Source organism: Caballeronia sp. LZ043 (assembly GCF_031451075.1).
Classification (GTDB): Bacteria; Pseudomonadota; Gammaproteobacteria; order Burkholderiales; family Burkholderiaceae; genus Caballeronia.
The window spans coordinates 947,986-1,002,321 of the sequence record NZ_JARUXT010000004.1; the positions used below are offsets into that span (position 1 = coordinate 947,986).

General features: G+C 64.5%; 57 protein-coding genes. 26 read left to right on the forward strand and 31 right to left on the reverse strand.

Features of this window, described 5'->3' with window-relative positions; genetic code table 11:
- Positions 1-284 precede the first annotated feature (284 nt).
- Both QCE64_RS31875 and QCE64_RS31880 read left to right on the forward strand, forming a co-directional pair.
- Positions 285-635, forward strand: a complete 351-nt coding sequence (locus tag QCE64_RS31875) for a DUF4148 domain-containing protein (protein WP_310008158.1) — start codon at positions 285-287, stop codon at positions 633-635.
- Between the two features lie 31 nt (positions 636-666).
- Positions 667-816, forward strand: a complete 150-nt coding sequence (locus QCE64_RS31880) for a hypothetical protein (RefSeq protein WP_309926581.1) — start codon at positions 667-669, stop codon at positions 814-816.
- Between the two features lie 52 nt (positions 817-868).
- Here QCE64_RS31880 and QCE64_RS31885 read toward each other — a convergent pair whose 3' ends face one another.
- A complete protein-coding gene (locus QCE64_RS31885; RefSeq protein ID WP_310008161.1) occupies positions 869-3,391 on the reverse strand; it encodes an adenosylcobalamin-dependent ribonucleoside-diphosphate reductase in 2,523 nt (840 codons plus the stop codon).
- Positions 3,392-3,553: 162 nt separating this feature from the next.
- On the opposite strand from QCE64_RS31885, the gene mobB reads away from it, so the two are divergent.
- A complete protein-coding gene (gene mobB / locus QCE64_RS31890; RefSeq protein ID WP_310008623.1) occupies positions 3,554-4,078 on the forward strand; it encodes a molybdopterin-guanine dinucleotide biosynthesis protein B in 525 nt (174 codons plus the stop codon).
- On the opposite strand, the gene QCE64_RS31895 is transcribed toward mobB, so the two are convergent.
- On the reverse strand, positions 4,075-4,275 hold the full coding sequence (locus tag QCE64_RS31895; RefSeq protein ID WP_309926585.1) for a DUF2783 domain-containing protein: 201 nt from the start codon (positions 4,273-4,275) through the stop codon (positions 4,075-4,077). The genes mobB and QCE64_RS31895 overlap by 4 nt on opposite strands.
- 8 nt (positions 4,276-4,283) lie before the next feature.
- Positions 4,284-5,963: an FAD-dependent oxidoreductase gene (locus tag QCE64_RS31900; protein ID WP_310008163.1), complete on the reverse strand. Its 1,680-nt coding sequence runs from the start codon at positions 5,961-5,963 to the stop codon at positions 4,284-4,286.
- A gap of 285 nt (positions 5,964-6,248) precedes the next feature.
- Between QCE64_RS31900 and QCE64_RS31905 the strand changes: the two genes are divergently transcribed.
- Positions 6,249-6,464, forward strand: a complete 216-nt coding sequence (locus QCE64_RS31905) for a YXWGXW repeat-containing protein (protein WP_310008165.1) — start codon at positions 6,249-6,251, stop codon at positions 6,462-6,464.
- 31 nt (positions 6,465-6,495) lie between these two features.
- Here QCE64_RS31905 and QCE64_RS31910 read toward each other — a convergent pair whose 3' ends face one another.
- Both QCE64_RS31910 and QCE64_RS31915 read right to left on the reverse strand, forming a co-directional pair.
- Positions 6,496-7,278, reverse strand: coding sequence for an IclR family transcriptional regulator (locus tag QCE64_RS31910; RefSeq protein WP_309926591.1), 783 nt, complete (start codon positions 7,276-7,278; stop codon positions 6,496-6,498).
- Between the two features lie 68 nt (positions 7,279-7,346).
- Positions 7,347-7,856, reverse strand: coding sequence for a cupin domain-containing protein (locus QCE64_RS31915; RefSeq protein ID WP_309934947.1), 510 nt, complete (start codon positions 7,854-7,856; stop codon positions 7,347-7,349).
- A 206-nt stretch (positions 7,857-8,062) separates the two neighbouring features.
- Here QCE64_RS31915 and QCE64_RS31920 point away from each other — a divergent pair, with 206 nt between their 5' ends.
- The gene (locus tag QCE64_RS31920; protein WP_309934949.1) at positions 8,063-8,794 is read left to right on the forward strand and encodes an ABC transporter substrate-binding protein; all 732 of its coding nucleotides are present in this window, start codon (positions 8,063-8,065) and stop codon (positions 8,792-8,794) included.
- A gap of 23 nt (positions 8,795-8,817) precedes the next feature.
- Positions 8,818-9,270 (forward strand): GNAT family N-acetyltransferase, encoded by a 453-nt coding sequence (locus QCE64_RS31925; protein WP_309934952.1) that lies wholly within the window; start codon positions 8,818-8,820, stop codon positions 9,268-9,270.
- A 262-nt stretch (positions 9,271-9,532) separates the two neighbouring features.
- On the opposite strand, the gene QCE64_RS31930 is transcribed toward QCE64_RS31925, so the two are convergent.
- Positions 9,533-10,222 (reverse strand): DJ-1/PfpI family protein, encoded by a 690-nt coding sequence (locus QCE64_RS31930; RefSeq protein WP_309934953.1) that lies wholly within the window; start codon positions 10,220-10,222, stop codon positions 9,533-9,535.
- Between the two features lie 133 nt (positions 10,223-10,355).
- Between QCE64_RS31930 and QCE64_RS31935 the strand changes: the two genes are divergently transcribed.
- Together QCE64_RS31935 and QCE64_RS31940 are read left to right on the forward strand one after the other, a co-directional pair.
- A complete protein-coding gene (locus QCE64_RS31935) occupies positions 10,356-11,354 on the forward strand; it encodes a helix-turn-helix domain-containing protein (protein ID WP_309934956.1) in 999 nt (332 codons plus the stop codon).
- A 171-nt stretch (positions 11,355-11,525) separates the two neighbouring features.
- Positions 11,526-14,447: an EAL domain-containing protein gene (locus tag QCE64_RS31940; protein WP_310008167.1), complete on the forward strand. Its 2,922-nt coding sequence runs from the start codon at positions 11,526-11,528 to the stop codon at positions 14,445-14,447.
- Here QCE64_RS31940 and QCE64_RS31945 read toward each other — a convergent pair.
- Entirely contained in the window at positions 14,444-14,680 is a 237-nt protein-coding gene (locus QCE64_RS31945; protein ID WP_310008169.1) for a hypothetical protein, read from the reverse strand. The two genes, QCE64_RS31940 and QCE64_RS31945, sit on opposite strands and share 4 nt — an antisense overlap.
- 120 nt (positions 14,681-14,800) lie before the next feature.
- Here QCE64_RS31945 and QCE64_RS31950 point away from each other — a divergent pair, with 120 nt between their 5' ends.
- Both QCE64_RS31950 and pqqA read left to right on the forward strand, forming a co-directional pair.
- A complete protein-coding gene (locus QCE64_RS31950) occupies positions 14,801-15,034 on the forward strand; it encodes a DUF2795 domain-containing protein (RefSeq protein WP_309926606.1) in 234 nt (77 codons plus the stop codon).
- A 376-nt stretch (positions 15,035-15,410) separates the two neighbouring features.
- A complete protein-coding gene (gene pqqA, locus QCE64_RS31955; protein WP_008353049.1) occupies positions 15,411-15,485 on the forward strand; it encodes a pyrroloquinoline quinone precursor peptide PqqA in 75 nt (24 codons plus the stop codon).
- A gap of 69 nt (positions 15,486-15,554) precedes the next feature.
- Here the strand turns inward: pqqA and QCE64_RS31960 are convergent, their stop codons facing one another.
- The 9 genes from QCE64_RS31960 to QCE64_RS32000 all read right to left on the reverse strand — a co-directional run bounded on the left by QCE64_RS31960 (position 15,555) and on the right by QCE64_RS32000 (position 25,164).
- The gene (locus tag QCE64_RS31960) at positions 15,555-15,788 is read right to left on the reverse strand and encodes a hypothetical protein (protein WP_310008171.1); all 234 of its coding nucleotides are present in this window, start codon (positions 15,786-15,788) and stop codon (positions 15,555-15,557) included.
- A gap of 83 nt (positions 15,789-15,871) precedes the next feature.
- Positions 15,872-17,290 (reverse strand): aspartate aminotransferase family protein, encoded by a 1,419-nt coding sequence (locus tag QCE64_RS31965; RefSeq protein ID WP_310008173.1) that lies wholly within the window; start codon positions 17,288-17,290, stop codon positions 15,872-15,874.
- A gap of 37 nt (positions 17,291-17,327) precedes the next feature.
- Positions 17,328-18,806 (reverse strand): NAD-dependent succinate-semialdehyde dehydrogenase, encoded by a 1,479-nt coding sequence (locus QCE64_RS31970; protein ID WP_310008175.1) that lies wholly within the window; start codon positions 18,804-18,806, stop codon positions 17,328-17,330.
- A 164-nt stretch (positions 18,807-18,970) separates the two neighbouring features.
- Positions 18,971-19,450, reverse strand: coding sequence for an Lrp/AsnC family transcriptional regulator (locus QCE64_RS31975; RefSeq protein ID WP_310008625.1), 480 nt, complete (start codon positions 19,448-19,450; stop codon positions 18,971-18,973).
- A gap of 4 nt (positions 19,451-19,454) precedes the next feature.
- Positions 19,455-20,480 carry a N(2)-acetyl-L-2,4-diaminobutanoate deacetylase DoeB gene (doeB, locus tag QCE64_RS31980; protein ID WP_310008177.1) on the reverse strand — a complete coding sequence of 342 codons (1,026 nt, stop codon included), beginning with the start codon at positions 20,478-20,480 and terminating at the stop codon, positions 19,455-19,457.
- Between the two features lie 3 nt (positions 20,481-20,483).
- Positions 20,484-21,701: an ectoine hydrolase DoeA gene (gene doeA / locus QCE64_RS31985; RefSeq protein ID WP_310008179.1), complete on the reverse strand. Its 1,218-nt coding sequence runs from the start codon at positions 21,699-21,701 to the stop codon at positions 20,484-20,486.
- 11 nt (positions 21,702-21,712) lie between these two features.
- Complete coding sequence (locus QCE64_RS31990; RefSeq protein WP_404987807.1) at positions 21,713-22,708, reverse strand: cyclodeaminase; 996 nt, start codon at positions 22,706-22,708, stop codon at positions 21,713-21,715.
- Between the two features lie 12 nt (positions 22,709-22,720).
- The gene (gene eutB, locus QCE64_RS31995; RefSeq protein WP_309926619.1) at positions 22,721-23,686 is read right to left on the reverse strand and encodes a hydroxyectoine utilization dehydratase EutB; all 966 of its coding nucleotides are present in this window, start codon (positions 23,684-23,686) and stop codon (positions 22,721-22,723) included.
- Positions 23,687-23,766: 80 nt separating this feature from the next.
- A complete protein-coding gene (locus QCE64_RS32000) occupies positions 23,767-25,164 on the reverse strand; it encodes a PLP-dependent aminotransferase family protein (RefSeq protein WP_309926620.1) in 1,398 nt (465 codons plus the stop codon).
- A 232-nt stretch (positions 25,165-25,396) separates the two neighbouring features.
- Here QCE64_RS32000 and ehuB point away from each other — a divergent pair, with 232 nt between their 5' ends.
- The 6 genes from ehuB to QCE64_RS32030 all read left to right on the forward strand — a co-directional run bounded on the left by ehuB (position 25,397) and on the right by QCE64_RS32030 (position 30,581).
- On the forward strand, positions 25,397-26,251 hold the full coding sequence (gene ehuB / locus QCE64_RS32005) for an ectoine/hydroxyectoine ABC transporter substrate-binding protein EhuB (RefSeq protein WP_309926621.1): 855 nt from the start codon (positions 25,397-25,399) through the stop codon (positions 26,249-26,251).
- Between the two features lie 61 nt (positions 26,252-26,312).
- The gene (ehuC, locus tag QCE64_RS32010; protein ID WP_309934970.1) at positions 26,313-27,005 is read left to right on the forward strand and encodes an ectoine/hydroxyectoine ABC transporter permease subunit EhuC; all 693 of its coding nucleotides are present in this window, start codon (positions 26,313-26,315) and stop codon (positions 27,003-27,005) included.
- The gene (gene ehuD / locus QCE64_RS32015) at positions 27,002-27,670 is read left to right on the forward strand and encodes an ectoine/hydroxyectoine ABC transporter permease subunit EhuD (RefSeq protein ID WP_310008182.1); all 669 of its coding nucleotides are present in this window, start codon (positions 27,002-27,004) and stop codon (positions 27,668-27,670) included. Before ehuC ends, ehuD begins: the two co-directional genes overlap by 4 nt.
- Positions 27,667-28,521 carry an ectoine/hydroxyectoine ABC transporter ATP-binding protein EhuA gene (gene ehuA, locus QCE64_RS32020; RefSeq protein ID WP_404987686.1) on the forward strand — a complete coding sequence of 285 codons (855 nt, stop codon included), beginning with the start codon at positions 27,667-27,669 and terminating at the stop codon, positions 28,519-28,521. Before ehuD ends, ehuA begins: the two co-directional genes overlap by 4 nt.
- Positions 28,522-28,602: 81 nt before the next feature.
- Entirely contained in the window at positions 28,603-30,165 is a 1,563-nt protein-coding gene (locus tag QCE64_RS32025) for an FAD-dependent oxidoreductase (RefSeq protein ID WP_310008184.1), read from the forward strand.
- A 23-nt stretch (positions 30,166-30,188) separates the two neighbouring features.
- Positions 30,189-30,581, forward strand: coding sequence for a DUF3175 domain-containing protein (locus QCE64_RS32030; protein ID WP_310008185.1), 393 nt, complete (start codon positions 30,189-30,191; stop codon positions 30,579-30,581).
- Between the two features lie 42 nt (positions 30,582-30,623).
- Here the strand turns inward: QCE64_RS32030 and QCE64_RS32035 are convergent, their stop codons facing one another.
- Positions 30,624-30,791, reverse strand: a complete 168-nt coding sequence (locus tag QCE64_RS32035) for a hypothetical protein (protein ID WP_309926628.1) — start codon at positions 30,789-30,791, stop codon at positions 30,624-30,626.
- 161 nt (positions 30,792-30,952) lie between these two features.
- Between QCE64_RS32035 and QCE64_RS32040 the strand changes: the two genes are divergently transcribed.
- The 3 genes from QCE64_RS32040 (at position 30,953) to QCE64_RS32050 (ending at position 32,961) form a co-directional block, all read left to right on the forward strand.
- On the forward strand, positions 30,953-31,120 hold the full coding sequence (locus QCE64_RS32040) for a hypothetical protein (RefSeq protein ID WP_309820549.1): 168 nt from the start codon (positions 30,953-30,955) through the stop codon (positions 31,118-31,120).
- Between the two features lie 92 nt (positions 31,121-31,212).
- A complete protein-coding gene (locus QCE64_RS32045; RefSeq protein ID WP_309821201.1) occupies positions 31,213-32,490 on the forward strand; it encodes a sorbosone dehydrogenase family protein in 1,278 nt (425 codons plus the stop codon).
- A complete protein-coding gene (locus QCE64_RS32050) occupies positions 32,491-32,961 on the forward strand; it encodes a hypothetical protein (RefSeq protein WP_310008186.1) in 471 nt (156 codons plus the stop codon).
- 6 nt (positions 32,962-32,967) lie between these two features.
- On the opposite strand, the gene QCE64_RS32055 is transcribed toward QCE64_RS32050, so the two are convergent.
- Both QCE64_RS32055 and QCE64_RS32060 read right to left on the reverse strand, forming a co-directional pair.
- Positions 32,968-35,181, reverse strand: coding sequence for an ATP-binding protein (locus QCE64_RS32055; RefSeq protein ID WP_310008187.1), 2,214 nt, complete (start codon positions 35,179-35,181; stop codon positions 32,968-32,970).
- A gap of 178 nt (positions 35,182-35,359) precedes the next feature.
- Positions 35,360-36,562 (reverse strand): ammonium transporter, encoded by a 1,203-nt coding sequence (locus QCE64_RS32060; RefSeq protein ID WP_309926634.1) that lies wholly within the window; start codon positions 36,560-36,562, stop codon positions 35,360-35,362.
- A gap of 314 nt (positions 36,563-36,876) precedes the next feature.
- Here QCE64_RS32060 and QCE64_RS32065 point away from each other — a divergent pair, with 314 nt between their 5' ends.
- On the forward strand, positions 36,877-37,527 hold the full coding sequence (locus QCE64_RS32065) for a phosphoribosyltransferase (RefSeq protein WP_309934979.1): 651 nt from the start codon (positions 36,877-36,879) through the stop codon (positions 37,525-37,527).
- Here QCE64_RS32065 and mdeB read toward each other — a convergent pair.
- Positions 37,524-40,238: an alpha-ketoglutarate dehydrogenase gene (gene mdeB / locus QCE64_RS32070; protein WP_310008188.1), complete on the reverse strand. Its 2,715-nt coding sequence runs from the start codon at positions 40,236-40,238 to the stop codon at positions 37,524-37,526. The two genes, QCE64_RS32065 and mdeB, sit on opposite strands and share 4 nt — an antisense overlap.
- 158 nt (positions 40,239-40,396) lie before the next feature.
- Here mdeB and QCE64_RS32075 point away from each other — a divergent pair, with 158 nt between their 5' ends.
- Positions 40,397-40,927 carry an Lrp/AsnC family transcriptional regulator gene (locus QCE64_RS32075; protein WP_310008190.1) on the forward strand — a complete coding sequence of 177 codons (531 nt, stop codon included), beginning with the start codon at positions 40,397-40,399 and terminating at the stop codon, positions 40,925-40,927.
- A 153-nt stretch (positions 40,928-41,080) separates the two neighbouring features.
- Positions 41,081-41,893 carry a mechanosensitive ion channel family protein gene (locus tag QCE64_RS32080; protein ID WP_309926641.1) on the forward strand — a complete coding sequence of 271 codons (813 nt, stop codon included), beginning with the start codon at positions 41,081-41,083 and terminating at the stop codon, positions 41,891-41,893.
- Positions 41,894-41,911: 18 nt separating this feature from the next.
- Here QCE64_RS32080 and QCE64_RS32085 read toward each other — a convergent pair whose 3' ends face one another.
- Entirely contained in the window at positions 41,912-42,814 is a 903-nt protein-coding gene (locus QCE64_RS32085; RefSeq protein WP_310008629.1) for a LysR family transcriptional regulator, read from the reverse strand.
- A 178-nt stretch (positions 42,815-42,992) separates the two neighbouring features.
- Positions 42,993-43,757, reverse strand: coding sequence for a ParA family protein (locus QCE64_RS32090; protein ID WP_309934985.1), 765 nt, complete (start codon positions 43,755-43,757; stop codon positions 42,993-42,995).
- Between the two features lie 157 nt (positions 43,758-43,914).
- Here QCE64_RS32090 and QCE64_RS32095 point away from each other — a divergent pair, with 157 nt between their 5' ends.
- Complete coding sequence (locus QCE64_RS32095; RefSeq protein WP_310008192.1) at positions 43,915-44,799, forward strand: phosphorylase; 885 nt, start codon at positions 43,915-43,917, stop codon at positions 44,797-44,799.
- Positions 44,800-44,853: 54 nt separating this feature from the next.
- Positions 44,854-45,900, forward strand: a complete 1,047-nt coding sequence (locus tag QCE64_RS32100) for a trypsin-like peptidase domain-containing protein (protein WP_310008194.1) — start codon at positions 44,854-44,856, stop codon at positions 45,898-45,900.
- 57 nt (positions 45,901-45,957) lie between these two features.
- Here QCE64_RS32100 and QCE64_RS32105 read toward each other — a convergent pair whose 3' ends face one another.
- Positions 45,958-46,248 carry a hypothetical protein gene (locus tag QCE64_RS32105; RefSeq protein WP_310008196.1) on the reverse strand — a complete coding sequence of 97 codons (291 nt, stop codon included), beginning with the start codon at positions 46,246-46,248 and terminating at the stop codon, positions 45,958-45,960.
- 206 nt (positions 46,249-46,454) lie between these two features.
- Here QCE64_RS32105 and QCE64_RS32110 point away from each other — a divergent pair, with 206 nt between their 5' ends.
- Positions 46,455-46,676 carry a hypothetical protein gene (locus QCE64_RS32110; protein ID WP_309926653.1) on the forward strand — a complete coding sequence of 74 codons (222 nt, stop codon included), beginning with the start codon at positions 46,455-46,457 and terminating at the stop codon, positions 46,674-46,676.
- 40 nt (positions 46,677-46,716) lie between these two features.
- Here QCE64_RS32110 and QCE64_RS32115 read toward each other — a convergent pair whose 3' ends face one another.
- Positions 46,717-47,094 carry a hypothetical protein gene (locus QCE64_RS32115; protein ID WP_309926656.1) on the reverse strand — a complete coding sequence of 126 codons (378 nt, stop codon included), beginning with the start codon at positions 47,092-47,094 and terminating at the stop codon, positions 46,717-46,719.
- A 274-nt stretch (positions 47,095-47,368) separates the two neighbouring features.
- Between QCE64_RS32115 and QCE64_RS32120 the strand changes: the two genes are divergently transcribed.
- Positions 47,369-47,803 (forward strand): hypothetical protein, encoded by a 435-nt coding sequence (locus QCE64_RS32120; RefSeq protein WP_310008198.1) that lies wholly within the window; start codon positions 47,369-47,371, stop codon positions 47,801-47,803.
- Between the two features lie 5 nt (positions 47,804-47,808).
- Here QCE64_RS32120 and QCE64_RS32125 read toward each other — a convergent pair whose 3' ends face one another.
- The 7 genes from QCE64_RS32125 to QCE64_RS32155 all read right to left on the reverse strand — a co-directional run bounded on the left by QCE64_RS32125 (position 47,809) and on the right by QCE64_RS32155 (position 54,261).
- Entirely contained in the window at positions 47,809-48,009 is a 201-nt protein-coding gene (locus QCE64_RS32125) for a hypothetical protein (RefSeq protein WP_309926660.1), read from the reverse strand.
- 109 nt (positions 48,010-48,118) lie between these two features.
- The gene (locus QCE64_RS32130; RefSeq protein ID WP_310008200.1) at positions 48,119-48,463 is read right to left on the reverse strand and encodes a fimbrial protein; all 345 of its coding nucleotides are present in this window, start codon (positions 48,461-48,463) and stop codon (positions 48,119-48,121) included.
- Entirely contained in the window at positions 48,453-49,049 is a 597-nt protein-coding gene (locus QCE64_RS32135; RefSeq protein ID WP_309926664.1) for a hypothetical protein, read from the reverse strand. The genes QCE64_RS32130 and QCE64_RS32135 overlap by 11 nt, the downstream gene beginning before the upstream one ends.
- Positions 49,050-49,123: 74 nt before the next feature.
- A complete protein-coding gene (locus QCE64_RS32140; protein ID WP_309926666.1) occupies positions 49,124-50,104 on the reverse strand; it encodes a fimbrial protein in 981 nt (326 codons plus the stop codon).
- Complete coding sequence (locus QCE64_RS32145; RefSeq protein WP_310008201.1) at positions 50,101-52,653, reverse strand: fimbria/pilus outer membrane usher protein; 2,553 nt, start codon at positions 52,651-52,653, stop codon at positions 50,101-50,103. Before QCE64_RS32145 ends, QCE64_RS32140 begins: the two co-directional genes overlap by 4 nt.
- A gap of 199 nt (positions 52,654-52,852) precedes the next feature.
- Positions 52,853-53,602, reverse strand: a complete 750-nt coding sequence (locus QCE64_RS32150; protein WP_310008203.1) for a fimbria/pilus periplasmic chaperone — start codon at positions 53,600-53,602, stop codon at positions 52,853-52,855.
- Positions 53,603-53,691: 89 nt separating this feature from the next.
- Entirely contained in the window at positions 53,692-54,261 is a 570-nt protein-coding gene (locus tag QCE64_RS32155) for a fimbrial protein (protein ID WP_309926675.1), read from the reverse strand.
- Positions 54,262-54,336 lie beyond the last annotated feature (75 nt).

The following is a 54,336-nucleotide window of genomic DNA, read 5'->3' on the forward strand; positions in this document are numbered from 1 at the left end:
CCCGGCGGGGCGGGGGTTGTGGGTGGGGTGTGTCCCCCCCCCCCCCCCCGCGCCGCCCCCCCGCCCCCCCCCGCCCCCCCCCCCCCCCCCCGCGACAACTCCGCTCAAGCCCGCCTCGCAAGCCTCTGCGCGATTGTTCACCGGATTCGATAAATCTTTTCGCCGATCCGGCATTTATCCCCGCCCCGCTGTCCGACTAAATTGTCCTGAACGCAACGTGCCTCAGGCGCAGATTGCAATCCGCAATTGCCCGCACGCTGCATCGGAACGAAGGAGTCGCAAGCATGAAACAGCTCATCACGGGGTTCTCCCTGGCCGCCATCTCCGCAGTCGTCACGACGACCGCATTCGCGGAAGGCGGCCAGGGCATCGGGCGCGCAGGCACCTACCAGATGTCCACGCAAGTTCAGGAAAGCACGAGCGAAACGCCCAAGACCCGCGCACAAGTGCGAGCCGAACTCGTCGCCGCTTATTCGAACGGCTCCCTCCCCGCCTTGAATCGCAATAGCTATCCGGACCGCAGCATGCTGGGCGATGCCATCGCCGCGCAGAACGCTCAAGCCGAAGCGCATAACCGCGAAATCGTCGAGTACGCCAACGGGTCGTCGGCGCGTGGCGCTGTAACGGCGCGCTGAGCGCACCGGCATAAGGAATCACGAGGTCATCATGTTCGAAAACACTTCGCTCGATCAATTCTCGGCTCTCGAAGAGCTCTCGGCCGTGACGCCGGTGTGGCGTCCTTTCGTGCAGCAGACAGCACGCGTGCCCGTTGTCTCGCAGGAAAGCCGGCAAGAATCCGCCGAGTGCGCGCATTGAGCTTCCGTCAGGCGTGGCGCGAAGATCGCACCACGCTTCTTTCAACCGCTCCTTAACCGCACGCGCCGATTTCACCGCACGACGTGCAGAAGTCGCAACCGTCCTTGCGAATCACCGCATTGGCACCGCACGTCGGGCATTTGCGGCCGTGCATCTGGGGAAGACCATGAGGATCGATCTCGCCTGGCGCGACAGCCTCGGTTACTTCTTCGCGCTCATCGGGAATGGCTACCGCATGCGGCGCGTCATCGGGACGTTTGCGCGCAAGCACGCGCGACGGTACCTGCTCGCCTTCTGCGTCGAGAAATCCGCGACGATGAAGGATCTGCTGGATCGCATACGCTAGCGCCGCCACTTCCGAGTCATGCCAGCGCGGACTGCGATGACCGTCGAGCCGTTCGACGTCGCCCAGACGCACCTGGCCGCGATCCCACGACACCTTGCGCATGTCCTGCAAGGTGCGCGCCGCGAAGCCGCCGCGCGCGGCCAGTGACAGCGAACGCATGGTCGCAGTGATCCACTGCTGCGACTCGTCGCGCTGCCCGGTTGGAATGAAGAATTCGATAGGACGCTCGATGGTCACGTCCTCGCCGCCGACGCGCCCCGTCACCTCGATGAACGACACCGCGAGATAGAGCGACTTCTTGCCGGCCTGCGTCAGGTACTCGACCTTCTCGATGATCGCGGGCAACGCGCCCTTGGGCCGATGATCGATTGCGATACGCAACGGGTCGAGATCGAGTTCGGGGTCGGGTGAATCGCTGGGGGTCTCCGCCGGCGTCACCGAGAGCACGGCGCCGAGCGTCTCGTTCGGCCGATATGTCGCCAGCCCTTTCAGGCCGCGCCGCCATGCCTCAAAGTAGAGGTCCTGGAACTTGTCGAAGGGATAGTCGGCGGGCACGTTGACGGTCTTCGAAATCGACGTGTCCACGAACGGCTGCACCGCCGCCATCATTTCCATGTGCTCCTGCGCCGACATTTCAAGCGCGCTCACGAAGTAGTCCGGCAAGGCGTTCACGTCGCCGCCCATCTCGCGATACAGCCGATAGGCATGATCCTCGACGGCAAAGCTCTGCCGTGAGCCATCGGCCATGCGCTTGGTGCGCTGATAGGTCCACGAGAATGCGGGCTCGATGCCGTTCGACGCATTATCAGCAAAAGCGAGGCTAACGGTGCCGGTCGGCGCGATCGACAGCAGATGACTGTTGCGAATGCCGTGCTCGCGAATCGCGCGCTTGATGTCGTCAGGCAGGCGCGAAGCAAACGTCCCCTCTTCCAGATAGCGCTTTGCGTCGAAGAGCGGGAACGCGCCCCGCTCGCGCGCAAGCTCCACGGAAGCGCGATACGCCTCGTCGCGCATGGTGCGTGCAACACGTTCCGCGAAGTCGCGCCCTTCCTGTCTGTCGTAGCGCAAGCCGAGCATGACAAGCGTGTCGCCGAGGCCCGTGAAGCCCACGCCGATGCGCCGTTTCGCCTCCGCTTCGCGCGCCTGTTCGTCGAGCGGCCACAGCGTTACGTCGAGTACGTCGTCGAGAAAACGCACTTGCGTACGGGTTGTGCGCGCAAGTCCGTCCCAATCGAAGGCGGGCGTGCCGCCGCGCATCTGTGCGAACGGGTCGCGCACGAAGCGCGTGAGATTGAGCGGTCCGAGATTGCAGCAGCCGTAGGCGGGCAAGGGCTGTTCGCCGCAGGGATTGGTCGCGCGGATCGCTTCGATGGCGCGCAGGTTGTTGTCATCGTTCATGCGCGACATGAACACGACGCCGGGTTCCGCGACATCGTAGGTGGAACGCATGATCGTGTTCCACACCTCGCGGGCGCGCACCTCGCGATACACCCACAGGCCGTCATCACGCTGCCGCATGTCTTCCGCCGTGCGTTGCGCCGGCGATGGCTCGGCCTTGTGCACGAGTTGCCATGCAGCGTCGTCGGCGACGGCCTGCATGAATTCGTCCGTCACCGCGACCGACACGTTGAAATTGTTCCAGCGCCCTTTCGTGTGCTTGGCCGCGATGAATTCGAGCAGGTCGGGATGCGAGCAGTCGAGAATGCCCATCTGCGCACCGCGTCGCGCGCCCGCGCTTTCGACGGTGCGACACGAAGCGTCGAACACATCGATATAGCTGCACGGTCCCGACGCCGCCGAGCCAGTGGAATGCACGCGCGCCCCGCGCGGACGAATGGCCGAGAAGTTATAGCCGACGCCGCCGCCGCGCCGCATCGTCTCGGCGGCCTGCAACAAGGCGACATAGATGCCCGGCAGACCATTGCTGTCGACGCCCTGGATCGCGTCGCCCACCGGCTGCACGAAACAATTGATCAGCGTCGCTTCGATGCCCGCGCCGGCCGCGCTCATGATGCGTCCTGCGCCGAGCGCGCCGCGTTTGAAATTGTCGACGAACTCCGCCTCGATCTTCGCGCGCAGCTCCTTCGGCTCGGCGAGCGCGACGCCTCGCGCGACGCGCCGGTGAATATCGTCCACGTGCGTCTCGTCGCCTTTTGCGTACTTCTCGAGCATCACGTCGATGGAAAACTGCTGCGGTGCGAGAGCGGTGCTGGGATTGTCTTCGGCCATGTCGGATCCTGTGTGCGCTGGGCGATTCGCGCGTGGGCGAGGCAGGTGTCACGCGCGTCGGCTGAACGTGCCGCAAAGGCGATGCCCGACGATAGCGCGAAATCACCCGGCCCGCCATCGAGCCGTTACACTCCGATGATGCTCACCAGCCAGACACTTCGCATGATTACGCGTCATCCGCCGCTCTTCGGCATCGCGGGCCGCTCGGGCCAGGGCAAGACCACGCTGATCGAAGGGCTGTTGCCGTGGATGCGCGCGCAAGGTCTCGTGGTCAACGTCATCAAGCACAGTCATCATTCAATCGAACTTGAGCCGCCCGGCAAGGACAGCGCGCGCTTTCGACGCGCGGGCGCGGGCGAAGTGCTGATCGCCTCGCCGTTTCGCTATGCCATCGTGCGGGAACTGCATGACGCGGATGAACCCCCGCTCGCCGAACTCGCCATGCGGCTTTCGGATGCGGACCTGGTGATCGTCGAAGGATTCGCGCGCGAGCCCATTCCACGGCTCGAAGTGGTGCGGCCTTCCGCGGGCCGCGAACCGCTCTACAAGACCGAAGTGGACATCCTGGCCATCGCCACTGATGCACCCGAGGCCATCGAATCAACACTGCCGATGCTCGATCTGAATGACATCGCGAGCATTGGCGCATTCATCTGCGAGACCATCGGCCTGCCCCTTGCGCGCTAGCGCCCTGCCATGCCGCGACGCGCCATTGCGAGCGCTTCCTTCAGGACTTCGCCATCGCCGATGTGATTCGCCAGCAGCAGGATGAGCCGTGCGTTGAGCATCTGGCTTGCTTCGTCCGAGAGCCCGTCGTGTGTTTCGATGAGGCGCTCGTAGAACGCATCGTGGTCCGCGATATTCAGTTCGAGATTGAGCTTCATGCGCGTCGTCATCCGTTGCAGGTTGCGCGGTCGAGCGCGGCCGTGACCCGTGCGGCATCGAAGCGACGCCAGCGTGCACATACGTGCTGGTCGGGACGCAGCAGATAGAAGGTGCCCGGTTGTGCATCGAAACGATGTGCAACCATGCCCTCGACATCTTCCACCACTGTCACGCCTTCGACGCTGCACGCCATGCCCCGCGGCACCACGAGCAGCAGGCGCACTGGCAGCTTTCCGTCCTGAAGCGCCGCGAGGCTCTGCAAGCAAGCATCAGGGCCATGATTAAGGCCGCAGAAGTAAAGGCCAGCAAACGCGCCGCCGTGGGTCTGCGCAAGCAGCCATGCCGTCTGGCCATCCACCTGTACGGGCGCATCCGCGCACGGTGCGCCGGGCACCATGGCGGTGTCGAAAGCATCGTCGGCGTCATCGGGCGTGTTCAGCGGCGAATCACGCAGCACGGCAGGCACGGACAGCCGCCCGCTGTTCGCCAGGCGGCGCGCGAACGGACAGTCTTTCGCAAGCTCCAGCGTCGCATCGCGGAACAGCCGCGAGACCGCGCTCTTGGGCGTGATGAAGTCGGTGGCGCGGGTCGAGTTGAGGATGTTCTCGTCGGCGGCGTACTCGCGCTCGGATGCGTAGGTGTCGAGCAAGCTGTGCGGTGCATCGCCCTTCAGGACGAGCGCGAGCTTCCACGCAAGATTGTCCGCGTCCTGCACGCCGCTGTTCGCGCCGCGTGCACCGAACGGCGACACGCCATGCGCCGCATCGCCCGCGAAGATCACGCGGCCATGCCTGAAATGCTCCATCCTCAGGCAGGAAAATGTGTAGACGCTGACCCACTCGAGCTCGAACTCGGCGTCTTCGCCAAGCAGCGCCCGCACTCTGGGAATCACGCGCTCCGGCGCTTTCTCCGCCACCGGATCGGCATCCCAGCCCAGCTGGAAATCGATGCGCCAGACGTCGTCCGGTTGACGGTGCAGCAGCACCGACTGGTTGCGATGAAACGGCGGATCGAACCAGAACCAGCGCTCGGTGGGGAACGGCGCTTTCATCTTCACATCGGCGATCAGGAAGCGATCCTTGAAGGTGCGGCCCTGGCTGTCGAGGTTCAGTGCATGACGCATTGCGCTGCGCGAACCGTCCGCCGCGACCACGTATTGAGCGTTAAGAAGGTAAGCGCCATCCGGCGTGTCGATGTGCAACTCGACATGGTCGTCTTGCTGCGTCACGCTGGACACGCTGCTCTTCCAGCGCAACTCCAGCTTGTCCAGTTGCTTTGCGCGCTCGGCGAGAAAGCCTTCGACGTAGTACTGCTGCAGGTTGATGAAGGCCGGGCGCGCATGACCGGTTTCGGGCAACAGGTTGAAGGTGTAGACCAGCTCTTCGTGCAGGAACACCTTGCCGACATTCCAGCTCACACCCTTCTCCATCATCCGGTCGCCACAGCCCAGGCGGTCGAAGATTTCCAGCGTGCGCTTCGCGAAGCAGATGGCGCGCGAGCCTGTCGAGACGGTGTCGTCGTTATCGATCAATACGGTAAGCACGCCCTGCTGGGCGAGATCGACCGCCGTTGCCAGACCGACCGGACCGGCACCCACCACGACCACCGGATAGGGCATGGGCGCTGGCGCATCGTGATCGGGTGCGCGCTGGTATTCAAAACGCAAAGTGCCGTAATTCGTGGGCATTGAGATCGTCTCCATCGGCGGACCTGAGGCCTCTTCGCACTGTCGAGCGTGTTCTCGACGATTCATTATTGTAGAACTGGTTTTATATTATTGAATTTGCGTTTACCCGCACGGTTTTGCCGTGCGGTTTCCCGCACGACCGGACGAGGCGCACACGGGCTGTGTTCAACCTGCGCTTACATTCATTTACATCCTCGCGCGACGGGTTCGTCCTTTTCGAACGTTCAACAGGAACACCGGCCGCAGCCTGGCCGGTTCCGATGCATGAACCAAGGGAGACAAGAAATGAAAACGAAGGCTTCGATGTGGCTGGCCGGTGCAATCGCGTCGGGGGTGCTGGTCTCGGGCTGCGTGGTCGAACCGGCGCGGCCGCCTGAGCCCGCGCCGGTGGCCGAAGTCATGCCGCCACCGCCGGCGCAGGGATACCGATGGGTGAAGGGGCATTACCGCTGGGAAGGCAACCACTGGCAGTGGGTGCCGGGACACTGGCGTCCGGTCTGAGGCGTGTTGCCTTGGTTGCGTTCTGTAGCCTTCAGGCGGCGACGTAGCCCAGCATCTTCGACACGCGTTGCGCGCAGTCGCGCAGCGCGTGTGCGATGTTGCCGTCCCATGCGCCGTCGAACGAGCCACTCGGCCCGATTGCCGTGATCGCGAGCACGATATGACGGGCATGATCGAACACCGGCGCGCTCATCGCGCTGATGCCAGCGACGGGTTCATCGAGGGCCCGCGCGATGCCGCGGTGGCGTACTTCAGTGAGCATCGCGTCGATTTGCCCGTGCGTGTAGTCGCGCCGCTGTGCGCCGATTTGCAAGCCTCCGGCACGCTCGATGGCCACCAGCGCCTCCACTGTCGAGGGCGGCAGCCAAGCGGCGAACACGCGGCCGGTTGCGGTCTGCAACAGCGACATCACGGTGCCGGTGCGCATGGTCACATGAATGGGCACGCTGGCCTGCTGAATATGGACGATTGTCGGTCCATAGCTGCCAGCGGTGGCGAGTGCGACCGTATGTTCAACGGGCGGCCGGAGGTTCGCCACTTCGGCGATCGCGACGCGCACCGGATCGACGCGCTGCAGGCTGATCAGTCCCATCTGCAACGCGAACGGTCCCAGTTCGTACCGGCCGGTGGCGGGATCCTGCTGGATCAGGCCGAGATTGCCGTAGGACACGAGGTAAGGATGTGCCTTCGCCGAAGACATGCCCGCCTTTTTCGCGAGATCGCCCAGCAACATCGGCCCGCCATGATCCACCAGCGCACGCAGCAGCGCGCCGCCTACTTCAATCGATTGAATCCCGCGGCGCACTCCGCTCATGCCCGTCCTCGTTCACCTAGTCGAGATGCGCGCGATGATAACCGCAGGCGCCGCAGCGTCAAGCACGCTCACGACTTCGGTCCGAGGCGTGCGATCAGTTCGCGGTGGTGCGGGTAGCGGGCTTCGAGCGCGCCGGCCTCGGCCAGTTCGAACTCGCTGAACTCGAAACCCGGTGCGACGGTGCAGCCGACGAGCGCCGCACCGTCCGTATCGCGGCATTCGGCTGCGAACCAGTCGCCGGCTGTGACCACGGCCTGGAACGTCGCATCCGGATGCGTCACCGCATTGCCGAGACGATGCGTGTTCAGCGCCCCGTGTGCATCGAGCACGTGGACGTCGACGGGATCGCCTGCGTAGAAATGCCAGACTTCATCGGAACGAATGCGATGCCATGCGGAATGCGCGCCATCGCAAAGCAGGAAGTAGATGGCGGTGGATGCTGAACGCGGGTGCGTCTCGCGTTCGCGCGTCACGTTGCCAGGCGCGCGATAGGTCTCGCGGAAATAGCCGCCTTCGGGATGGGGTGCGAGTTGAAGACGCTGAATCCATTCGCGCGGGGCGATGCGTTCGTGCTGCATGGCGGTTCCTTTTTCCTTGCGTTTTGCGTTTTGCGTTTTGCGTTTTGCGTTTTGCGTTTTGCGTTTTGCGTTTTGCGTTTTGCGTTTTGCGTTTTGCGTTTTGCGTTTTGCGTTTTGCCAGTGCGATCGTGGTTCGCGTATTCTGCATGCAATCGACCGTATCGTTCGAGTCCTCTCTTCGTTCACTTCCTTCAGCTGACGCCACCATGACCTTGTCCTCTTCGCTGCTGAACGCCCTCGCCCCGACTGGCACACTGCGTGCGTCGATCAATCTCGGCAATCCGATCCTCGCGCATCGCACGGAAGGCAGCGAGCCGGGCGGCGTGTCCGTCGACATCGCGCGCGAACTCGCATCGCGCCTCGGCGTGCCTGCTTCGTTCACGTCGTTCGACCGGGCGGCGGAGTCGGTCGAGGCCGTCACGAACGAAGCCGCCGACATCGGCTTCTTCGCTATCGATCCGCTGCGCGGCGCGGGCATTGCGTTCACGGCGGCCTACGTATTGATCGAAGGCTGCTATCTGGTGCGCGAGGACTCGCCGATCACGCGCAACGAACAGGTGGACCGCGAAGGCAACCGGATCCTGGTCGGCAAGGCCAGCGCCTACGACCTGTTCCTCACGCGTGAAATCAAGCATGCGCAGCTGGTGCGCACGGCGTTGTCGCAGACTGTGGTCGAAGAGTTCCTGCGCGATGTTCTCGAAGTCGCGGCGGGCGTCAAGCAGCAACTGCAAGCCGATGCAGCGCGCCACCCGGGCGTGCGTCTGCTGGACGGCCGCTTCATGGTCATTCAGCAGGCGATGGGCTTGCCGAAGCGCCACGGCGAGGAAGCCGCGGCCTATCTGCGCGGCTTCGTGGAGGACATCAAGCGTTCGGGGTTCGTTGCCGCGGCACTGAAGCGGCACGGCATCGAGGGCGCGTCGGTAGCGCCGGCCGCCTGAACGCGTTCCCGCGCGAGCCGCTCATGCAACCGGATGATTCGGCAAAGATCACGCTCGCCGTGACCGACTGGATCGACGCCACGTTTGAAACGGACGTCTCCGGCGGACTTGCGGCATTCAATCGCACGCAGCTTGGGCCGAGCCGATATCGCGATCTCGCGGTGTCGGTGTATCGCGGCGACGATTTCATCGGCGGTCTCGCGGGCTACACCGCGTGGGACTGGCTCTTTGTGAAATGGCTATGGATTCGCGATGACGCGCGCGGCCTGGGCTGCGGGAGGCGCGCGCTCGAAACCGCGGAAAACGAGGCGCAGAAGCGAGGCTGCCGGGCCGCCTGGCTCGACACGATCAATCCCGCGGCGCGCGCGCTATACGCACGCTGTGGCTACGAATCGTTTGGCGAGATCGCCGATTTTCATGCAGGGCAGCCACGGTACTTTCTGCAGAAGCGCTTTGAGCACGAAAGCGGAGAGTGAGGGGCAGTTGACTTAGACACCGTGGATGATCACCGCATGCCCGCCCCTCGGTGTGCACCCGGCGTTTTGCATTACGCATGCATAACGCAAACTGGCATTTTGCGTTTTGAATTGCAAATGCCGAATGCCTTTCTTGCGCTGGGCGCAGCGCGTGAGGCAATACGCACGCACAACACCACCCCCTTGACACTACACATCCCCAACCCCACCCGGAATTTTGCGTTTTGCATTACGCACGCATAACTCCATTTGGCATTCTGCATCACGCATCCAACCCGAGCCGTTCAGCCACCCGCGCCACGATCGCGCTCCGGGCCGCCAGCGACGGCGCAGAGCGCTCTTGCACGCGCTCCAGCACTGAAGCGGGCGCGAGCGCCGGATCGCCGGCGTCGAACGGCGGGGCCGGCGCGTATTCCAGTTGCAATTGAATGGCCTGCGCCTCGCTCTCTCCAACCAGTTCGGCAACGAGCGTCAACGCGAAATCGATACCTGCCGTGACACCGCCGCCCGTGAACAGGTTGCCGTCGCGCACCACGCGCGCCTGCACTGGAACCGCCCCCAACTCCGCTAGCAACGCGTGATACGCCCAGTGCGTCGTCGCTCGTTTGCCGCGCAACAACCCCGCCGCACCGAGCACGAGCGAGCCCGTGCAGACCGAGGTCACATAGCGCGCGTTCGCCGCCTGGCTCTGGACGAAAGCGAGCGTCGCGTCGTCCTCCATCAGGTCGCCGACGCCGGCCCCGCCCGGAATGCAGATTACATCGAGCGAAGGGCAGTCGTCGAAGGTGGTGTCGGGCGTCAGGATCATCCCCGCGCTCGACTTGACGGGCTCGCGCGTCTTCGCGACGAGATGAACCCGCGCGTCCGCGAGTTGCGCGAACACATCGTACGGGCCGGTCATGTCGAGTTGCTGCACGCGGGGAAACAGCAGCAGGCCAATGTTGAGCGTCATCATCATCTCCTTGGGATCAAGCCATCGAGCATCGAATGAGTCGATGGTATGCTTCCTCACACTGGCGGAAATGACACATTCCCCACTTTTCACGCCAGACTGACGCTCGGCCCCTTGGTACATCGAATTCAAAATGCATCAAACCACGCCTCGCCCCGTCGACATCCTCGCGTTCCCCGACGTCCAGTTGCTGGATGTCGCCGGGCCGCTCCAGGTTTTCGCCACCGCGAACGATCTGGCCCGGGCAGCCGGTTTGCCGCCACCCTATCTGCCACGCGTGGTCGCCCGGGAGGGCACCGTGAGCGCATCAGCGGGGCTTGGACTGGTCGCCTGCCCGCTTCCGGCAGCGGATCAAGTCTGCGACACGCTGATCGTCGCGGGCGGCTGGGGCGTGCATGAGGCGGCGCGTGACCCGCAGCTGGTCGAGTGGGTGCGAAGCCGCTCCGTGCATGCGCGCCGCACGGCTTCCGTGTGTACCGGCGCGTTTCTGCTGGCCGCAGCAGGCCTGCTCGACGCGCGCCGCGCCGTCACGCACTGGACCCGCTGCGCGGAACTCGCCGCGCGCTTTCCTGCAGTGCGTGTAGAAGCCGATCCGATCTTCATCCGTGACGGCGACATCTGGACCTCGGCGGGCATCACGGCCGGCATCGACCTGGCGCTTGCGCTCGTCGAAGATGATCTTGGACGGGCGCCCGCGCTCGACGTGGCCCGGCATCTGGTGGTGTTTCTCAAGCGGCCCGGCGGACAGGCGCAATTCAGCACCGCACTGTCACTCCAGCATGCCGGCGAGCGCTTCGGCGAACTGCACGCCTGGATCGCCGAACATCTCGCGTCCGACCTGAGCGTGAGCGTGCTCGCGGACCGCATGGGCATGAGCGAGCGCAGCTTCGTCCGCCACTACCGTGCGCATACCGGCATGACGCCGGCGCGCGCCATCGAACGCATGCGGCTCGAAGCAGCGCGCCGCTTGCTGGGTGATACGCGCCTGTCCGTCAAGCGCGTCGCCGCCCGCTGCGGCTTCGGCTCGGAAGAGACCATGAGGCGCGGTTTTTTGCGTGCACTTGGGGTACCGCCGCAAACGTATCGGGACAGATTTACCGGAGCCGGGCACACGCCCGGCGCGCATCCGTAACGGATTCCTGTCCCGCGGCTTTTTTTGCTCCGCCTACTCAAGCCTGTATGCTCGATGCCGTTAGCACTAAAAGTACGTTTGCTTGATACGCGCGCCCTGAGCGCGGCGCGCAGGCACATGTCACTGAACGAGAACCGCCCGTCGCGGGCGGCAACAGGGCCTGGAGCACCGATGACCGTGTTACCCGCGTACGACGTGCAGGAAGGTTGCGCGAGCGCCTTCGCCGCAGCCACCGCAACGGCAATGGAACAAAACAATTTGGCAAGCGCCGCGCCGTCGATCGAATACCTGCTGCGTCATTTCGCTGCGTCGGGCTGCCCGCAGCAATGGGCGTGGTATCGCGCGGGTGAGCAACTGCATCTCGAGCGGCGCGGAGACGCCTCATTACCCAATGGCCAACTCTGGCCGCACAGCATCGCCGAGGACTGTCTCGCCGAATGGTGCGCGACACACGGCTGGCACGCATGGCCCACCGGACGAGGCGAAAGCGTGCTCGGCTGGCTGCTCGCCCCGGCTGGACAACGTGATGACCCGCGTCTCGCCGAACTCGCCCGCACGCTCGGCGAACGAGTCCAGGCCGATGTGCTCGCCCGCGCCCAGCTTACTCAGCGCGTGCTCTATGACATCGCCAATCTGGCAAGCTCGGTACCCGAACGCGCCGACTTCCTGCGCGGCGTGCATGAACGGCTCGCCACCCTGATCGACGCCGAGAACTTCTATCTCGCGCTCTACGACCGCAAGACCGGCAAGATCACCTATCCGTACTACGTCGACGTAATCGACACCGATGTGGTCGCCGCCGAGAACTACGACATCCTGAATCCGGCGCGCCTGTCGATGACCGGCCAGGTGCTGACCAGCGCCCAGCCCTTGTTCATCACCAACGACGACATTTGCACGGCGGAACGCGAAGGCCGCTTCTACTGCATCGGCGACCGTCCCGAGTTCTGGATGGGCGCGCCGCTCAAGAATGCATCCGATGAAGTCTTCGGCATGCTGGCGATGCAGGTCTACGACGTCTCGCGCATCTATACCGCCGAAGACCGCGCGCTGTTCCTCGTGGTCGCACGGCACGTCGCCATGGCGCTCGACCGGATCCTGCATCGCGCCGATCTAGAAGAGCAGGTCGCGCGACGCACCTCCGAACTCTCCAAGCTCAACGCCGCGTTGCGTCATGGCATCGCCGAGCGCGAGCGCTCCGAGCACTTGCAGGCAGCGCTCTATCAGATCGCGGAGCTGTCGAGCCGGCCCGGCGACACGATGGAGTTCTTCCGCAGTCTGCACGGCATCGTCGGCGAACTGCTCTATGCCCGCAACTTCTATATCGCCCTGTTCGAAACCGATACGGAGGAAGTGTCGTTTCCGTATTACGTCGATGAGATCGTGCAGGAGCGCCCTGCTCCGCGACGCAGACAGCGTGGCTTGACCGAATACGTGATCCGCGAGCGGCGTGCGCGTTTGATCGATCATCAGGAGGCGTTGCGGCTCATCGAAGATGGCGCGTTCGAGATCGAGCACAGCGAAGTGCGGCTGCGTTCATGGCTCGGCATTCCCCTCTTCGACGGCGACGTCGTGCGCGGCGTGCTGGCCGTGCAAAGCTACTCGCCGCTCGTGCGTTATTCGCTGCGCGATCAGGAACTGCTCACCTTCGTCTCGCGCCACATCGATACCGCGCTCTCGCGCCGTCGCGATGCCGAGGCGCTGCACGCCGCCAACCTCGAACTGGAAGCACGCGTGCAGGCACGCACGCGCGAACTCGATGACGTCAACGCGCGCCTGCTTTATGAGAACTCGCACGATTCATTGACGGGCTTGCCGAACCGCAGCCATCTGATGCACAAGCTGCGTTTTGCATGGACGGAGTACCAGAGCCACGCCAATGACCTCTCGGTGATGTTCATCGACCTGGACCGCTTCAAGGTCGTGAACGACAGCCTGGGCCATCACTTCGGCGACATGCTGCTGGTGCAGGCGGCGGCCCGTCTGCGCGATTGTCTGCGCCCCGGCGATCTGCTCGCGCGGCTGGGCGGCGACGAGTTCGCCGTGCTTTCGCCGGATGCACCGGTGCGCGAGGCCGTCGCGATCGCCAAGCGCATTCTCGCCGCGTTCGACCTGCCGTTTCACATCGAAGAGCATGTGGTGTTTTCGTCGTGCAGCATCGGCATCGTGAGTGCGGACGGCGAGTTTCACACCGAGCCCACCGACCTTCTGCGCGACGCCGATACCGCGATGTACCGCGTCAAGAACGCGGGCCGCGACAGCTTTGTGGTGTTCAATCAGGAATTGCGCCGGCAGGTATCGGATCAGGTGGAGCGTGAAGGCGCACTGCGCAACGCGATCAAGCGCGATGACGAATTGCTGCCCTATTTCCAGCCTATCGTCGATGTGAAGAGCGGCGAGGTGGTCGCGCTGGAAGCACTGATCCGCTGGCAGCAGCCGGATGGCCGCATTGTGGCGCCAGGGGAGTTCCTGCCATCGGTGGAAGGCCTGAGGCTCATCGGACGGCTCGATCTCTACATGCTCGAACGCGTCGCGGCCATTCTGTCCCACGCAAGCTTCGCGCACTGGCCGCCGGTGCATGTGAACTGTTCCAGCTACAGCATGACGCGTCCGGAATTCGCCGACGACGTCCTTGCGCTGCTGCGGCGGTATCGCGTGTCGCCCTCGCGCGTATGTCTCGAACTGACGGAAGGTGCGCTCGTTGCCGAGCCGGATCTCGCACGACGCACCATGCAGCGGCTCGCGGACAATGGCATGTCCGTGGTGCTGGATGACTTCGGCGCGGGTTTCTCGTCGCTAAGCTATGTCCACCAGTATCAGTTCACCGGCCTCAAGATCGACAAGTCGTTCATTCTTGAACTGACCGAGAGTCCGCGTAGCCGCGCGATTGTTCGCGCCATCGTGCGCATGGCGGAATCGCTCGATCTCACCCTTGTCGCCGAAGGCGTCGAAGACGCGGCGACACTCGCCGTGTTGCGCGACATGGGCGCTGCGCAGGCCCAGGGCTACTTCTTCGACAAACCCATGCCCCTTCAGGCGCTCACGCGCGCCTCGCTGGCGCCCCGCTCGACGACGGTCAGCGCCACGCTTTAAGGCATCCCGCCCAGCGACGGCGAAATGATGCTGCCCGGTTCACCCTGTGGTTCGCCGCTCGCTTCATGCACCGCGCGTGTCTTCGCGGGCGCATGATTCGTTGCGCACGTCTCGACTGAATCGTTCACGAGGCACTGCTGGAAAGCGTCGGCCTTGATCTTTGCGTCGAACGAGTAGATGGTGTTTTCCACCTTGACCTCGGTGTCCGAGAGGCGCTCTGCTGTGATGGTCATGTTGTCGATTCCTTCATCAAGGTTGATTCCCTGTTTCGACAAGCATCAAGCGCTCCTGCAAGACGGGAACGACCGTTGCTGCAACAAGGAGGTTTCGGCAGATGAACCTGGAGGTGGACCATGGCACAACATCCGGCGCATGCGCAAAATCATCGGCATCCCGATGAACCGCGCCCCGACGAAATCGCGCGTGCCCTGAAAGGCGCAGCCTATCCGCTGGGCAAGGAGAAGCTACTGGCGCTTGCGACAAGCAATGGCGCCGACGGTGAAGTCATGGCCGTGCTCAACCGGATGAACGACCGCAACTTCGACAGCGAGGACGCAGTGTTGCGCGAAGCTACGCGCGTCGAGTGATCTTCACGGACTGCATAGAGGAAACCGTAATGGCAGAAAATCGTCCGCATGAAGCGCCGCGCACACCAGGCGGCAATAATCTAAGCAATATCGACAAGCAAGATGTAGATAGGGTAATCCCGAAGCCCGGCGAAGCGCTCGAAAAGAATCCTGACAAAACAGACACAATCCCTGACGACGCTGGAAATCCGCCTCGCCCTCTATAAAAAATTTAAATGGATGCCTGCGCAAATTCCAATCGTTTCAGCCTCAAAGTCGCGTTAGCATCAAAAGTGCGTCGACCTGGGGTGCGCGGCATGCACGGCGCCTGGTAAGAGTGGAACCGCGCAATGGCCCCGGCAACCGCCAGGCCAGACCAGTTGCACAAGGAGGCTCTATGAAGTGGGAAACGCCGAGTTTCACCGATATGCGCTTCGGCTTTGAAATTACGATGTACATTGCCACGCGTTAAGTCGGAGCTTGAATGACAAAACGGCCACGCAAGTGGCCGTTTTGCTTTGATGCCGTCAAGACGACGGGCTTATTTACGCGGTATGGATTCAGTATGCCGCTCAGCGGACTCAGGCTTCGCGGCGGGTTCCGGATCCAGCCCGCCATGACCCGCGATCTCCGGTTGATTGCCGGATCCATAAGGCACTTCCGCCGTCTGATGCGGATGTTGATCCAGACGCCTGTTTTCCGGCTCAATTTCCGCCGCATTCGGATGCGGTGCGGAAGTCGGCTGCTGATGCCGCTTCTCTTCGCTCTCGCTCATCTTCATTCTCCTTTCCAAAGTTTGATGGAGGACGAAGCGAGCAACCCGCGTTCCCATACAAACTCATACCACCAAACCAAGCCTCAGATCGCCTGCGTAGACAACGCCGAATCAATCACCTCGTTCGAAACAGCATCCACCGCCTGTTTCACGATGCCGACGATCTCGTCCACCTCGTCGCGCGTCGTCACAAGCGGCGGCGCGAAGCCGAGGATGTCGCCATGCGGCATCGCCCGCGCAATCACGCCACGCTCGAGCGCCGCAGCCGACACCTTCGGCCCTACCTTCAGGCTCGCATCGAAGGGCTTTCGGCCATCCTTGTCGGCCATGAACTCCAGTGCCGCCAGCATGCCCGCGCCGCGCACTTCCCCGACCAGCGGATGCGCATCGAACGCCGCATGCAATTGCTGCTGAAGATATGCGCCGACGTCGGCGGCATTCTGCGTGAGGTTTTCGCGCTGCAGGATGTCCAGATTGGCAATCGCGGCGGCGGCGCAGATCGGATGTCCCGAATAGGTCCAGCCATGACCCATCGGGCCGAATTCGCGCGAGCCCTTCTCGATCACATCCCACACCTTCTCGCCGACGATCACGCCCGACAACGGCGCATACGCGCTCGTCAGCCCCTTCGCGACCGTGATCAGGTCCGGCTTGATGCCGAAGTGCTGCGCGCCCATCTTCGAGCCCAGGCGGCCAAAACCGCACACGACTTCGTCGGAGATCAACAGGATGTCGTGCTTGCGCAGCACGTCCTGAATGGCCTCCCAGTAGCCTTGCGGCGGCGCGATGATGCCGCCCGTGCCCATCACCGGTTCGGCGATGAAGGCGGCGATGGTGTCCGCGCCCTCCTTCGCAATCAGCTTTTCGAGTTCCTCGACACAGTACCCCGTGAACTGCGCTTCGCTCATGCCGGCCGGCGCCTTGCGATACCAGTGCGGACAGACCGTGTGCTTGACCCGCTCGATGGGCAGGTCGAAGTGCTGATGAAAGCTCGCGAGACCCGTCAGGCTCCCGGTCACGATGCCGGAGCCGTGATAACCGCGCTCGCGCGAGATGATCTTCTTCTTGTTCGGACGCCCGAGCACATTGTTGTAATACCAGACGATCTTGATCTGCGTTTCGTTGGCATCCGATCCAGACATGCCGTAATACACCTTCTTCATGCCCTCGGGCGACCAGTCGATGATGCGCGACGACAGTTCGATGATCGCATCGGTCGAATGACCGACATAGGTGTGGTAATACGCGAGCTTCTTCGCCTGCTCATAGATGGCCTCGGCCACCTCGGTGCGACCATAGCCGATGTTCACGCAATAGAGACCTGCGAACGCATCGATATAGCTTTTTCCCTGATGATCCTGGATGCGAATGCCCTTCGCGCCGGTGACGATCTTGCCGGGCAGCGCGCCGCTCGCGTGATCGTGCGCATGCGTGGACGGGTGCATGAAGTGAGCGCGGTCTTCCGCGAACAGCTGGTCGAGCGATTGATTCTGCTGGGTCATGTGCTTCTCCTTGATTCGAAGTTATCCGGGTAATGCTTCAGGCCGCGGTCGTAAGCGGCAGGCCGAGATTGCCGAGGCAAAAGTATTTCGTTTCGACGAAAGGCTCGAAGCCTTCCGCCCCGCCTTCCCGGCCGAGTCCCGATGACTTCATGCCGCCGAAGGGAATCGGCGCGCCGGTGAACTTCACGCCGTTGACCGAGACCATCGCGAAGTCGAGCCGTCGCACGAGCTGGAAGATGGTGTCGATGCGCGTCGCGCAGACGTAGGCGGCGAGGCCGTACTCGGTATCGTTGGCGCGTGAGACGGCTTCATCGAGCGTATCGAACGGGGAAATTGCGGAGATCGGCGCGAAGTTCTCTTCGTCATAGATGCGCATGCCCGGTTGGGCATCCGCGACCACGGTCGGCTCGTAGAACCAGCCACCGAGCGCATGTGGCCGACCGCCCGCCGTCACGCGTGCGCCTCGCGCTTTCGCGTCTTCCACGCGTGCCACCGTGGCGTCGAACGCGGCCTGATGCATCAACGGGCCGACATCCACGTCCGCTTCGAATGCGCTGCCCACTCTGAGCGCCCGCACCGCCGCCGAGTAACGTTCGACGAATGCCTCGTAAAGCGGCCGCGCCACGAGCATGCGGTTCGCCGCGCAGCAATCCTGTCCGGAGGTCTGGAACTTCGCACCCACTGCGACCCGCACCGCCTGATCCAGGTCGGCGTCTTCCGTCACGATGAACGGCGCGTTGCCGCCCAGTTCGAGCGCGAGCTTCTTGATGCCCGATGCAGCCGCCGTCTGCGCCACCAGCGCACCGACGCGCGTCGAGCCGGTGAAGCTGACGGTCCGCACGCGCTTGTCGCCGACGAGCGCTTCCATGGCCATCTGCGGCTCGCCGAGCACGACGTTGAACACGCCCGGCGGAAAGCCCGCTTCTTCCGCGAGTTGCGCCAGTGCGATGGCCGAGAAAGGCGTCTCGTGCGCGGGCTTGACCACGACCGTGCAACCTGCCGCGAGCGCGGCGGCGGCCTTGCGCGTGATCATCGCGGCCGGGAAATTCCACGGCGTGATGAGCGCGGCAACGCCGACCGGCTCCATGACCGTGCCGAGATGCGCGCCGTCGATATGCGTTGGAATCGTGCGGCCTGCAAGCCGCTTCGCTTCGTTGGCGAACCATTCGATGAAACTCGCGGCATAGGCGATCTCGCCCTTCGCTTCCGCGAGCGGCTTGCCCTGTTCCAGCGAAAGAATGCCGGCGAGATCCGGCAGATGACGCACAATGAGTTCATGCCAGCGCAGCAACAGCGCGCTACGCTTCTGTTGCGGCATCCAGCGCCACGACTGGAACGCGCGATCGGCGGCATCGACTGCGCCGGTGATCTGCGCCCGGTCGAGCATCGGCACATGGCCGATGACCTTTTGATCCGCGGGATTGTTCACCGCGATCGACGCGGCGCTGTCACTGTGAACCCAGCGGCCGTCGATATAGCAAAGCGATTTGAAGAGAACGGGATGACCGAGCAGCATGGTTGTCTCCTTGCTCAAAGCGTGCATTGGTTGAAGTGATCCGATGCATTCACTTTAAGCTTCATGCGCGTCGTGAATTTTTCGTTATGGCGCGGCACGCGTGGTGTTTTTTCTGTTCACGGGAACCGCTGCATGAGGTTTTTCGCGTGCCGCGTGTATTCGATTCAAAGCGCATCGTCGGCCCATTCCGGCGGACCTTCCGCGCTGTTCTTGACGACCTTGGTGACGATATACGTGAAGTACCGTTCAATCCCGAGCTCCTCGACCAGCAGCGAATCAATGAAGCGCTGATAGTGATCGATGTCGCGCGACACGACATGCAGCACATAGTCCACACCGCCCCCGGTCGCATAGCACTGCACGATCTCCGGCGCCGCATTGACGCGCTCTTCGAAGCGCCGCATGTCCTGCGCCGTGTGCCGCGACAGCGTCACTTCAACGACAATCCGGCTGCCCTTGAACGCCGCCGCCCAGTCGATGTCCGCGCGATAGCCGCGCACGAGCCCGCTCTCTTCGAGCTTCTTCACGCGTTCCCATGCGGGAGATATCGACAGGTTGACCTCTTCCGCCAGACGCGACTTGGTAATGCGCCCATCCCGCGCAAGAATGCGCAGGATGGCGAGGTCGTAGCGGTCGATCTTGATCAAGTCACACACCCGCAGGAAGGTTGCGCTCGATCACATCCGCGAGCACCGCCACGGTGTCGCCGGTCTGCACGAGGCCCGGGAAATGACGCGCCGCGAGCAGGCCGTCGCGCTTCGCCCGGTATTCGAACGGCGCCGCGCCGGTCCGCGCGATGTCATGCACGCGCGCGAGCACGTCGCCCGCCTTCACCGGTTCGCCGAGATCACGGCACATTTCGAGCAGGCCGCTGTGCTCGCTCGTCGTATAGCAGGAGCCATCGGGCATGTCGAGCAGCGTCGTGGTACGCACCTCGCCCGCCTGTGCCGGCGCTTTCTCCACGATGCCCGCATACGCAAGAAAGCCATGCACGCCACGCTCGGCGATCGCCACGCTCTGCGCCGTGGAGGTCCCGCCGCCGCCCAGTTCGGTGGACACGAACACCTTGCCCGCATCCTCGGCGGCGCTGTCATAGAGACCGATGCTGTCGAGTTCGAGCATGCGCATCGAATACGGCGCGCAAAACGCACGCATCGCGGCTTCGCAACGCGACTGCTGGGTTGCGTCGTTCAGCACGTGAATGGCCGCGAACGGCAGGAAGTCGAGCGTGCGGCCGCCCGCATGAATGTCGAGCACGAAATCGGCGAGCGGCAGCAGATGACGCTGGAAGTAGTCCGCGATCTTCTCCGTCACCGTGCCGTCGGGCTTGCCGGGAAAGCTGCGGTTCAGGTTGCCTGCATCAACCGGCGAGATGCGCGTGCCTGCGCGGAACGCCGGGTAGTTCATGAACGGCACGATGATCACGCGGCCGTTCACGTCCTCTGCGCGCAGCGTCGAAGCCAGTTTCGCCAGCGCGATCGGCCCTTCGTATTCATCGCCGTGATTGCCGCCCGTGAGCAGCGCCGTGGGTCCGTCGCCGCGACGAATCACGGTGATGGGAATCATCACCGCGCCCCATGCGGAATCGTCGCGCGAATACGGCAGCTTGAGGAAGCCGTGCTGAACGCCGTCGGCGTCGAAATCGACGGTCGGGCTGATCGGTGACGCGCGCATTCGCTACTCCTTCACGAACAGTTTGCGAGGCGTATTGCAGAAGGTCTCGACGCCGGTGTCCGTAATCAGGATGCTCTCCGTGATTTCGAGGCCCCAGTCGTCGAGCCACAGCCCCGGCATGAAGTGAAACGTCATGCCGGGTTCGAGGACGGTCTTGTCCCCGGGACGCAGGCTCATGGTGCGCTCGCCCCAGTCGGGCGGATAGCTCGCGCCGATCGGATAGCCGCAGCGGCTGTCCTTCTCGATGCCGAAGCGCTTCAACACCGCGAAGAACGCGTTTGCAATGTCCTCCGTGCGGTTGCCCGGCTTCGCCATCGCAAGGCCCGCTTCGATCCCTTCGACCACCGCCTTCTCGCCTTCGATGAAATGCTGCGGCGGACGGCCCAGATATACCGTGCGCGACAGCGGGCAGTGATAGCGCCTGAAGCAGCCGGCGATCTCGAAGAAGGTGCCGGCGTTCGCGGTGAAGACCGAGTCGTCCCACGTCAGATGCGGCGCCGCTGCGTCCGATCCCGTGGGCAGCAGCGGCACGATAGCCGGATAGTCGCCGCCATACCCTTCGACCCCCGTGATGCCCGCTTCATAGATCTGCGCGACGAGATCGCTCTTCTTCATGCCGGGCTCGACCGCATCGAGAATGCGCGCATGCATCTTCTCGACGATGCGCGCCGCCACCCGCATGTATTCGATCTCGCGCGCCGATTTCACCGCGCGCTGCCAGTTGACGAGCGCGGTGGCATCGACGAAGCGCGCCTTCGGCAAGTGCTGCGTCAGCGACGCATAGGCCTTCGCGCTGAAGTAGTAGTTGTCCATCTCCACGCCGATGCGCTTGCCATCCCAGCCGCGCGCGGCGATGACTTCGGCGCACAGGTAGTCCATCGGATGGCGCACGGTCGACTGCACGTAGTGATCCGGGTAGCCGACGATATTGTCATGCGCCATGAACACCGTGCGTTTCGCGCCGTTCGCATCCTGACCGCGCCCATACCACACGGGTTCGCCGTCCATCGCCAGCAGCACGCACTGATGCACGTAGAACGACCAGCCGTCATAGCCGGTGAGCCAGCCCATGTTGGTCGGATCGGTCACGATCAGCAGATCGATGCCCGCCTGCTCCATGGCGCGCCGCGTCTTCGCGATGCGCGCGTCATACTCGCTGCGCTCGAACGGCAGGCGTACCACGGGCGTCATGCCTTGTTTCTCTTGCGTGATCTCGGACATCGTCCCCTCTGTCAAGCGGTCACATCGTTGTGGAAAATGGTCCCTGCCTGCGATGCACGCGCACGCTGCAGCGCAAGCGTCGCAATCGCCGTGTCCTGCGCGCCCGTGCCGGTCAGGTCGCACACGGTCACTTCGTCGTCGTTCGTGCGGCCGGGCGCCTGTTGCGCGATCACCTGCCCCAGTTCCGCGAAGCTTGCATCGGCGCCGATCACGCCCGCCTGGATCGCGTGTTGCAGTTCGCCCAGCACGCGCACCTGCTGCAAGCGGTCGCACACATAACGCGCGTGCCTGAATACGTCCGGCGCGAGTTCGTTCTTGTGCTCGGCGTCCGAGCCCATCGCGGTGATATGCAGGCCCGGATGAAGATCGCGCGCATGGATCAGTGGCTCGCGCGACGGCGTCGTGGTGACAGCGATATCCGCGTGCTTCAGCGCGTCATGCACGCTGGCCGCGACCTCGCACGGCAGGTCCGCGCAATCGCGTGCGAAACGCCTGGCGCTCTCCGTATCGCGTGCCCACACGGTGACGTGTTCGATCTCACGCACCATCCGCAAGGCCTGTAATTGCAGACGCGCCTGCTCGCCCGCGCCGATGATCGCCACGCGCTTCGCATCGCGGCGCGCAAGCCAGCGCGCGGCCACCGCCCCGGCCGCCGCAGTGCGCACGGCAGTGAGATAACCGTTGTCGAGCAGCACCGCCTCGGTAAGACCCGTCTGCGCCGACAACACCAGCATCAGGCCGTTGAGACTCGCCAGCCCGAGCGACGGATTGTTGAAGAAGCCCGGACTCACCTTGATCGCAAAGCTCGAAAAGCGCGGCAGATAAGCAGTCTTCACATCGACTTCGCCGGCGTGTTCGGGAATGTCGAGGCGCAGGATGGGCGGCATCGCAACGGCTTCCGTCGCAAGCGAACGGAACGCGGCTTCGACCTGCCCGATGGCGTCGAGATCGAGCGGCACGAGCTTTCGCAATTGCGCCTGCCCGAGCAGCACGGTGGATCGATCAATGGCAGACATGATTCAGGCGGCTCCAATCAGACGGCGATGCGTTTCGATATCGATGTTGCTGCCGCTCACGACGATGACAATCGGCCCGCCCCGCACCGGCACGACGCCGTCGAGCAACGCCGCGATGCCGACCGCCGCCGCGCCCTCCACGACGAGCCGTTCTTCGCGATATGCATGGACGATGCCGCGCGCAATCGACATTTCATCGAGCAGCACGACGTCATCGATCAATGCGCGCGTCATCGCGAAGGTATGCCGGTTATCGAGGCCGATGCCGCCGCCGAGCGAATCGGCGAGCGTTTCGAGTTCATCGACGAAGACCGGTTCGCCCGCCGCGAGGCTCGCATGCATGGCCGCGCCGCGTTCCATCGAGACGCCGATCAGCTTCGTTTCAGGTCGAATGTTCTTTGCCGCGAAGGCCACGCCGCTGAACAGCCCGCCGCCTGACAGCGGCACGACGATGCTCGCCGCGTCGGGCAAGGTTTCGAGAATTTCAAGGCCGATGGTGGCTTGCCCGGCAATCACTCGCGGGTCATCGAAAGGCGGCACGAACACATAGCCTTCCTCGCGCACCAGACGTTGCGCTTCGCGTTGCGCATCGTCCTGGCTCTTGCCCGAGATCACGACGCGCGCACCGAGTGCGGCCACCGCTTCGACCTTGTTCTTCGGCACGAGCGATGACATGCAGACGGCGGCTTCCATGCCGAGTTCGCGTGCGGCATGCGCGACGGCACGCCCATGATTGCCCGTCGATGCCGTCACCACGCGCGTGCCGCCTGCTTCGGCCACCTGGGCCAGCGCGTTGGTCGCGCCGCGCAGCTTGAAGCTGCCGGTGGGTTGCAGCGTTTCGAGCTTCAGATGAACCGGCACGCCCGCGATACGCGACAAGCTGATCGAATGAACCAGCGGCGTAGCGATCGCGCGTCCTTCGATGCGCTGACGGGCGCGGTAGATATCGGCGAGCGTGAGTGAGGACATGTGAATCCGGCTTGCATGGCGAGCTTCGATGCAAGCCAGTCTAATGTCCTAAAAAATCCTTTTCGATTGTCCTAGTTCATTTAGTTGAAGTCATGCACGTGCGGGAACTGGCCGAACACCTCGCGCATCGTCTCGATGGCCGTGCGGAACGTGCTCTCGCCGACTTCCGCGCCCACGCACAGACGCACGGCATTGGGCCGCACCGCGCCGCGCACGAGGAACGGATCGGGCGAGGTCACCGCGATATTGCGATTGCGAAGTTCACGCGTGATGCGCTCCGCTTCCCATTCGTCGGGCACGCGCAACCACACGGACAGCGCATTCGGATGACTGCCCAGCACATAGTCGCCGAGCACTTCGCGCACCACGCCCTGCCGCGCCGCCAGACGTTCGCGCTGGATCTGCACGAGCCGCGCCGCGGTGCCGTCCGTGATCCAGCGCGCGGTGACTTCGGCAATCGGCGAAGTCGCCATCCAGCAGCTCACGCGCAACACGCTTTCGGCGCGCAATGCCAGCCGGCGCGGCACCGTCATGAAGCCCGTGCGCAGCCCGCTCAGCACCGACTTCGTCATGCTCGTGCAGTAGAACGCCAGCTCCGGAATCAGGCTCGCGATGGGCGTTTGCGTCTTCGCGGGCAACGCGCCGTAGACATCGTCCTCGATCACATACACGCCATAGCGCTCGGCAATCCGCGCAATGGCGCGGCGGCGCGAGTCCGGCATCATCGCGACGGTGGGGTTGTTGAGCGTCGGCGTGCAGACCAGCGCGCTCACGCGCTCGCTGTCGCACATCTCCTCGAAGTGCTCCGGACGGATGCCGTGTTCATCGAGTTCCAGACCCTTGAGCGTGAATCCCAGCACGTTCGCCGAGCCGATCACGCCGTGATCTGTGAGGCTTTCGCACAGGACCGTGTCGCCGGGTCCGACAATCGACGCCAGCGCCAGAAAGATGCTGTGCGCCACGCCGTTCGTGACCAGCAAGGTGTCCACGTGCGCCGGCATGTTGAGCGAGGCAAGCCATTCCACCCCCGCCTGGCGATGATTCTCGAAGCCCGCGATAGGCCGGAACGCGCGTATCCACGGCTGGTCCTCGATGGTCGAGAGCGTCGCGCAGACCTTGCGCCACATCGCATCGTGCTCGGGCGTATGCACGATGCGCGCAATCGAGAAGTCGACGACCGAGCGTTCGGCGGTGTCGAGCATGTAGTTGGACATGGTCTCGGTCACGCGCGCCGCGACGAAGCTGCCGCGCCCCACTTCGCAGCGGATCAGGCCTTGGCGCTCCAGTTCCTTGTAGGCGTTGGTCACGGTCTGCACGCTGATTGAAAGATCAGCGGCGACCTCGCGCTGCGGCGGCAGACGTTCGCCCGATGCCAGCGCACCGCTTTCGATGTCCGCGGCCATCGCCTTCACCAGCCGCTTGTACTTGGACTGCACGCCCTGCACGGTACGCACGGCGTCGCGCCATCGTTGGTTCACACGCTGTTCCTTTTATCCAGGTTGGCCAAGCATCGTCATGCGCAATAGTGGCGCAAAAGCGCACCCGAAAATAATTGTCCTAGAGCAATCGGAACAAATATATGGCTTTGTATTCTGCGTTCGTGGCTGCGCGGCGAATGCCTTTGAGACCTCTGCAGCAAGGGTTTCCACGAACTTCCACATGAACGCCCTTCTCCGACCACGCTTGAAGAACCACCACTACGGGAACGATATGAAGACGAAGCGACTGTCTGGATTGCTGGCAGCGGCGTGTGTCACAGCGGCATGCCTGGCCTCCTTTGCCACGAGCGCGAGCGCGGAAACCACCTTGCAGCGCATTCAGCGCACCGGCGAGGTGCGCATCGGCTACGCCAACGAAACGCCCTTTGCCTACACGACGGCTGACGGCACCGTGACCGGGGAGTCGCCGGAGATCGCGAAGAAGGTCTTCGCCAAGCTCGGCGTGAACAAGGTCGATGCGGTCCTGACCGAATGGGGCGCCTTGATTCCGGGCCTCAAGGCCGGCCGCTTCGACGTCATCGCGGCAGGCATGTACATCACGCCGGAGCGCTGCAAGCAGGTTGCGTTCGCCGATCCGCAATACCAGATCCCCGACACGCTGCTGACGATGAAGGACAACCCGAAGAAGCTGCACAGCTATGCCGATGTCGCGAAGCAACCCGATACGAAGCTCGCAATCATGGCCGGCACCGCCGAACTCGGCTACGCGCGTCAGGCCGGCATCAAGGACGATCAGATCCTCCAGGTTCCGGACACCACCGCGCAATTGCAGGCGGTGCGGGCACGCCGCGCCGATGCCGCCGTGGGCACGTCGCTGACCATGAAAGGCCTGGCATCGAAAGGCGGGCCGCAAGTCGAAGCGGTGAGCCAGTTCAACGACGATCCGAAGCACACGGGCTATGGCGCGCTCGCGTTCCGTCCGGAAGACACGGACCTGCGCGATGCGGTCAACAAGGAACTGCATCAATGGCTCGGCACGGACGATCATCTGAAGACCGTGGGGCCGTTCGGTTTCGACAAGTCCAACCTGACGACGAAGAAAGCACCGGAGCTGTGCGCGGGCTGAAGCGCTTCGCGTCTCGTTACAACAATTCACAGCGTTTGATCCACTCGCGAGGACCATCGTCATGAGTGACCTCAATGAGCTCCTGCCCCTGTTGTGGAAGGGCACGCTCGTCACGATGCAGATCGCCGTGATCAGCATCCTCCTGGCCATCGTCATGGCGAGCGTCGCTACTGCGTTGCGCGCCGCGCCCTATCGCCTCGTGCGCTGGGCCGGCAATGCCTATGTAGAAGTGTTTCGCGGCACCTCGCTGCTGGTGCAGCTGTTCTGGCTGTTCTTCGTATTGCCGCTGCCGCCCTTCGACCTGAAGCTGTCGCCGTTCACGGTGGCCATCGTCGGGCTGGGGCTGCACTACGGCGCGTATGGCTCGGAGATCCTGCGCGGCGCGCTGCGCTCGGTGCCCGGCGGCCAGTATGAAGCGGCGCTCGCGCTGAACATGCCGGCAACGGCGCGGCTGCGTCGCATCATCCTCCCGCAGGCGATGATCAATGCCCTGCCGCCCGCGACCAACCTGATGATCGAATTGCTCAAGGGCACCTCGCTCGTCTCGCTGATCACGCTCTCGGACCTGACGTTCCGCGCGCGCCAGCTCGACGAAGCAACCTTCAAGACAGCCGAGATCTTCGGCCTCACGCTGCTCATCTACTTCGTGCTCGCACAGATCATCGTCGCCGTGATGCGCGGCTTCGAGCGCCGCGTCAGCAGTCATGTGGCCGTTCGCAAGCCGGCGCGTGCGCTTCCGGGAGCGGCATCATGAATGCGCTCGGACAGCTCTTCGATGTCAAGTACGCGCTGCAGATCCTGCCCGAACTGGCGCGCGCGGCCACCTATACCATCGGCATCACGCTGGTTGGCTTCGCCATCGCCCTCGTGCTGGGTCTCGTGCTCGCGATCCTGCGGCGCAGCGAGATCGCCGCCGTGTCGCGGCCCACGGCGCTGTTCATCGAATTCATCCGCAGCACGCCGCTGCTGATCCAGGTGTACGTGCTGTTCTACGTCGCGCCGCTCTACGGGCTCACGATGTCCGCGCTGATGGCAGGCACCATCGGCATCGCAGTGCATTACGCGTGCTATGTGTCCGAGGTCTATCGCGCGGGTCTCAACGGCGTGGCGCGCGGTCAATGGGAAGCCTCGTGTGCGCTGTCGCTTTCGCCGTGGCGCACCTATACCGGCGTGATCCTGCCGCAGGCGATTCGCCCGGTGATTCCCGCCCTCGGCAACTACCTGGTGGCCATGTTCAAGGACACGCCGGTGCTGTCGGCCATCACGGTGGTCGAACTGATGCAGCAGGCCAAGAACCTCGGCTCCGAAACGTTCCGCTATCTCGAACCGATCACGATGACCGGGATCTTCTTCCTCATCATCAGCGTGACGTTCGCCTCGGGCGTGCGTCATCTGGAACGGCGCGTGAGGCTGCCATGACCGCAACCCACCTTCAGGAGCAGCAGATGAAACGCGATCTCGATCCCGCGCTCGGCGCCGCCGCCGATGCCCGCGCGAACGCCCCGATGGTGCGCTTTCGCAACGTGACCAAACGCTATGGCGCGCTGACCGTGCTGGACGGTCTCGATCTCGATGTCGCGCGCAACGAGAAAGTAGCGATCATCGGGCCGAGCGGCTCGGGCAAGTCCACGCTGCTGCGCGTGCTGATGACGCTCGATCCGCTCACCGACGGCTTCATCGAAGTGGACGGCGAGCCGCTCACGCATGAACGGCGCGGCGGCGCGCTCGTCGCTGCATCGCCGCGCCATGTGCGGCAGGTGCGCAGCAAGATCGGCATGGTGTTCCAGAGCTTCAACCTGTTCCCGCACATGACGGCGCTCGCGAACACCATCGAAGCGCCGATGAGCGTGCTCGGCCTCTCGAAGAAGGAAGCCACCGAACGTGCCCGCGAACTGCTCTCACTGGTCGGACTCGCGGACAAGAACGATCACTATCCGTCGCAGTTGTCGGGCGGTCAGCAACAGCGCGTCGCGATTGCACGCGCGCTCGCCATGCGCCCGCAAGTCATGTTGTTCGATGAAGTGACGTCGGCGCTCGATCCCGAACTGTGCGGCGAAGTGCTCAACGTCATCCGCCGCCTCGGCGAGGAGCACAACCTGACCATGCTGATGGTCACGCACCAGATGGGCTTCGCCAAGGAATTCGCCGATCGCGTGTGCTTTTTCTCGCAAGGCAAGATCATCGAACAGGCGCCGCCGCAGCAGTTCTTCTCAGCGCCCCAGCATGAGCGCACACGGCAGTTCCTGCGTGCGGTGACCGAAGCGCTTTGACAAGGCCGCGCGGTCCGCGAATTGCTTCGCGCTCTCCAGACGCAAAACGTGCTTCGATGTTTGAAGCTACTGGAGAGTGCGATGTCCCCCATTCAGCATAAGGTTGCGCGTGCCGCAGAGGTCTCCGCCGAACGCGGCAAGCGCGTGTGCATCAAGGGCAATGAGCCGGACGCGAAGGAAACGCCCATTCTGCTCGTGCGCGACGGCGACGACATTCGCGCCTATACGGCCGAATGTCCGCACGCGGGCGGGCCGCTCGATGAAGGCGCGATCTGCAACGGGCGCATCGTCTGTCCATGGCACAAGGGCACCTTCGAGGTACGCGACGGCAGTCTCGTCGAACCGCCTGCGCTCAAGGCGCTGACTCGCTACGAGACCACCGTCAACGACGGCGACGTTTATATTGCACTGCCCGCCGTCGATAGCGAAGAGTTCGCATCGAAAGCGCAGACGAATGCGAGGACGATGCTGGTCGTCGGCGCGGGCGCGGCGGGCGCCGCGGCATGCGCCGCGCTTCGCGAAGCCGGTTTCGACGGCCGCGTGGTTCTGGCAGGCGGCGACGCGCGCGAGCCCTACGATCGCACGTCGCTGAGCAAGTTCACGCTCGCCGGCGACATGCCGCCGGACGACGTGCCGCCCCTGCTCGACGCGGATTTCTTCGAGAAGCATGACATCGACCGCATCGAGTCGGACGTCATGCATCTGGACGCCCGCGCGCGGCACGCGGATTTCGTCGACGGCAAGAAGCTCGACTACGACACCGCGCTCATCTGCACAGGCGGCACGCCCAAGCCGCTGACCATGCCCGGCGCGAATCTCGGACATGTGCACTTGCTGCGCACACGTGACGATGCACGCGCCATCCTGACCTCGCTCGAAGGACACAAGCGTGCAGTGATCGTGGGAGCGAGCTTCATCGGACTGGAAGCGGCTTCATGCCTGAGGAAGCGCGGCGTGGACGTCACCGTGGTCGCGCCCGGCAAGGTGCCCTTCGCGAAGCAGTTCGGCGAGCGCATCGGCGACATGTTCCGGAAACTGCATGAGAAGAACGGCGTGGCGTTTCACATGAACGCGCGCGTGAGTTCGCTCGTGGGCGGCAATGCGGTGCGCGAAGTGATGCTCGACTCCGGCGAGAAAATTGCCGCCGACATCGTCATCGCGGGAACCGGCGTCGCGCCCGCGACCCAGTTCCTGACAGGCGTCGCGCGCAACGAGGACGGCAGCCTTACCGTCAATACCACGATGCTCGCCGCGCCCCACCTCTATGCCGCAGGCGATATCGCGCAGTTTCCGCTGCCGCGCTCGGGGCAGTCCGTGCGTATCGAGCACTGGCGTGTCGCGCAGCAGCATGCGCGCGTGGCCGCGTACAACATGGCGGGGCAACCGCGCGACTATGCGGGCGTGCCGTATTTCTGGACCTTCCACTACGACAAGACCTTCGACTATCTCGGACACGTGTCGGAACCGGACAGCGTCGAGATCGACGGCGACCTCGACGCCCAGCACTTCATCGCCTTCCTGATGAAGGATTCGCAAGTGGGCGCGGTGGTGGCCTGCGAGTACGATGCCGCCGTTTGCCGGCTCGCCGAAGCGATGCGCGAACCGCTCACGCTGGAACAGGCGCGGCGCATCGCGCAGGGCTGACTTGAGGAATCGAGGAACGAGACATGGCCACTATAGCCGGGAAATCCACCAAGTCGCCCAAGCGCAAATCCAGCAGCAGCAAGCGTCCGAGCACGCGCCAGCGTCATTCCCTTGCCACCGCCCGCAAGAAGCCCGCGCGCTCGACACACCGCTGGTCGCATCACGTCATGGAGACAAGCGACGCGATGGATATCCAGCGCGACATCTTCAAGACCGGCAATGCACAGGAAATCGCCGATTCGCTGAAGCGCTCCTCCACGCACAGCACACGCCGCAAGGGGTCGCCGTTCCAGTCGGCCATGTCGATGCTTAACTTTTATATCAACCGCGCGGGACGCAATCTGCCGAAGTCGCGCAAGAGCACGCTGGAGCGTGCGAAAAAGCGGCTGCGCGAGGCGTTCGGGCGAAAGCCTTGAGGCGCGATTCCGCGTGACACGAAACCGCGCGCCTTGAATGGCTCAAGGTTGACGCTGCCCGCCCTGATGCTGAGGCAATGGCTGGTTCTGCTGACGCTGGCCACTCTGATTGTCCTGCTGCGGTTGTGCGGGCGGCGGCTCAGGCTGGCCGTGCTGTTGCTGTGACGGGTCCGACGGCTGATTGCCCATTTGCTTCTGCTTGTCGCTCATGTTTCCTCCTGCGCTTTGAACTGAAACACCGGTGCGACTCGAAGGTCGCCCACGGGTTGCAGCATCGCGCATACCTGACACGACGAGGAACGTCGCTTGCTCGCGGTGCACATGCATGCGCGGGCGATCCAGCCTGCACGCGTTCAGCCAAGGAGACAGCGATGGCCCAGCAACCTCCTCTCAATCCCGGCGATGAAGCCGAAGCCGGCGCGCCCGGCTCAGGCGAGGATCTGTGTCCGGACTGCAACGGCACCGGCAAGCTCGACGGTTCGGAGTGCGCTACCTGCGGCGGCACCGGCAAGGTGACACAGGGCATCGGCGGCGGCTGAGCGGATCGGCGGAACCTCCGCTCGTCACACCACAGGAGTCAAGCTTGAAAAAAACATCGAATCAACTCGTGCGCGTTGCAGCCAGCCTGTCGATGCTCGCTTGCGGCAGCGCATTCGCGGCAGGCTACGCCGCCGGCTTCGGTCCCGATCCCGAATTGCCCGCGCCGCACAAGGGCTTGATGCCGACCGTGAACATCGCTCCGGCGAAGCCGTGGCAAGCCGGCGAGCAGCCGGACGCCGCACAGGGTTTCCAGGTGACGCCGTTCGCCACCAAGCTCGATCACCCGCGCTGGATCGCCACGCTGCCCAATGGCGACGTGCTCGTCGCGGAAAGCAATGCGCCCGCGCAACACGACGAAAACGCCGGCATCAAGGGCTTCGTGATGAAGAAGGTGCAGAAGCGCGCGGGCGCGGGCGTCGCGAGCCCGGACCGCATCGTGTTGCTGCGCGATACCAACGGCGACGGCATCGCCGACACGCGCACCGTGTTCATCGACAAGCTGCATTCGCCGTTCGGCATGGCGCTCATCGGCGACGAACTGTACGTCGCGGACACCGACGCGATCATGCGCTTCAAGTACGAGCCCGGCATGACGCAGATCACCACGCCGGGCGAGAAGTTCATGGATCTGCCCGCCGGCGAGATCAATCATCACTGGACCAAGAACATCATTGCAAGCCGCGACGGCAAGAAGCTCTATGTGACCGTCGGCTCGAACAGCAACGCGGCGGAAAACGGCATCGATGCCGAGAACGGCCGGGCGCAGATCATGGAAGTGGACATCGCGACGAAGCAGGCGCGGCCGTTCGCCACCGGTTTGCGCAACCCTAACGGCATGTCATGGCAGCCGCAAAGCGGCGCGCTGTGGACGGTCGTAAACGAGCGCGACGAACTGGGCAACGAACTCGTGCCCGACTATCTCACCTCGGTGAAGGACGGCGCGTTCTATGGCTGGCCCTACAGCTATTACGGCCAGCATGTCGACGACCGCGTGAAGCCGCAGCGCGCGGACCTCGTGCAGTCCGCGATCCTCCCCGACTACGCGCTCGGCGCGCACACCGCGTCGCTCGGCCTGACGTTCTACGACGGCAGCGCCTTCCCCGAGCGCTATCGCAATGGCGCGTTCATCGGCCAGCATGGCTCGTGGAACCGCAAGCCCCGCAGCGGCTACAAGGTCGTCTTCGTGCCCTTCCAGGACGGCAAGCCCTCGGGACCGCCGGAAGACATCCTCACCGGCTTTCTTTCGTCGGATGGCCATGCGCGCGGAAGGCCCGTCGGCGTGGCGGTGGATCATGCGGGCGGCCTCCTCGTCGCCGACGATGTCGGCAACGCCGTGTGGCGCGTCGCGCCCGCCGGGAAGCCGCAGTAAGTGGCCGCGCGCAAGCCAAAGACCAAACCCGCGCGCGGGCCGGGCAGCCTGTTCGCGCTTGCGGAGCGGCAGATCGTCGGGCTCTACGATGCCGGCGTGATGTCGCCCGCCGTGCTGCATCATCTCGTCGCGGCTTACGCGGAGAGTGGTATCGACTGGAACGAGGACGGCACGCTGCGCACCGTGGACGGCCATGGCGTGCACGAAGCAGTGGTCATCGTGATGATGCCGGGACGCGCGCTGAAGACGGCGCGCAAGGACTTCATCTCGGTGGTCGAGCATCGCGCGGGCGCGTCGTCACCTACGGACCCAGCCGAAGACGCGCCCGACGACGAAGACCTGTTGAGCCAATTGGGCGGCGACGGCACGCGTTCGTCAACCCGTGCAGCGAAGAAAACCGAGCCTTCTCCGAAGCGAGCCGGCTTCAATCCGCTAGTCGGCGCGCGCTCGGTGCCGAGTCATAACAAGTAAGCCCATTCAATGCGCCACGCCCGGCGCAATCAGTTCGAGCAGATCGTCCATGTCGAACGGCTTCGCGAGAATCGGCACGCCAAGATGCTTCGCGCGTTCAAGTTCGTCGGCGTAGCCGGTCATCAGGATCAGCTTCTGCGCCGGCAGCCGCTTCGTGATCTGCTCGGCCAGGTCGATGCCGTTCATGCGGCCCGGCATCTGCACGTCCGTCAGCACGAGATCGAAAGCGTAGCCTTCGCCCAGCAGCGCGAAGGCGCCATCGGCGCTGTCCTCGTGATGCACCGCGCAGCCGAACACTTCGAGTACGGCCAACACGCCCGCCGCCACATCCTGGTTGTCCTCGACCAGCAGCACCGACGTGCCGCGCAGCGGATGCGCTTCGTCGTTGGCGTCAGTGGTCGAACGGGCCGCGGACAGCAGCGGTTCGATCTCGGTTTCCGGCGGCATGTAGGCCTTCGACGTCACCGGCGCCGGCCCATGATGCCGCGGCAGATACAGCCGGACCGTCGTCCCCGATCCCGCCACGCTGGTGATGCGCGCGGTGCCCCCGGCCTGCTCGCAGGCCGCCAGCACCTGCACCAGGCCGAGGCCCGTGCCCATGCCACGGACTTTCGTCGTGAAGAGGGGCTCGAAGGCGCGCCGCAGCGTCTGCTCGTTCATGCCTTCGCCGTTGTCCGTGATCGAGATGAGCAGATACTCGCCATCGGGGATATCGGTTTCGGCGCCCCGCACGCGCGCGTTCTGGCAGCGGATCAGCACGCGCCCGCCGTGCGGCATCGCCTCGCTGGCGTTGACCGCGACGTTCACGAGCGCCAGTTCCAGTTCCACCGGATCGGCCGTTACGCACCACAAGTCGGGCGACAGTTCCAGCGTCACCGACACCGACGGATGCACGGAGGTCTTCACAAGCCCGAGCAGATTGCGCAACCACGCCGCCGGCTCGATCAGTTCCTGCTTGAGCGGCTGCTTGCGCGCAACGCTCATCAGGCGCCGCGCCAGCGATTCGGCCCCGGAAGTCGCGCGCTCCACCGCCAGCACTTCCGGCTCGACGCCGTTGAAGTGCTTGCGCCGCGCCAGCTCCATGTTCGACGCCACCACCATCAGCAGGTTATTGAAGTCGTGCGCGACATTGGCGACGAGGTTGCCGAGCGCCCCCATGCGCCGCAGCTGTCGGCTCGACGCCTCGATGGACAGCCGCGTCGCCACCTCCGCGCGCCAGCGTTCCCACGCGGCCTGTTCGGCGTTCAGCCGGCGAATGGAGAACAGGATCAGCAGCCAGACGGCGATGCACGGCCCCAGCGCGGCCGCCGCCGCGAGCGCGAGGCCGTGAAGCCAGTTCCCGTAGATCGCGGAGACCGCGTAGCCCACCGCGACATAGAGCGGATAATCGCCCACGCGCCGGAAGGCCAACAGCCGTTCGACGTGATCGACGCTCGACTCCACGCGCATGCGGCCATACAGCTCGTTGTTGCGGAAGGCGTTCGTAAAGGGCGTGTTGGCGGCGGGCTCGGCGTCGTCGGGCTTGGCGGGATAGCGCGCGAGAATGCCGCCGTCGCGCCGGTACAGGCCCACCACAACTGCCTGATCGCCGCCGACCAGCTCGTGATAGAAGTCGACGAAGTAGCCCCGCTTCACCGCGATCGACACCACGCCAAGGAAGCGCCCATTGCTGGCAATGCGGCCCATCGTGGTGGTGAAGACATCCGAACGCGCCACCTTGCCGCGCAGGGGCAAGGAGAAGTACGTGACCGGCGCGACGGAACGCGCGGACTGGAAGTCGTCGCGCTCGGCGATCGAGACGGGCGGCGCCGGGAAATAGCGGCTGTTCGCGAGCAGATTGCCATGCTCGCCGAACACGGAGATGGCCGCGATCTGCGCGAGCGTGCTGTCCATCTCGTCGAGCGTGTGATGAAGCGAGGCCTCGCGGCCGCGAATGGCGTCGTCGTTGCTGTCGCCGAGCAGATCGACGATACGGGTTTCGAGTTGCTGGTTCAGGTCGATGACCTTCAGCGCATGCTCGTCCGCCACGCGCGTCAGGCGCTCGGTGAAGTCTTCCGCGTCGGAAAAGCGGCGCTGCAGGTCGTAGTAGCCATACAGGGCCAGGCATGCCAGCGGAATGACGATCGACGCAGCCAGCACGCGCAGCAGCATCTTTCGCGTCGAAGCGAAATTGCGTGCGGGCAGCGGCAGATCGTATGTCGCGGTCTCGGTGGAGTCCAAGCGTTGCGCCTCCGGGGATGTCGACCGGTATATCGTAACCGGCGCGCGCTCGGGACGGCACAAGATCCTGAAAGACGCCGGGCGGGGCATTCTCTGTCAATGCCCGAGACCCGTCAATCGGCGCGCCTGTGTTGAGTCGCGTCACAGGCGCAAAGACCGCAACGGCTGGAACGGCCAGTCAGCCCGCCAGATCCCGCTCCGGCGTCGCCGAGATGCGATGGATGGCCAGATCGGCGCCATTGAACTCTTCCTCGCGATCCAGCCGCAGGCCCACGGTCAGCTTGATCGCCCCATAGACGGCCGTGCCGCCGGCCAGCGCGAGCGCCACCGCGCCCACCGTGCCGATCACCTGCGAGAAGATCGACACGCCGCCAATGCCGCCGAACACCTTCTGCCCGAAAATGCCCGCCGCGATGCCGCCCCACGCGCCGCACATGCCATGCAGCGGCCACACGCCGAGCACGTCGTCGATGCGCCAGCGGTTCTGCACGCAGGTGAACATCTGCACGAACAGCACGCCCGCGACCGCGCCCACGATCAGCGCGCCGAGGGGATGCATCAGGTCCGAGCCCGCGCACACCGCGACCAGGCCCGCGAGCGGTCCGTTATAGGTGAAGCCCGGATCGTTGCGGCCTGCGAACCAGGCGGCGAGCGTGCCGCCGACCATCGCCATCAGCGAGTTGACCGCGACGAGGCCGCTGATCTTGTCGACCGTCTGCGCGCTCATCACGTTGAAGCCGAACCAGCCGACCGCCAGCACCCATGCGCCCAGTGCCAGGAAGGGAATCGACGAGGGCGGATGCGCGGCGATGCGCCCGTCCTTGTGATAACGCCCATGACGCGGCCCGAGCAGCACGACCGCAGGCAGGGCCACCCAGCCGCCGAACGCATGCACGACCACGGAACCCGCGAAGTCGTGAAACGGTGCGCCGAAGGCCTGCGTGAGCCAGGCCTGGATGCCAAAGCGCTCGTTCCACGCCATGCCCTCGAGCAGCGGATACAGGAAGCCGACGATCACGCAGGTCGCGAAAAGCTGCGGATTGAACTTGGAGCGCTCGGCGATGCCGCCGGAGACGATCGCCGGAATCGCCGCTGCGAAGGTCAGCAGGAAGAAGAAGCGCACGAGCGCATAGCCGTTGTGCTCGGCGAGGATATCGGCGCCATGCATGAACTGCACGCCGTACGCGATGTTGTAGCCGATGAAGAAGTAAGCGAGCGTCGAGACGGCGAAGTCCACCAGGATCTTGACCAGCGCGTTGACCTGATTCTCGCGGCGGACCGTGCCGAGTTCGAGGAACGCGAAGCCCGCATGCATCGCAAGCACCATGGCGGCGCCAAGCAGCAGAAAAAGTGTGTTGGTTCCGGACTGAAGTGCCTGCATGGTGGAGCGGTCGATTGACGAAAGGCGCTCAATTTGCAAGTTCCGGGCCAAGTTGGCGCATGAGGCATCGAAGCGGTGCGTACGTTTGGCCCACGGGCGAACAAGGTGGTGCGGCGTGCGCCGCGAACGATCAACGGGTGTTATCGAACTTGGTGCAATGCTCTTTCATGTCGCATGAAACGCACCGATTTCGTGCTTTGGTTTTCATCGTGAAGGCTGATGAAGGGACATTGCAAGCGTTGCAACAAGGCGCCCCCCTGACTTGACCCGCGAGTATCCTGAAACCGCGCGGCAACGTTCGGGAGGCATCCGGCATGGACTCCACATTCGACAACCGAAGGCACGCAGGCCGCGACCTCGCGACTCATCTCGGTCACTACGCCCATCGTGAAGACGTCATCGTCCTCGCGCTGCCGCGCGGCGGCGTTCCTGTTGCGTTCGAAGTGGCCCGCGCGCTCGACGCGCCGCTCGACATCCTCGTCGTCCGCAAGCTCGGCGTGCCGGCGCAGCCCGAACTCGCCATGGGCGCGATCGCCTCGGGAGAAGCGTTCTTTCTGGACCGGAGCATCGTGGATTACGCAGGCGTGTCGGAGGATCAACTCGAGCGCGTAATCGCCGGGGAACGTGCCGAACTGCTCCGGCGCGAGCGGCTGTATCGGGGAGCGCGTCCGCCGCTCGACGTGAGCGGCCGCGTGGCGATTCTCGTCGATGACGGCATGGCAACCGGCGCGACGCTGAAGGCCGCCGCAATGTCGCTGCGGCACGCGCATCCCGCGAGGATCGTCGCGGCGCTACCGGTCGCGCCGCTCGATTCGGATGCGCGCGTGGAACACGTCGTGGACGAGTTCGTGTGCGTGCTTCGGCCGCGTGCCTTCTTCGGCGTAGGCCAGTTCTACGCCGATTTCGACCAGACCAGCGACGACGAAGTCCGCGACCTGCTCGACGCCGCGCGGCGCGACGCCTAGCGCGTCCAGGGTGCGCCGGAATCCTCGTTGCTGCGGCCGTAACGCGCGCGCGCATCCTTCAGCACAGAGCGCTCGATCACGCCGTCATCCACGAGCGCCTTCAACGCGGCCAGCACGATCGACACGCGGTCCACCTCGAAGAACGCACGCAGCGCCTGCCGCGTATCGCTGCGGCCGAAGCCGTCGGCACCCAGCGTCACATAGCGGCGCGGCACGCTGACGCGAATGAGTTCGGGCAGCGCGCGCACATAGTCCGTCGCCGCGATCACCGGTCCGTGCGTGCCTTGCAGCGCGCGCGTGACGAACGGCTCGGGGGCGTCATCGTCGCTCAGGCGCGCGAGACGTTCGCAGGCCGCGCCGTCGCGATGCAGCTCGGTGTAGCTCGTCACGCTCCACACGGCGGCGTCGATGTTCCAGTCTTCCGCGAGCATCGTGCGCGCCGCGAGCGTTTCATTCAGGATCGCGCCTGATCCCAGCAACTGCACCTGCGCCGCGCTCTCCGCAGCGTCGCCGAGCCGATGCATGCCGCGCAGGATGCCGTCGCGCGTGGCATCGCTCAGCGTGCCGCCCGGCGCGGAAGGCTGCGCATAGTTCTCGTTGGTCACCGTGACGTAATAGAACACGTCGTTCTGACGCTCCATCATCTCCTGCATGCCTTCATCGACGATGGCCGCCACTTCGTACGCGAATGCGGGATCGTAGGCGCGGCAATTCGGGATCGTCGATGCGCTCAGATGGCTCGTGCCGTCCTGATGCTGCAAACCCTCGCCGCCGAGCGTCGTGCGCCCTGCCGTCGCGCCGATCAGGAAGCCGCGCGAACGCTGGTCCGCCGCCGCAAAAATCAGGTCGCCGATGCGCTGGAAGCCGAACATCGAGTAGTAGATGTAGAACGGCAGCATGGGCAGGTCGTGCACGCTGTAGGACGTCGCCGCCGCGATCCACGACGACACCGCGCCCGCCTCCGAAATGCCTTCTTCGAGAATCTGGCCGCGCGTGTCCTCGCGGTAATAGAGCATCGAGCCCATGTCCTCCGGCTCGTACAACTGGCCGAGCGGCGAATAGATGCCCACCTGTCTGAAGAGGTTCGCCATGCCGAAGGTGCGGGCCTCGTCGGCGACCACCGGCACCACGCGCGGCCCGAGCGCCGGATCTTTCAGCAGGCTGCCGAGCATCCGCACGAAGGCCATCGTCGTGGACATTTCCTTGCCGGCGGCAGTCAGCGCGAATTGTCCCCAACTGGCGAGCGCGGGCGGCGTGACGCCCTGTGTCGCCTTCGCCCGGCGGCGCGGCAAATAGCCGCCCAGCGCCGCACGCCGCTCGTGCAGATAGCGCATCTCCGGGGCGTCGTCGGCCGGTTTGTAGAACTTCACCTGCTCGACGTCTTCATCCGAGAGCGGCAGGCGGAAACGATCGCGAAACGCCTTGAGGTCGTCGAGATCGAGCTTCTTCTGCTGATGCGTCGTCATGCGGCCCTGTCCCACCGTGCCCATGCCGAAACCCTTCATGGTCTTGGCGAGGATCACGGTCGGTTGGCCCTTGTGCGCGAGCGCCTTCGCGTACGCCGCGTGCAGCTTGCGCACGTCGTGGCCGCCGCGGCGCAGACGGTCGATGTCCTCGTCCGACAGATGCGCGGCCAGCGCCGCCAGTTCCGCGTTCTGGCCGAAGAAGCGTTCGCGGTTGTAGCGGCCGTCGTTGGCCGAGAAGGTCTGGAACTGGCCGTCGACGGTATGCGCAAAGGCGCGCAGCAACGCGTTGTTGCGATCGCGCGCGAACAGCCCGTCCCAGTCCGAGCCCCACAGCACCTTGATGACGTTCCAGCCTGCGCCGGTGAACTGCGCTTCGAGTTCATCGACGATCCGGCCGTTGCTGCGCACGGGACCGTCGAGCCGCTGCAGGTTGCAGTTGATGACGAACACCAAGTTGTCCAGCTGCTCGCGCGCCGCGAGCGACAGCGCGCCGATCGATTCCGGCTCGTCCATCTCGCCGTCGCCGAAGAAGCCCCACACCTTGCGGCCTTCGGTGACCTGCAGGTTGCGGTTCTGCAGATAACGCATGAACCTGGCCTGGTAGATCGAGTTGATCGGCCCGATGCCCATGGAACCGGTCGGGAACTGCCAGAAGTCGGGCATCAGCCACGGATGCGGATAGGAGCAGAGTCCCGGTCCCGCGATCTCGCGCCGATAGTGCTTCAGGTGGTGCTCGTCGAGGAAGCCTTCGAGAAAGGCGCGCGCATACACGCCCGGCGACGAATGCGGCTGGAAGTACACGAGGTCGCCGCCATGATTCGCGCCGGCCGCGCGGAAGAAGTGATTGAAGCCCACTTCGAACAGATCCGCCGCCGAGGCATAGCTGGCGATATGACCGCCCAGCTCGCCATAGGCGCGGTTCGCGCGCACGACCATCGCGAGCGCGTTCCAGCGCAGCACGGCGGCGAGCCGCTCTTCGACGTCGAGCTTGCCCGGATACGGCGGCTGCTGCGCGACGGGAATGGTGTTGGTGTAAGGCGTCGCGCGCGCTCGCGCCGATTCCACGCCGACGGACAGCGCGTGTTCCGCAAGCCGGTCGAACAGATACTGCGCGCGCTCCCGGCCTACGTGCTCCACGACGGCGTCGAGCGCCTCCAGCCATTCGGCGGTTTCCGCGGGATCGACGTCCTCGCGGCCTTTCGCGATGGAAAGAAGCTGGGTGGTTCCGCTCGACAAATCGGTCATGGAGACTCCGCGCGCTGGCTGATGGTGGCTGATGGTGACTGATGGATCACACAAGCATATCCATGCTTGCGCAAAATGTGCGTCTCATTTGGCTGTTTCTGCGCTTTGCGATAGTGTATTTATTCTTTCAAACCGCCCGAAACCGGAATTTCTCGACCATGAGCACGACGACCCGGCAACGCCTCGACCGCATCGACATCGGCATCCTCAACCAGTTGCAGCACAACGCGCGCATCACCAATGCCGAGCTGGCGCGGGCGGTGAATCTCTCGGCTACGCCCTGCTTCAACCGCGTGCGCGCGCTGGAGAAGGCCGGCCTGTTCCGCCAGCACGTCACGCTGCTCGATCCGGAGGCACTCGGCCTGTCGATCAACGTGTTCATCCAGGTGAGCCTGGAGAAGCAGGTCAAGGACGCACTGGCGCACTTCGAGCACGCGATCAGCGAACGTCCCGAGGTGATGGAGTGCTATCTGATGACGGGCGACGCGGACTATCTGCTGCGCGTGGTGCTGCCGGACATCGCCGCGCTGGAGCGCTTCATCCTGGAGCGCCTGACCACGCTGCCGGGCGTGTCGAACATCCGCTCCAGCTTTGCGCTGAAACAGGTGCGCTACAAGACGGCGCTGCCCTTGCCCGCCTCTGGTCTGACCCTGCGCGATCCGGATGCCGCCGAAACGGAATGGACTTGATTGTTTCGCCAAAAAGGTCAATTCTTCCGATTAAATCAACAGCAAGAGTAACTCTTGCCATGACTCGGAGTGTCATCTATAACTCGTGTGCCACGCGGCCTGCCACCCGCGAATCCGCGTTCCTACCACGAAGCGCCACGCGAGAACAACAAAATGAACCTCGAGACGGTACGTGTTTTCATCATGACGCGTGGCGTCGATCTGGCGATCATGGTCGTCGGCGCCATCGCGCTGTGGATCATCGGACGCTGGCTCATCAGTCTCGTCACCGGCGGCATGCGCAAGCTGCTGGCGCGCAACGGCCGCGTCGATCCGACGCTCGCCCATTACCTCGGTTCCATCGTCGGCGTCATTCTCAACCTGCTGCTGGTCCTCGCGATCCTGCAGATCTTCGGCGTCCAGACCACCTCGTTCGCGGCGCTGCTCGCGGGCCTGGGTCTCGCCATCGGCACGGCGTGGGGCGGGCTGCTCGCGCACTTCGCCGCCGGCATCTTCATGCAGGTGCTGCGGCCCTTCAAGGTCGGCGATTTCGTGACGGCGGGCGGCGTCACCGGCACCGTCACCGAACTCGGCCTGTTCGGCACCACCATCACGACGCCCGACAACGTCGCGGCCATCATCGGCAACAACAAGATCTTCTCCGACACGATCTGGAACTTCAGCCTGCTGCCGCACCGCCGCGTGGAGCTGACGGCGAAGATCGCGAACGGCGTCGATCCGCTCGACGCCATTGCGCGGCTGAAGGAAGCCATCGCCCGGATTCCGAACGTCGCGACGACGCCGCCGCCGGACGTCGAAGTGCTGTCGTTCACGCCCGAAGGCCCGTTGCTGTGCGTGCGCCCTTACACCAACACGAGCGATTACTGGCAGGTCTACTTCGACACCAATCGCGCGATCATCGAGACCTTCAAGCAGGCCGGCTATCCGACGCCGGAAACGCCGCTCGCACGGCGCGTCATCAGCTAGACGCGCCGCGTCCGTTGCTCAAGCCGCACGGACGCGCGCGCCGTGCGACGGCAAGCCCCCGAGGCGCGCCGCAACGTGATCGATGAAGGCACGCAGCCGCGGCGCTTCATGACGGCTCTGCGGCCACACGATCTGGAACGTCCCCTCCGTGCTCACGTGCGCGCCGAGCACCGTCCGCAACAGACCCGCCTCCAGCGCATGCTTCGCGACGAAATCCGGCACGCAGGCGAGACCGAGCCCCGCGACGCCGGCGGCCAGCACCGCTTCCATGTCGTTGAAGGCGAGGATGGCGTGAGGATCGAGCGCATAGCTGTGATCGCCGCGGGCGAAGCGCCACGGCTCGGGCCGGCCGCTTGCCGGCGAGCGGAAACGGATGCAGGCGTGGCTCGTGAGTTCCTCGGGTGTCGCCGGATCGCCGCGTGCCGCAAGATAAGCCGGCGCCGCCACGATCACCGGGCCATATTGCGCGAGCGGACGCGCGAGCAATTGCGAATCGGCGAGACGCCCGGTGCGGATGACCGCGTCATAGCCTTCCTGCGTGACGTCGACCAGACGGTCGCTGAAGTCAATCTCCAGTTCGATGTCCGGATAACGCCGCCTGAACTCCGGCACGAGCGGCAACAACAGCCGGCCGCCAAGCGACGGCGCGCTGATGCGCAGGCGTCCGCGCGGCGAGGAAGTGGAATGGAACAACTCGTTCTCGGCGTCTTCGAGATCGGCGAGCATGCGCTTGCAGCGCGCGAAGAAGCGGGCGCCTTCGTGCGTGAGGCCGATGCGCCGTGTCGTGCGGTTCAGCAGTTGCACGCCGAGCTTCGCCTCCAGCCGCATCACGCTCTTGCCCACCGCCGACGCCGACAGCCCCAGCGCGCGGCCCGCCGCCACGAAGCTGCCGGTTTCGGCCGCCCGCACGAAGGCCACCATGCCGGACAGGCTTTCGGTGGAAAGAGAACCGTGCGTGACGGATGCGGCCGCGGCGGGAACCTGAGTCATGTGCGTGATCCAGCGAGAAGATGGGGCGCGACGATTGCGCCCTGTTCTCTGCATGAACGTGCACGCACGGCTTTTATTCCCCGGCGCCGTCATGACCGACGGCGGCGCTTCAGCCGTTCAGTTCCTCATGCAGGGCCACATATTCCTGCGCGAGCTTGTGACGCGGTTCGAGGTAGATCATCGGCCGCGCGTGCTGATGGCTCTCGCGAATCTTCACCGACGAGGACAGATGTGAGTTGAGCACCGGCAGGTCCTCGCCACGCAGTTCATCGACGAGTTGCTGCGGCAGGCTCGCGCGCGGCTGGAACTGGTTGATGACGATGCCTTCCACGCTCAGGTCCGGGTTGTGATCGTGACGGATCTCCTGCACGTTATCGAGCACCGAATAGAGCGCGCGACGCGAGAAGTCGTCGCAATCGAAGGGAATCAGGCAGCGCTCCACCGCGATCAGCGCGGAACGCGTGAAGAAATTGAGCGCGGGCGGCGTGTCGATGTACACGGCGTCGTAGTGTTCGAGATTCCTGAGCGCGTCACGCAGCTTGTAGATCTTGTAGCGCGATTCGAGCTTGCCTTGCAGCGCTTCGAGATTCGGGTGCGACGGCACGATGTCGAGATGCTCGAACGGCGTCTGGTGAATGAAGGACTCGAAGGCGGGCTCGCGAAAGCTGTAGCTCAGCGCGGACTCGAAGAAGCTCGCGAGATTCGGCTGGGCCTCGGCGGCCTGTGCGCCGAGCAGATACTGGCTGGCGTTGCCTTGCGGATCGAGATCGATGACGAGCGTGCGCACGCCGCGCGACGCGCTGATGGCCGCCAGATTGCAGACGATGGTGGACTTGCCCACCCCACCCTTTTGATTGAAGACCACTCGGCGCATCGGCTTATTCTTCCTCGGTTTGTGAACGGTCGTTTGTTCATGTTGCTTTCGGTGGCTTTTCACGGGGTCGACCGGTGCCCGGTGGCAAATCTTAGCGCATCAAAATGACCGCTCTTCGACGCTGCACGCCGCGCGCGCCTGTGCGACGATGTTTCGCATGCCCGCCTACCCACGCAACCTGGTGCATCCTGACGCCCCTTCATGGCAGGACGTTGTCACGCAGACAGAACGCGCGCTTGCGTGCGGCGCACTGCGCTCCTTCGACACCACGCAGAGCGTGATCGACGACGGCGGCGTGCGCTTCCTGATCCGGCAGGCGGCGAACCTTCGACGCAAGGAGGAAGCAGCGACGCTCGCGGCCCGATCGGCCAGTGCATGGCGCGATCCGTTCTCGCCGTGCGAGGCGGCGCTGCGTGTCGGCGATATCGGCGCGCGGCACTTCCTGTTGCTCAACAAGTTCAACGTGCTCGCGCATCATCTGCTCATCGTGACGAACGACTTCGAGACGCAGGAGTCGCTGATCGACGAAAGCGATTTCGCCGCCTTGTTCGCGTGTCTCGCGCGCTTCGAGGCGCTGGGCTTTTACAACGGCGGCACGATCGCCGGTTCGAGCCAGCCGCACAAGCATCTGCAACTGGTGCCGCTGCCGCTCGACGGCCACGTCCTGCCCATCGAGCCGTGCATCGAAGCCGCGCGCACGGACGCGCTTTTTCAAGCGCCGCAGCTTGCGTTCAGGCACGCGGCCGCCTGGCTCGCCGACGACGATCCCGTCCGCGCCCACACCGTGTATCTGCAATTGCTGAAGGCCATCGGCGTCGAGCGGGTCGAAATTGCAGGCGTCGCGCGGCAGAGTGCGCCATACAACCTGCTGGTCACGCGCCGCTGGATGCTGGCCGTGCCGCGCAGCGTGCCCGACGTGCAAGGCGTGGCGGTGAACGCGCTCGGCTTCGCGGGCTCGCTGTTCGTACGCGACGACGCCCAGCGGCGCATCGTCGAAACACTCGGTCCGATGCAATTACTTGCGAACGCAACTATCTCTTGAAATCGGCCGGCGTGCCCCGCATGTCCGCATCCAGACATCTGGAGTCATGCCAACATGGGAAGCCGGCCACAATTCATCGATGACCTCGGGCGCGCGCCGCACGCCGCCGCGTCGTCAGCGTCATCCACACACGCCGCGCCGCTTGACGACACCGCCCTGCTCGACGCCTATTCGCGCACGGTGATCGGCGCACTCGAACGCGTGCAGCAAGCTGTTGTGTTCATCTCGGTGGAGCGTGAACTTGCCGACGCGCGCGGGTCGCGCCGTCAGGCGGGCGGCACGGGATCGGGTTTCATCTTCACGCCGGACGGTTATCTGCTGACCAATAGCCACGTCGTACACGGCGCCACGCAACTCGCCGTCACGCTCGCCGACGGCACGCGCTTCGACGCCGATCTCGTCGGCGACGATCCCGCCAGCGATCTCGCGGTGCTGCGCATCGGTTCGCCCGAGCCGCTGCCGCATGTGCAACTGGGCGAATCGGGCAGCTTGCGCGTCGGGCAGATCGCCATTGCCGTGGGCAATCCGCTGGGCCTCGCGCAGACGGTCACCACCGGTGTCGTGTCCGCGCTCGGGCGCTCGTTGCGCTCCACCTCGGGCCGCCTGATTCACGACGTGATCCAGACCGACGCCGCGCTCAATCCGGGCAATTCAGGCGGACCGCTCATCAATTCGGCGGGACAGGTGATCGGCGTCAATACGGCGATCATTTCCGGCGCGCAGGCTATTTCCTTCGCCACGGCGATCGATTCGGCCAAGTGGGTCATCATGCAGATTTTCGCGCACGGGCGCGTGCGGCGCGCGTATATCGGCGTGGCGGGCACGACCACGCCCATCTCGCGGCGCGTGCAGCGTTACTTCGGGCTGGCGTCGGCGAGCGGCGTGCATGTGATGGAAATCGTCAAGGGCAGCCCGGCTGCGATCGGCGGATTGCGGACGGGCGATCGCATCGTCGAAGTGGATGGGGTCGCCGTGGACAGCGTCGACGGCCTGCAACGCACGCTGGATGCGTCGCGCATCGACAAGCCCGTGAAGGTGGCCGTGCTGCGCGGCACGCAGAAGGTCGAGATCGATCTCACGCCGGTCGAGCAGACCGTTTGATGGCTCGAGCCGCATAGGCAGCGTACGACGGCACGCGCCGCCGTACGCCTGTTCACTTCATGCTTCCCGGCTGGTCTCACGCGCGGCTTGAGCCCCGTCCCCCGTGACCGGTCTTGTCGAAACAGCGAAGACTTTCACCAGGCGCTCGCGCAATGCGGCGGCATCGCGCCGCAAGGGCTCGTTGGCGGTGGCGTCGATCAAGGCATCGATACGCCGCCGCCAGTATTCCGGACGTAACACCGCATGGTGCGCCGGCATGCGGCGCCCGCTGGTCGCGACGCGCGCCAGCTCGGCAATCATTCGCCCGATATGCACGAGTTCCTCGTGCGCGTAGTGATCGGCGCTCACGGTGTGCGTCCTCCGCGTTTCCCTCTTGCTGAACGCACGACCCGAAGGATTTATTCCAATCCGAAAGCTTTTATCGCAGACGGGTCAGGCCCGCTCATTGCGCTAACGAACACATCCTGGCGGCTATGTGCGGCAACAGCCGGTAGGCGCGCCGCCGCTAGGGTTCAATGCGAAGGCAGAAGGCAGCGCGCTCACGGGTCGCCCCGTTGAACGATCCTGCCCTGTCGGGGGAAGGTCCTGGAAAAAGGATTGCCATGAACACGTACAAGAAAAATCAGGCTGCGCCGCGACGCGCAGCTTTCCGTTGCACAGGCCAGCAGCTGGACGCCATCATGCGCTTCGCCGAGGAGCGCAGGCTCGATCAACAGCCGCTGCATGTGGTGGTCGAGGCCTTCTGGCGCTTCCATGCGCATGCGAAAGCCGCCTAAAGCAACGACATGCGTCATGCGGTGATGCAGCGCGCTGTCATCACTGATTCGACAGCACGCGCTCCTTGAGCACCCAGATCGCGGTAGGCACCGCGTAGTAGCCGCTGACATTGCCGGTGACGAGCTTGCCCGTCAACTGGATGCGGGCGTTCTCGGTAGGCGTGGCATCGATGATCTGCACCGCCGATACATTCGATTGCTGTCGGGCATTCTGTCCCGCGCCTGCACTCAGGACGCATACCGGACTCGCCAGCGACAGCACCCATGCGGGCTTGGCCGATCCTGCCGCCTCATGCGGCGCCTGCCGCGTGGCGGTGCCTTCGAGCGTCACGACATCGCCATCGCTGTAGCACGGCGCCGCCGATGCCGCACGCGCCACCACCAGCAAGATCGTCAATGCGCAGGCTTTCGCAATCATTCGGACCTCGCGGAAAACGCGTCGGTAGACGCGCCATGTTGGCAGGAAGCATTGTCACTTTAGGGTATCGGCCGTGGGGTCGCAACCCGGTGAAAGCACGCGGCCCCTTCACTGCCGACACCTTTCAGACCTGTCATGCGGGAACGGGTGTTGCTGCGGATCATATGAGGATTACACGAGCGCTGATTGCTTACCCGGATTGAGTAACTCAAGCAACGCGCAACAACATCCGAGGCTTGGATCGCGTAAAGACGATTCCACAGAGGGGGCGACGATGAATCAGGTCATAGTAGGTGTGTTCGGCTCCTATCGCGACGGACACGAGGCGCTTCGCGCATTGCAGCTTGCGGGCTTGCGACGCGACGACGCTCATCTTTACCAGGCACGCCGCGGCGAAGTCGATATCGATATGCCATGGCAACCCGCGCACGACGAAGACGAAGCCGAATATGTTGCACACGGCGAGCATCAAGGCGTGATCGCGCGCAATCGCTTTGTGCCTGACGAGCCCTTGCTGAAGCCCGCGGCTTCGCCGCCGACGGAAGCCGATGCCGCTCTGCTGCAGCGCACGCTGCTCGTGATCCGCATCACCGGCGATATCAAACCCGCGGCCATTGGCGAATTGATGCACGAACATGGCGCGATTGCCGTGAAGGACGCCAGCGGACACTGGCGCTTTTCACCGTACCGGAACGCCGCCCGCGTCTGAACCCATCAATGGATGCCTGACCGGGGTCCTTCGGTATCCGTGGCGGCATCGGCCTGGTCGTCGTCTTCGGGCGCGTCCGCCGATGCCGCCTCGTTCGCGAGATCACGGGCGGCCTGCGCGGCCGATGCCGCCCGCAACCGTCTGCAATGAGCGGAATGCCTGAGCGTGGCGAGCATTCGCACGACTTCACGCGGTCTGGTTCTCATCGACGTCTCCATCTCGATAATGTTCAGAAACTACTTTAAGTTTAGGCGCCCGGACGATGATGGCAAGGAGCAAGCGTGAAACAATGTCCCGCCAAGACCGGTGCGTTCGCTACTGGTACGACAGGGTGAAGGTCGCCCTGGCGTGAACGCTGCCGGGCACCAGCGCGCCGGCCGTGCGCACGTAGCGCGCCGACGTGCCCGCCGACCACTGATTCAGCGTGCCCGCCGCCTGCGAATCCGGTCCGAACGCAATCGGATCCGCGCCGTTCAGGATCTCGATGCTCACGCCCGCTGCCGTCGAACCCGGCGCGAGCGCCAGATCGGTGGAGCGGTTTCCCGGGTCGATGGCGTCGGTCATCGTGATGCAGACCTTGATGCCCGGCTGGCAGTCCAGTCCCATCGGGACCAGCGTGTCGCCGGTGCTGTCGCCTTCGCTCCACAGGTCAGTCGTCAATGCGTTGGGCAGCAGGAAGTACAGCGCGAGCGTCAGCAGCCGGCAGGGGTTGCCGCTGACCGTCGTCGAGCCGGTCAAGGTCTGGGTGGCCGTGACCGTCGCGAAACAACTGCCCGAGAAATTGATCTTCATGCTCGGCAAGTTGCTCGTGACGCCGCTGCTGACGGGGGCCGGTGACTACGAGCTCGGCCTTGGTGTCGTGAACGGCGCGGCCATCGGGCCGCGAGAACGACTGCGACAGCGGCGCCTCCGCCAGGCCGCCGGAGAAGTTGCTCGTGATGTAGAAGCGCACGCCGAGGCCCGGCACGCCGCTTTGATACGCGTTCGTGTAACCGGGCACGAGCGTTCCATTAACCGTGACGTCCTTCTGGATCGTGCAGTCGACGCCGCTCGTGGCAATGCCCGCATTGCCGCTCACGCTCGCCAGATTGGTGCCGACTGCGGTATCGCGTCCGATCGACACGTTTGCGGGAAAGCTCAGCAAGGGCATGCTGCCCCCGTTCGGGAACGTGAGCGTGCCCGCGATGGCCTGCCAGGCGGGAAGGAGCAATGCGTGCAGACCGAACGTGTTGCGATTGCGCTTCATACAGGACGCGCACAGACGCCTTGCGAGCGCGATGAGGAGAAACGTCCTTGCACGCTTTGCATGTCTCGAACGGATCATTGATACGACATCGTGAAAGTGGCCTTGCCGTTGACGCTGCCCGGCACCAGCGTGCTCGAAGTGCGGACATAGCGCGCCGTGAGCGGAATGCGCATCGCACCGCCCGCCGATGTCCCCGCAATCCATTGATTGACCGTCCCCGCCGCAGCCGAATCCGGACCGAAGGACACGGCCGTTGTTCCGTTCAGGATCTGCACGCCGACGCCCGCCGCCGAAGAATTCGCCGCAAGACTCAAGGTGGACGAACGATTCGCGGGATTCACGGCATCGGTGATCGTGATGCCGACCTTGACGCCCGCCGGGCAATTGAGATCGAGCGGGACGACCGTGTCGCCGGTTGTCGCCCCGGCGCTCGCGAGGTCTTTCGAAAACGCGCGCGGCAGTTGGAAAGTCAGCGTGGGCGTCGTGACGCTGCAGGTGTTGCCGGTTACGGCCGTGTTTCCGGTCAGCGTCTGTGTGGCGGTCACCGTGTTGAAACAGCTGCCGGAAAACGTAATCTGCATGGAGGGCAGGTTCAGCGTGGTCCCGCTCTTGATGGGCCCGGTCACGATGTAGTCCGCGCGGACGTCGTACTCCATCGAGCTGTTGGGAGGACTCGTGAATGATTGGGACACCGGCACCGCCACGAGTTGTCCCAAGAAATTACTGGTTACGTAGAAGCGTACGCCAATGCCCTGCACCCCTGACTGATAGATGTTGGTATAGCCTGGCACGAGTGTTCCGGTTACCGTGACATCTTTCTGGACCAGGCAGGTCACGTCGTTGGTCGCGACACCTGCGTTGTTCATCTGCTGCCACAGCGTGGTTCCAACAGGGATGTCCCGACCAACCGAGAGGCTCGCGGGGACATTCAGTACCTGTATCCCATGGCTGGGATAAGTAAGCGTCCCGGCTTCCGCGTGCAACATCGGCAACATGATCGCCAGCAAGCCAGCCAAACAGTTCGACCGAACGCGGGCCATTCCCACATCCTTCATTTGCTCACCTGATCCGTTCCCGTGCTCACCGCCACAGGCGCATCCACGCAATGCGTCTCCACCGACGCATACAGCGCGTTCTTCTGCGTCGTCCGCGCCGGCAGCGCATAGCTCACGATGCATTGCTCGGACGCCTGCTCGCCCCACCTCACCACAAGGCTCCCCTGATCCTCGACACCCCGCGCGAAAATGCGGCTGTCCTGCGCAACGACGCCCACCACCTGCCCCTTGCCGTCCGATACTTCCGCGCCGAACGGCAGCGACTCGCCGTCGATGCGCGGCGCGCGGATCAGCACCGCGCGGCCCGTCATCGTGCGGTACTTGAGCATCACGATGGAGCCGAGATGCGGCGCAGCCTGATCCGAAGTCGATTCGAATTCCACATCCGGCGACGTGCCCTTCGGATCGATGTCGATGGTGTTCATGTCGTACGGCGTCAGGAACGGCACGATCGCATAGCCGCGTCCGTCGATCTTCGTGCCCGGCGTGCCCGCCACCGTCGCGCCTTCTGCGCCGGGCGCCTCGACGATCCCGAAGGTCTCGCCGACCGTCTGCGACAAGGTCACGCCGCCCGGATGCGCGACGATCGAGCCGCTCACGCCCGCCGACAACTGCGACGTGTGCGCGCTGCCGCTGGCGGAGGCCGTGATCTGCGCATACGGCGCGCGATAGACGCCGCTCGCGCCGCCGTTGCCGCTGATGCTCGAGCCATTCGCGCGTGTCTGCGCGGCGTAGAGGTTGTAGGACATCTCGTTGCCCTCGCCCGCCGACCCGCTCACGCTTTCCTGGAGACTCGTGACGTCGTCGCCGGTGTTCAGGTTGACGCTCATTAGCGGCGCATGTGGCGAGCGTCCGAGCGGCAACGTCACGCTCACCATGATCTCGTCCGAAGCCTCGCCGTCCGTCGAAATCGTGCGGCCCGCCGTCACGCTGTAGCTGCCGTAGCGAAAGCTGTTCGAGTAGCCGAGCTGATAGAAGGTGTCGTGTCCCGAACGATTCCAGTAGTTCTGCGAGGTCAGCGTGCCGAAGACCGTGCCGTAGTTCTTCAGAGGCTGATTGACCGTCAATTGCAGACGCCCGCGCTGACGGTCGCTCACGGCGCCGCCGTTCATCGCGTAGTCGCGTGCGCGGGCTGCGTCGGCGAAACCCAGATAGCCCGAACTCGAATAGCGGTACGCACCGAGCGTGAAGTTGGTGTTCGAGTAGTCGATCAGCTTGCTGTAGGCAATGTGCATGCTCTGCCCGCTCATCGTCCCGGAGCCGGGAATGTCCGTGCGCGCGGCGGTCACGTCGGCGGCGAACGCGCCCAACGTCGTGTTCAACGCGACGCCGAGGTTCGCCGCCATATAGCCGCTCGCCGCAATCGCGCCGCCATACGCCGTGACGAGATTCGTCAGGCCGCGCTGCAGCGTGAACTGCGTGAAGGTGGGCCGCGAATGCAGCGAGTCGTCGCGCAACTGGCCCGCGGTGAACGCGAAGCGCGTGGTGCCTGGACGCAGCGACTGCGCCACCGCCGCGTAAGGCACGCTGAACGACCTGGTGCGTCCGTCGGCTTCCGTGACGGTCACATCCAGATTGCCGCCGTAACCCGTCGGGTACAGGTCGCGCACTTCGAACGGTCCGGGCGGCACGCTCGTCTCGTAGATCACCTGGCCGTTCTGGCGCACCGTCACGCGCGCGTTCGATGCAGCCATGCCGCGCACCACCGGCGCATAGCCGCGCAGCGACTCCGGCAGCATGCGGTCGTCGGTCGCGATCTGCGCGCCGCGAAACGCGACGCTGTCGAACACGTCGCCCGTCGTCTGGCTCTCGCCCAGCGTCACCTGGGCCTGGAGACGCGGCACGTCGTGCTGGGCGTAGGTGGCGATGTCGTCGAACTGGGTCGGCTGACCGGTCGATGAGGTCAGCGACGATTGATGCCGCAGATGCCAGCCGCCGAGATTCACGCCCGCATTCAGGCCCAGATAGCTCTGGGTGGAATGCGCGCCGTCGTTCGAAGTCTGATAGACGTTCGCGCCATAGCTCACGAAGGCCGCGTTCACGCCCTTGTCCCATAGCTCGGGCGGCACATAGCCGCGCGCCTGGTTGCGCATGTATTTCTGCGGCACCGAGAGCGTGAGCTTCTGCTCGCCGAAGTCGAAATCGACAGCGGCCTCGGGCACGAGCGCGCGCAGGTCGATACACGCGTCGGCCTGCGTCTCGCGTGCGCCGGCCAGCTTCGTGAAGTCGACGCCGGCCCGCTCCAGCATGCCGCGCGTCAGGCATGGCACGGCGCTCGCGTCCTTGCCCTGCTCGAGGAAGCGCACCGTATCGCGCAGGACGCGGTTGCCGTTCATCCAGACCTCCACCGGATACGCGCCCGGCGACACATAGTTGCTGCGGGCAAGACGCGCGATATCGACACGCTGGGGATCGACGCGCAGATAAGTCGTGTCGAACTCGACGCCCGGCTCCGGCGCCGCCGCCGGACTCGTTGCCGCGGACGCGAATGACGACAGCGCGAGCGCCGTCGCCGGCGTCAGCGTGAACACGCCGCACCGGGCGTGCAAACGAAGCTTCCGGCGCAAGGTGCCTCGCTTCACACTGCATGTCTCCTGCATCGAATTTCAAATCCATGGTTGTCGGCTCGAAGTGCGACGCGCACGCGAGCGCCCGCCGCGCGCCCGCAGCGCAGCGCGTCGAACTCGTGTGTCGGGATTCGATCCGGTTGACGGACGGGGATGCGCTCAGCCGGAGCGCGGAGGATGACTAATCGGCTGCGTCGGCATCGCCCTCGATGGGACTGCCGAGATCGCTGATCGCCATGTAATGGACCTTGCCGGCATGCACCCCGCTCATCTTCGGCACCGCGATGATTTCGGTGCCCCGCGGCGCGACCATGCCGCCCATCTCGTTCTTGTAGTGCTTGCCTTGCGCCTGCACCCCGATCTCGCTGAACGACACGTAGTAGGCGGTCGGGTTCGAGACGGCGAGCGCGTCGCCGCCGCCCTGCGGCGCGGGCACGATCTTCCAGGTCAGCGCGCGCGGCGCATCCTCGGGCACGCCCGGCAGCTTCACCGGCCGCACGAACACCTTGATGCGCGTCCGGTAGGCAAGTTGCAGCGTGTTCTGATCGGCCTTGGGCTGCACTTTCGGCGGAACGTCGAGCACGTTCAGCCAGTACACCGATTCGTGGTCCTGCGGCAGCGCGTCGCCGCCGTACATCACCCGCAGCGTCTGCGACTTGCCCGCGTCCATGCGGAAGATCGGCGGAGTAATCACGAAGGGCGTCTTGACGTCGTCGGGCGCGGCATCGGCCCGGCCGTCGTCGATCCACACCTGGACCAGCGAAGGGCTGCGGCTGTCGTTGTTCAGCTTGACCGTGACTTCACGCTGATCCAGCGGATAGACGACCCGCGTGCCGCCGATCGTCACGCTCGCGCCCGCCGTGCCCGCTACGCTCGCGAAGCAGATGCCGAGGCATGCGGCCGCTGCGATCAGCCGCCTGTTGCTGTTCATGTCGAGTGCCTGTTTCAATGACCACGCTATGACTGACCCATGCCGGGCGCGCCCACGCGCGCGCCCGGAACCTGCTTGCCGCGACGCGGTTACTGATAGGTCATCGTGTACTGCGCCGAGGTCGTCACGTTGCCCACCGCGGCCTTGCCGGTCGCGTAGTACTGCGCGAAGTAGTTCAGCGTGGCCGCGCCGCTGGCGATCGTCGCGCCGTTGGTGGCCAGGTCGTTGTTCGCGTTCGTCAGGATGTTGATCGGCTGCATGTTCACGTTCAGCAGGCGGACCTGGACATTGGTCGCCGGCGTCGTCACGGCCTTGTTCACCAGATTGCCGCTTGCCTGGTCCACCGTCGGGCCGTTCTCGAAGCGCGCGACTGCCTTGGTCGCAGCGCCCGTGCAGCCGCTCAGCGTCAGCTTGATGTCGCCGAGATTGGACGTGCCGGCCGTCGTGCCCGCCGACGCCAGCGAGCCCGCCGTCACGGTCGGCAAGAGCACGCTGATGTCGGCCTGCGTGCCGCTGGCCTTGCCATTGATCGAGCAAGTGGTGTCGGTGATGACGCCGTTGATGGTGATGGTGCCGTCGGCGGCCTGTGCGATCGTCGACGAAAGAGCGATGAACGCTCCGGACAGGATCGCTGCTGCGACCGAAAAGCGCTTCTGCATGGTGTGCTCCACAACTGGGACGGGTGAGTTCCTGTGCGATCGGGACGCGCGGCCCGCGTGCCGTATCGCTGCTTC

What these genes read in the sequence shown, in the direction of transcription:
- QCE64_RS31930 (WP_309934953.1), bottom strand. Translation starts at nt 10,222, where the DNA reads ATGACGCTCAACATTGGCCTGCTGCTGTTTCCCCGCGTGCAGCAACTC.
- QCE64_RS31910 (WP_309926591.1), bottom strand. Translation starts at nt 7,278, where the DNA reads ATGAGCGGAGTGCGCCGCGGGATTCAATCGATTGAAGTAGGCGGCGCG.
- QCE64_RS31895 (WP_309926585.1), bottom strand. Translation starts at nt 4,275, where the DNA reads ATGAAGCTCAATCTCGAACTGAATATCGCGGACCACGATGCGTTCTAC.
- QCE64_RS32120 (WP_310008198.1), top strand. Translation starts at nt 47,369, where the DNA reads ATGAATCAGGTCATAGTAGGTGTGTTCGGCTCCTATCGCGACGGACAC.
- QCE64_RS32025 (WP_310008184.1), top strand. Translation starts at nt 28,603, where the DNA reads ATGTCCCCCATTCAGCATAAGGTTGCGCGTGCCGCAGAGGTCTCCGCC.
- ehuC (WP_309934970.1), top strand. Translation starts at nt 26,313, where the DNA reads ATGAGTGACCTCAATGAGCTCCTGCCCCTGTTGTGGAAGGGCACGCTC.
- QCE64_RS31915 (WP_309934947.1), bottom strand. Translation starts at nt 7,856, where the DNA reads ATGCAGCACGAACGCATCGCCCCGCGCGAATGGATTCAGCGTCTTCAA.
- QCE64_RS31875 (WP_310008158.1), top strand. Translation starts at nt 285, where the DNA reads ATGAAACAGCTCATCACGGGGTTCTCCCTGGCCGCCATCTCCGCAGTC.
- QCE64_RS32045 (WP_309821201.1), top strand. Translation starts at nt 31,213, where the DNA reads ATGCTCGCTTGCGGCAGCGCATTCGCGGCAGGCTACGCCGCCGGCTTC.
- QCE64_RS32095 (WP_310008192.1), top strand. Translation starts at nt 43,915, where the DNA reads ATGCCCGCCTACCCACGCAACCTGGTGCATCCTGACGCCCCTTCATGG.
- QCE64_RS31945 (WP_310008169.1), bottom strand. Translation starts at nt 14,680, where the DNA reads ATGACCATCACAGCAGAGCGCCTCTCGGACACCGAGGTCAAGGTGGAA.
- QCE64_RS32040 (WP_309820549.1), top strand. Translation starts at nt 30,953, where the DNA reads ATGGCCCAGCAACCTCCTCTCAATCCCGGCGATGAAGCCGAAGCCGGC.
- QCE64_RS31900 (WP_310008163.1), bottom strand. Translation starts at nt 5,963, where the DNA reads ATGCCCACGAATTACGGCACTTTGCGTTTTGAATACCAGCGCGCACCC.
- QCE64_RS32090 (WP_309934985.1), bottom strand. Translation starts at nt 43,757, where the DNA reads ATGCGCCGAGTGGTCTTCAATCAAAAGGGTGGGGTGGGCAAGTCCACC.
- QCE64_RS31950 (WP_309926606.1), top strand. Translation starts at nt 14,801, where the DNA reads ATGGCACAACATCCGGCGCATGCGCAAAATCATCGGCATCCCGATGAA.
- QCE64_RS32150 (WP_310008203.1), bottom strand. Translation starts at nt 53,602, where the DNA reads ATGAACAGCAACAGGCGGCTGATCGCAGCGGCCGCATGCCTCGGCATC.
- QCE64_RS31965 (WP_310008173.1), bottom strand. Translation starts at nt 17,290, where the DNA reads ATGACCCAGCAGAATCAATCGCTCGACCAGCTGTTCGCGGAAGACCGC.
- QCE64_RS31905 (WP_310008165.1), top strand. Translation starts at nt 6,249, where the DNA reads ATGAAAACGAAGGCTTCGATGTGGCTGGCCGGTGCAATCGCGTCGGGG.
- QCE64_RS32075 (WP_310008190.1), top strand. Translation starts at nt 40,397, where the DNA reads ATGAGCACGACGACCCGGCAACGCCTCGACCGCATCGACATCGGCATC.
- mdeB (WP_310008188.1), bottom strand. Translation starts at nt 40,238, where the DNA reads ATGACCGATTTGTCGAGCGGAACCACCCAGCTTCTTTCCATCGCGAAA.
- QCE64_RS32035 (WP_309926628.1), bottom strand. Translation starts at nt 30,791, where the DNA reads ATGAGCGACAAGCAGAAGCAAATGGGCAATCAGCCGTCGGACCCGTCA.
- QCE64_RS31940 (WP_310008167.1), top strand. Translation starts at nt 11,526, where the DNA reads ATGACCGTGTTACCCGCGTACGACGTGCAGGAAGGTTGCGCGAGCGCC.
- QCE64_RS31970 (WP_310008175.1), bottom strand. Translation starts at nt 18,806, where the DNA reads ATGCTGCTCGGTCATCCCGTTCTCTTCAAATCGCTTTGCTATATCGAC.
- QCE64_RS32080 (WP_309926641.1), top strand. Translation starts at nt 41,081, where the DNA reads ATGAACCTCGAGACGGTACGTGTTTTCATCATGACGCGTGGCGTCGAT.
- ehuD (WP_310008182.1), top strand. Translation starts at nt 27,002, where the DNA reads ATGAATGCGCTCGGACAGCTCTTCGATGTCAAGTACGCGCTGCAGATC.
- QCE64_RS32115 (WP_309926656.1), bottom strand. Translation starts at nt 47,094, where the DNA reads ATGATTGCGAAAGCCTGCGCATTGACGATCTTGCTGGTGGTGGCGCGT.
- QCE64_RS32155 (WP_309926675.1), bottom strand. Translation starts at nt 54,261, where the DNA reads ATGCAGAAGCGCTTTTCGGTCGCAGCAGCGATCCTGTCCGGAGCGTTC.
- ehuB (WP_309926621.1), top strand. Translation starts at nt 25,397, where the DNA reads ATGAAGACGAAGCGACTGTCTGGATTGCTGGCAGCGGCGTGTGTCACA.
- QCE64_RS31935 (WP_309934956.1), top strand. Translation starts at nt 10,356, where the DNA reads ATGCATCAAACCACGCCTCGCCCCGTCGACATCCTCGCGTTCCCCGAC.
- QCE64_RS32140 (WP_309926666.1), bottom strand. Translation starts at nt 50,104, where the DNA reads ATGAAGGATGTGGGAATGGCCCGCGTTCGGTCGAACTGTTTGGCTGGC.
- ehuA (WP_404987686.1), top strand. Translation starts at nt 27,667, where the DNA reads ATGACCGCAACCCACCTTCAGGAGCAGCAGATGAAACGCGATCTCGAT.
- mobB (WP_310008623.1), top strand. Translation starts at nt 3,554, where the DNA reads ATGATTACGCGTCATCCGCCGCTCTTCGGCATCGCGGGCCGCTCGGGC.
- QCE64_RS32135 (WP_309926664.1), bottom strand. Translation starts at nt 49,049, where the DNA reads ATGAAGCGCAATCGCAACACGTTCGGTCTGCACGCATTGCTCCTTCCC.
- QCE64_RS32100 (WP_310008194.1), top strand. Translation starts at nt 44,854, where the DNA reads ATGGGAAGCCGGCCACAATTCATCGATGACCTCGGGCGCGCGCCGCAC.
- QCE64_RS31880 (WP_309926581.1), top strand. Translation starts at nt 667, where the DNA reads ATGTTCGAAAACACTTCGCTCGATCAATTCTCGGCTCTCGAAGAGCTC.
- QCE64_RS32065 (WP_309934979.1), top strand. Translation starts at nt 36,877, where the DNA reads ATGGACTCCACATTCGACAACCGAAGGCACGCAGGCCGCGACCTCGCG.
- QCE64_RS31925 (WP_309934952.1), top strand. Translation starts at nt 8,818, where the DNA reads ATGCAACCGGATGATTCGGCAAAGATCACGCTCGCCGTGACCGACTGG.
- doeB (WP_310008177.1), bottom strand. Translation starts at nt 20,480, where the DNA reads ATGCGCGCGTCACCGATCAGCCCGACCGTCGATTTCGACGCCGACGGC.
- QCE64_RS32125 (WP_309926660.1), bottom strand. Translation starts at nt 48,009, where the DNA reads ATGAGAACCAGACCGCGTGAAGTCGTGCGAATGCTCGCCACGCTCAGG.
- QCE64_RS31920 (WP_309934949.1), top strand. Translation starts at nt 8,063, where the DNA reads ATGACCTTGTCCTCTTCGCTGCTGAACGCCCTCGCCCCGACTGGCACA.
- QCE64_RS31960 (WP_310008171.1), bottom strand. Translation starts at nt 15,788, where the DNA reads ATGAGCGAGAGCGAAGAGAAGCGGCATCAGCAGCCGACTTCCGCACCG.
- QCE64_RS31885 (WP_310008161.1), bottom strand. Translation starts at nt 3,391, where the DNA reads ATGGCCGAAGACAATCCCAGCACCGCTCTCGCACCGCAGCAGTTTTCC.
- doeA (WP_310008179.1), bottom strand. Translation starts at nt 21,701, where the DNA reads ATGTCCGAGATCACGCAAGAGAAACAAGGCATGACGCCCGTGGTACGC.
- QCE64_RS32060 (WP_309926634.1), bottom strand. Translation starts at nt 36,562, where the DNA reads ATGCAGGCACTTCAGTCCGGAACCAACACACTTTTTCTGCTGCTTGGC.
- QCE64_RS32030 (WP_310008185.1), top strand. Translation starts at nt 30,189, where the DNA reads ATGGCCACTATAGCCGGGAAATCCACCAAGTCGCCCAAGCGCAAATCC.
- eutB (WP_309926619.1), bottom strand. Translation starts at nt 23,686, where the DNA reads ATGTCCTCACTCACGCTCGCCGATATCTACCGCGCCCGTCAGCGCATC.
- QCE64_RS32085 (WP_310008629.1), bottom strand. Translation starts at nt 42,814, where the DNA reads ATGGTGGCCTTCGTGCGGGCGGCCGAAACCGGCAGCTTCGTGGCGGCG.